The sequence below is a fragment of the Allobosea sp. Tri-44 genome (assembly GCF_004123845.1).
In the GTDB taxonomy this organism is placed as follows: Bacteria; Pseudomonadota; Alphaproteobacteria; order Rhizobiales; family Beijerinckiaceae; genus Allobosea.
Window position 1 is genome coordinate 56,097 of the sequence record NZ_NBDP01000015.1, and the last position, 54,979, is coordinate 111,075.

The window sequence follows — 54,979 nt, forward strand, 5'->3', positions numbered from 1 at the left end:
CCAGAAATGCAGCGCAAAAGCGTCGTCTTACCGGCACCGTTGGCGCCGACGACCGTGACGATCTCGCCCGAGCCAACCTCGAGGTCAACGCCGTGCAGGACCTCGATGCGGCCATAGCGCGAGCGTAGCCCTTCAACCGAGAGCATGGCCGGTCTCCGTGGCGTGCGTGCCGAGATAGGCCTCGATCACCCTTGGATCGCGCGACACCTTCGCTGGCGAGCCCTCGGCGATCTTCTCGCCGCGGTCGAGAACGACGATGTGGTTGGAAATGCGCATCACCAGCTTCATGTCGTGCTCGACGAGCAGGACGGCGACGCCGGACTTGGCGACCTCGGCGATGAGGTGGTCGATCTCTTCGGTCTCGACCGCGTTGCAGCCTGCGGCGGGCTCATCGAGCAGCAGGATCCGCGGCTCGAGCGCCAGCGCGCGGGCAATCTCGAGGCGCTTGAGGGCGCCGTAGGAAAGCGAGGAGGCTTCGTGCTCGGCCGCGCGCGCCAGGCCGACGCGCTCCAGCAACTCGCTCGCGCGCGCCTTCGTCACAGCACTGCGACGGCGTGAGGAAGGCAGGCAGAGAAGGTCGCTGAGGATCGCGCCGCGCTCCTTCAGATGGCAGCCCGTCATAGCGTTCTCCAGCACGCTCATGCGCTGGAAGATCTGCAGGTTCTGGAAGGTGCGCGACAGGCCGCGCTCGGCCAGCCGGTTCGGCGCCATCCCCGTCACGTCCCGGCCATCCAGCGTGATCTTGCCGCGCGCCGGCAGGTAGACGCCGGAGATCATGTTGAACAGCGTGGTCTTGCCGGCGCCGTTGGGGCCGATCACCGAGACGATCTCGCCCGGCGCGACCGCAAAGCCGACATCGTTGACGGCACGAAGGCCGCCGAAATCGATGCCGAGGCCCTCGACCGAAAGGAGCGTCATCAGCCCCTCCCCTTCAAGCGGCGCATGAGCGAGGGCAGGAGCCCGTCGCGCATAAAGATCATCACCAGCATCATGATCAGGCCGAGGATGAGGTTCTCGTATTGCTGCAGCACGGTGAGCGCCTGCGGCAGCAGCGTCAGCGTCGCCGCGCCGAGGATCGCGCCCGGCACAGAGCCGACGCCGCCGAACACGGTCATCGTCACCAGCTCGACCGAGTGCAGGAAGCCGGCAACATCAGGCGTGATGAAGCGGTTCATCAGCGCCAGCAGCGAGCCCGAGAGCGAGGCGTAGACGGCCGAGATCACGAAGGCCGAGAGCTTCAGCCTGGCGACGTCGACGCCGACCGTAAGAGCTGCGACCTCGGAATCGTGCAGGGCACGCAAGGCCCGGCCGGTCGGGCTGTCCTGGAGGTTGAGCGCGACCCAGGCGCCGAGCAGCATGGCGAGGCCGGTCGCGGCATACCAGAACTGCGCATTGCTGAGGCCGATGCCGATCGTGGTCAGCGCGCTGCGCAGGCCGAGCTCGGCGACCTCGCGCCCGTCCGGCCCGCCGGTGATCTTCGCCTCGTTGGCGAGCACCATCGAGACGAGGATGCCGAAGCCGAGGGTGGCGACGGCGAGGTAATAGCCCTTGAGCCGCAGGATGGGGCGGCCGATCAGCCAGGCGATGCCGCCTGAAAGCACGGCGCCGAGCAGCATGGCGAGGCCTGGATGCAGGCCGAGATAGCCGGGGGCCAGCGCGCAGGCATAGGCGCCGATCCCAGCGAAGCCGGCATGGCCAAGGCTGATCTGGCCGGCAAAGCCGATCAGCACGACGAGGCCGGTGACCGCGAGCCCGTTGACGAAGATCAGCGCGCCGATGCGATAATAGAAATTGGACGGGAAGAGCGTCGGCGCCAGCGCGATCAGCAGCGCCAGCACGATCAGGGTCAGATGCTTGCGAGACAGGCGCATGTCAGACCCGGTCCATCGCCTTGCGGCCGAACAGGCCTTGCGGCATGGCGAACAGGACCGCGAGGATGACCACGAAGGCGACGGCGTCCTTGTAGACGGAGCTGACATAGCCGGCCGTGAACGCCTCGATCAGCCCGAGCAGCAGGCCGCCGGCCAGCGCACCGGCCGGGATGCCCATGCCGCCGAGCATGGCCGCGGCGAAGCCCTTCAGTGCGATCGCCACGCCGAGATCATAGCTCGTCAGGGTGATCGGCGTGACGAGCACGCCGGCCAGCGCACCGATGGCAGCCGAGACCGCAAAGCTCAGCGTCATCATATGGTTCGGGTTGATGCCGACCAGGCTCGCGGCGATGCGATTGTTGGCGGTGGCGAGCACGGCCTTGCCGGTCAGCGTATGGGCGAAGAACAGCCACAGGGACAAGAAGATCGCGACCGCGCCGGCGATGACCCAGAGGCTCTGCGGCAGGATCGTCGCGCCGAGGATCCGGATCGGGTCGTCGCCGGAAAAACTCGGAAAGCGGTGGAGCTGCTTGTCGAAGACGAGCTGGGCGCCGCCGCGCAGGAAAATCGAGGCGCCGATCGTGATGATGATCAGGCTGGCGACGGGCGCGCCCCGAGCCGGCTCGATCGCCAGCTTGTTGAGGAGCACACCGACCGCCGCAGTGGCGATGATGGCCAGGATCGCCGCAAGCGGCAGCGGAATACCGGCCTGCCAGGCGAAGAAGCTGATCATGCCGCCCAGCATGACGAACTCACCCTGGGCGAAGTTCACCACGTCGGAGGCGTTGTAGATCAGGGTGAAGCCGAGCGCGACGAGCGCATAGACCGCGCCGACCGTTACGCCCGACAACAGGTACTGGAGAAGTTCCGCCACTTTCTGCTCCCCGTGGCTCACTTAGATGCTGAAGGCCAGTCCAGTTCGTCATGCTCGCCCCTGTGGCGAGCACCCACGTCTTGAACACCGCCTTCGGCTAGCGAAGCGAAGACGTGGATGGTCGGGACAAGCCCGACCATGACGGAAAGGGCTGCGCTCAATGGCCTCGGGTCGCGTGCCGATTTACTGCGCCAGCGCCCAGTTGCCGCCCTTGATCTCGAGCATGCGGAAGGCGGAGAGATCGAGGCCGAGATGGTCGGTTGCGGCCATGTTGAAGGTGCCGGTCACGCCGACGAAGCCCTTGGTGCCCTCGATCGCATCGCGGATCGCCTTCGGATCGGCCTTGCCGGCGCGCTTGATCGCATCGACCAGCAGCCGCAGGCCGTCATGCGCATAGCCGCCGAAAGTGGAGGCCGGCAGATTGAACTTCGCCTGATAGGCGCTCGTGTAGGCGGCGACGACCGCCTTCTGCGGGTCGTTCGCCGGCAAGAGATTGGCGACAAGGACGGCGGTGCCGGGCAGGCGCACGCCCTCCGAGGCCGGGCCGGCGAGGTCGATGAAGCTCTTCGAGGCGACGCCATGCGACTGATAGAGCGGCGTCTTAATGCCGAGCTGGCCGTAATTGCGTGTGACGATCGCCGGCCCCTGGCCAAAGCCCGGGTTGAGGATCGCCTGCACATCCGCCTTGGAACGGATATTGGTGAGCTGCGGCGTCATGTCGGCGTCGTTCGGGCCGTAGGTCTCTTCGGCGAGCACCGTGATGCCGAACTCGCCGATGACCTGCAGGCATTGCTTGCGCATCGAGGCACCGAAGCCATCCGAGCCGGAGATTAGCGCGATTTTGCTAAAGCCCTTCGCCTTCATGTCCTCGAAGACCTTGCGGCAGGCCATCCGGTCAGTGTGCGGCGTCTTGAAGACGAAGGGCTTGACCGGGTCGACGATCTCGACCGCGCCAGCCAGCGAGATGAACGGGATCCTCGCATTCTCGACGACCGAGATGATCGACATGGTGGTGCCGGTGGTCGAGCCGCCAACGATGGCGACGACCCCGTCATCCTCGACCAGGCGGGTGGCGAAGGTACGCGCCTTGTTCGGATCGCCGCCATCGTCATAGAGGAAGAGCTTGAGCTTCTGGCCGAGCACGCCGCCGCCGGCGTTGATCTCGTCGACCAGCATTTTGAGGGTCTTGGCCTCGGGGTCGCCGAGCGACGAAGCCGGCCCGGTCTCTGAAACCGAGGCGCCGATCTTGATCTCGGCGAAGGCCGGGCTCGCCAGGCCGAGCGCCAGCGCGAGCGCGCTGCCGAAAACGTTGAGCTTCATTGTTTCCTCCGAGTGCCACGTATTTTTGTGCAGTTCGTCGCCGCGCGGCTGAACACTCAGAGCGCGATCGTCGTCGTTCCCCGCATGGCGCGTGGTTGACCTCGGGATCAGGTTCGCAACCTTCACCTGAGACCAATTCGCGCCTTCGTTGGATTAATAATTGACCGACCGTTCGGACTATGCAAGGGATTTTTTGAAGCGATGGCCCAAGGCCGCAACTGCATGGGAGGAAGCGCATGTCCGATACGGTCAAGGTGGCGCTCGCCGACGGCCTGCTGCGGCTGACGCTCAATCGCCCGGACAAGCTGAATTCCTTCAACGAGGAGATGCATTTGGCGCTGCGCGCCGCGATGCAGCGCGCCCATGACGAGAGCGAGATCCGCGCAGTGCTGCTGACCGGCGCCGGTCGCGGCTTCTGCGCCGGCCAGGACCTCGGCGACCGCGACCCGCGCAAGGAAACCGCGCCGGACCTCGGCCGCACGATCGAGACCTTCTACAACCCGCTCATCCGGCTGATCCGCAGCCTCAACAAGCCGATCGTCTGCGCGGTCAATGGCGTCGCCGCCGGTGCCGGCGCCAATATCGCGATCGCCTGCGATATCGTTCTGGCTGCCCGCTCCGCGAAGTTCATCCAGGCCTTCTCCAAGATCGGGCTGGTTCCCGATTCGGGCGGCACATGGAGCCTCGCGCAGTTGCTCGGCGAGGCGCGCGCCAAAGCGCTCGCCCTGACGGCAGAACCGCTGACAGCCGAGACCGCCGCTTCCTGGGGCCTGATCTGGCGTGTCGTCGACGACACCGAGCTGATGGCCGAGGCCGAGGCACTCGGCAAGAAGCTGGCAGCCGGCCCGACCTTCGGGCTCGGCCTGATCAAGCAGGCGATCCAGGCCTCGGCCGGCAACACGCTCGACCAGCAGCTCGACCTCGAGCGCGACCTGCAGCGGCAGGCCGGGCGCAGCGCCGACTATGCCGAAGGCGTCCTGGCCTTTCTCGACAAGCGCCAGCCCGAGTTCACCGGACGATGAGCTTCGACGTTTCCGACCCGGATGCGCTCGCCCGCGCCGTCGCCCAGGCGATGTGGGACAAGGATCTGGCCTCCCGCAGCCTCGGCATGAGCCTCGATGCGGCCGGCCCGGGCGCCGCGACGCTGTCCCTGACCATCACGGCGGTCATGACCAACGGCCACAAGACCTGCCATGGCGGCTATATCTTCACATTGGCGGACTCTGCCTTCGCCTTCGCCTGCAACAGCTACAACCAGAACACCGTGGCGCAGCACTGTTCGGTGACGTTCCTGCGTCCCGCCTTCGAGGGCGACCGGCTGACTGCCAGCGCCCGCGAGGTCTCGCGGATCGGGCGCGGGGGCATCTACGACATCACGGTGACGAACCAGAACGGCGAGCATGTCGCGGAGTTCCGCGGCCACTCCCGCACCATCAAGGGCATGCCGATACCCGTGCCGGGCTGAACGCCCCAGCCGAACAAAAGACAAAGCGGAGGAAACCTATGGAAGACCTTTCGCCCCGTCCGGGCGATCTCGATCCCATCGAAACGGCCTCCCGCGACGAGATCTCGGCGCTCCAGCTCAAGCGGCTGAAGACGACGCTCGACCATGCTTATCGTAATTCGCCGCATTACCAGGCGCAGTTCGACAAGGCCGGCGTCCATCCGGATGACCTGAAGACGCTGTCGGACCTGTCCAAATTCCCGTTCACGGTGAAGCAGGACCTGCGCGACACCTATCCGTTCGGCATGTTCGCGGTGCCGCGCGAAAGGATCGCCCGCATCCACGCCTCCTCCGGCACGACCGGCAAGCCGACGGTCGTCGGCTATACCCAGAACGACATCGAGATGTGGGCAACCTGCGTCGCCCGCTCGATCCGGGCGGCGGGTGGGCGGGCCGGCGACATCTGCCACGTCGCCTATGGCTACGGCCTGTTCACCGGTGGGTTAGGAGCGCATTACGGCGCCGAGAAGCTCGGCTGCACGGTCATCCCGATCTCCGGCGGCATGACCGAGCGCCAGGTGACGCTGATCCAGGACTTCAAGCCGCGCATCATCATGGTGACGCCGTCCTACATGCTGTCGATCCTGGACGAGTTCCGCCGCCAGGGCCTCGATCCGCGCAACTCCTCACTCGCCGTCGGCATTTTCGGCGCCGAACCCTGGACCAACGCGATGCGCGAGGAGATTCAGCAGGATTTCGACATGCACGCGGTAGACATCTACGGCCTGTCCGAGGTGATCGGCCCGGGCGTCGCCAGCGAATGTGTCGAGACCAAGGACGGGCTGCACGTCTGGGAAGACCATTTCTATCCGGAGATCATCGACCCGGAGACCGGCGACGTCCTCCCCGACGGCGAGCTCGGCGAACTGGTCTTCACCTCGCTGACCAAGGAAGCGCTCCCGATCATCCGCTATCGCACCCGCGATCTGACGCGGCTTTTGCCCGGCACGGCGCGGGCGATGCGCCGGATCGAGAAGATCACCGGCCGCTGCGACGACATGATGATCCTGCGCGGCGTCAACATCTTCCCGACGCAGATCGAGGAGCAGCTGCTGAAATGCGCTGGGCTGGCCCCGCATTTCCAGATCGAGCTCGTGCGTGCCGGCCGCATGGACGACATGATCGTGCATGTCGAAGCCATGCCGCACGCTGCCGACGATACTGCCCGCGCTGCCTCGGCCAAGGAGCTTGCGCACCACATCAAAAGCGTGGTGGGAGTGAGCACGAAAGTGAGGGTTGGCGGCCCCGATTCGGTCGAGCGTTCGGCCGGCAAAGCCAGACGCGTCGTCGACAACCGGCCAAAAGGATAGCAGGCGATGGCCCGTACCAGGGCTGCGGATTTCGACGAGAAGCGCCGCGGCATCCTCGACAGCGCCGCGGCCGTCTTCGCCACGCTCGGCATGGAGCGCGCCTCGATGGCGCAGATCGCCCAGGAGAACAACGTCTCCAAGGCGTTGCTCTACCATTATTACCCGAGCAAGGACCTGCTGATCTTCGATATCGGCCGCACCCATCTCGTCGAGCTGGAAGAGGCGATCATCGCAGCCGACCGGCCCGACCTCGAGCCGCGGGCGCGGTTGCGCCACCTGATCGGCGGCGTGCTCGAGAACTACCGCACCGCCTCGAACTTCCACCAGGTTCTGCTCAATGGCACAGGCTCGCTCACCGACGCCCAGAGATCCGAACTCCGCCTGATGGAGCGCCGCATCATCAAGGCGTTCTCTGACGTGCTGGTCGACATCAACCCCGCGCTGGCGGAGAACCGCGCTGGCGTGACGCCCGTCACCATGTCGCTCTTCGGCATTCTGAACTGGGTCTACACTTGGTTCCGGCCGAGCGGTGCGCTGAGCCGCGAGGGCTATGCCGACATGGTCACGTCGCTGTTCCTCGACGGCGCGGGGGCGATGAAATAGCGGCAGTGCCGATCGCAAGAGTGCCGATCACGCGGCCTGCTTTGCAGCCGGCTCCGACGCTTCGCTCAGCAACCTGATCACCGTCGCCTTGACTTCCGTGACTGCCGCCTCCTTCACCGGGCCATAGCCGCGGATATCCATCGGCGCCTTGGCCAGCGCCAGCAGCGCATCCGGAGCCTGCGCGGGCAGCCGCGCCACGATCTCGTCGATCAGCCCTTCGTACCAGCCGATCAGCGCACGCTCCATTGTCCGCTCCGCCGTGTAGCCGAAGATGTCGAAGGCCGTGCCGCGCAGGCCCTTGAGCCTGGCCATCAGCCGCAGCGGCGCCTGGATCCACTGCCCGAATTGTCGCTTCAGCGGCCGCCCGCGCGCATCCTTGTCGCCTCCGAGGAAGGGCGGTGCAAAGTGGTAGTTGACCTTGAAGTCGCCATCGAAGACGCGCTTCAGCTCGTCGAGGAAGCCGGTCTGCATATGCAGCCGCGCCACCTCGTACTCGTCCTTGTAGGACATCAGCTTGAACAGCGAGCGGGCGACCGCGTCGGTGAGCGCCTCAGAGTTGAACGGTTTTTCCGCCGCCCGGACCTTGTCGACACCAGCGCGGTAGCGCCGCGCCCACGCCGCATCCTGATAATCCACCAGGAAGCGCTCGCGGCGGGCGATCACCTCGTCGAGGCTTTCCGCATCGAAGGACGCAGGGGCCGGCGCGAAGGCTGCGGGATCGGCAGCCGCAAGCCGCCCGGCAGCAAAAGCCTGCCGGTTGCGCTCGATCGCGACGCCGTTGAGTTTGACGGCGCGGTGCAGGGCCTCCAGCCCGACGGGAACCAGCCCCTGCTGCCAGGCATGGCCAAGCATGACGATGTTGGCGAAGACGGCGTCGCCGAACAGGCTCTCGGCCAGCGCATTGGCGTCGATGGCACGGACATTCTCGGCACCGGCCACGCGTTCGATTTCCTTCAGCCGGCGTCGCGTCGCAAGGTCGGCATCGCGCAGGCGAACGATGTCGCCCGTCGGCATCTCGGCCATGTTGACGACCGCCCGCATGCCGGACCGGTAGGTGGCTGAGGCCTTGGGCGAGGACGACACGACGATGTCGCAGCCGATCAGCGCATCGGTCGAGCCATTGTCGATCCGAACCTGATTGACCTCGTCGGGTGTTCCGGCGATCCGCAGGAAGGACAGCACCGGCCCGAATTTCTGGGCGAAGCCGGTGAAATCGAGCACCGAGCTGCCTTTGCCTTCGAGATGGGCGGCCATGGCGATCAGCGCTCCGATGGTCACGACGCCGGCGCCGCCGACCCCGGTGACGAGCAGATCATAGGGCTTGTCGAGCGTTGGCAACGCCGGCCTCGGCAGCGCCGCCGACCGCCCGACGAAATTGTCAGCACTCGCCTGCCGCTTGCGGCGGGTGGCGCCTTCCACCGTCACGAAGCTCGGGCAGAAGCCGTCGAGACAGGAAAAGTCCTTGTTGCAGTTGGAGAGGTTGATCTGCCGCTTGCGGCCGAACGGCGTCTCCTTCGGCTCGACGCTCAGGCAGTTCGAGGCCACAGAACAGTCGCCGCAGCCCTCGCAGACCAGATCGTTGATGTAGGCGAAGCGCTGCGGATCGACCATCGTGCCGCGCTTGCGCCGGCGGCGCTTCTCGGTGGCGCAGGCCTGCTCGTAGATCAGCACCGAGACGCCCTTGATCTCGCGCAGTTCGCGCTGGACCGCGTCCAGCTCACGGCGGTGGTGGATGGTCACGCCATCAGGCAGGCTGGCGGGCGCGAACTTTTCCGGCTGGTCCGAGACCAGTGCGATGCGTTCGACGCCCTCGGCGCGGACCTCCTGCGCGATGGCATGGACGCTGATCGGACCGTCGACGGGCTGCCCGCCGGTCATGGCGACAGCATCGTTGTACAGGATCTTGTAAGTGATGTTTGCCTTGGCCGCGATCGCCTGGCGGATCGCCATCGAGCCTGAATGGTAATAGGTGCCTTCGCCGAGGTTCTGGAAAATGTGGCCCCTGCCGGTGAACAGGGAGGACGCCGCCCAATTCACGCCCTCGCCACCCATCTGGATCAGCGAGGTGGTCTCGCGATCCATCCAGCTCGCCATGAAATGGCAGCCGATGCCGGCCAGCGCCTTCGAGCCTTCGGGCACCTTGGTCGAGCTGTTGTGCGGGCAGCCCGAGCAGAAATAGGGCGTGCGGGTTGCGCCCGGCACCTGGATGATGCGTCCGGTCTCGGGTGCGAGAGCCGCTGCGCGCTCGGAGAGGCGCAGATCCGGGAACAGCGCGTCCAGCCGCTTCGCGACGATCGGCGCCAGCAGGCGCGGCGACAATTCGCCGATCCATGAGATCAGGCGATTGCCGTCCTCGTCGCGTTTGCCGACCATGGAATGCGGCTTATGGCCGGGATAGTCGTAGAAATATTCTTTGAGCTGGCTCTCGATGATGCCGCGCTTTTCCTCGACGACGAGAATCTCCGTCTTGCCGCGCACGAACTCGAGCGCGGAGCGGCGGGCCAACGGCCAGACCATGCCGACCTTGTAGATGTCGATGCCGTGGCTGCGGCAGGCCGCTTCGTCGAGGCCGAGCAGGCGCAGCGCTTCCATCAGGTCGAGATGTGCCTTGCCGGTGGTGACGATGCCGAAGGAGGCATCGGGAATGTCGTAGATGCGCCGGTCGATCGGGTTCGCCTCGGCGAAGGCGAAGACGGCCATCTTCTTGGCCTCCATGCGCTCCTCGATCTGGGGGCCCGGTAGGTCGGGCCAGCGATAGTGCAGCCCGGTCGCGGGCGGCGTGTAGTCCGACTCCTCGAACAGGCGCGGCTCCCGCAATTCGACCGATTGGCCACTCTCCACCGTTTCCGAGATCGCCTTGAAACCAACCCACATGCCGGAATAGCGCGACAGCGCGTAGCCATACTCGCCGAAGGCGAGATACTCGCCGACTGAGGCCGGGTTCAGCGTCGGCATGAACCAGGCCATGAAGGCGACGTCGGACTGATGCGGCATCGATGACGAGACGCAGCCATGGTCGTCTCCGGCGACCACCAGCACCCCGCCATGCGGCGACGAGCCATAGGCGTTGCCGTGCTTCAGCGCGTCCCCGGCCCGGTCGACGCCGGGGCCCTTGCCGTACCAGAGGCCGAAGACGCCCTGCACCGTCCTGTCCGGATTGGCCTCGACCTGCTGCGAGCCGAGCACGGCGGTCGCGGCGAGGTCCTCGTTGACGGCCGGCAGGAACTCGATCCCGTGCTGCCCTACCAGTTCCTTGGCGCGCCAGAGTTCGAGGTCGACGCCGCCGAGCGGCGAGCCGCGGTAGCCGGAGATAAAGCCGGCGGTGCCGAGGCCTGCAGCCCTGTCGCGCCGGGCCTGGTCGAGCGCGATTCTGACCAGCGCCTGAGTGCCGGTCAGGAACACGCGCCCGGAGGTCCGGGTGTAGCGGTCATTCAGCGCATAGTCGGCAAGCGGGCTGGTCGACGCGATATCGGCCATGGCATGGGCCTCCCGACAGGTTTCATTCGGGAAATTCTAAACTCGGCCGCCTGGAAAGATTTGCCTGGTTTGCCGCTTCTCGTTGCCACTTCGGTGAAACTGACCGAGTATCACCATATGCCAGGATAATCCTTTCAGAGCGAGGCGATGGAGCTTACCGAACAGGACCGCAAGCTGATCACCCTGCTGCAGGCGGATGCTCGTATCTCCAATCAGGAACTGGCCGATGGCGCGGGCATGTCGGCCTCCGCCTGCTGGCGGCGGGTGCGGGCGCTGGAGGAAGCCGGCGTGATCTCGAGCTATCGCGCAGTCGTCGATCCGGCCAAGGCTGGGCTTGCCTTCAGCGCGATGGTGCATGTCGCGCTGGTGCGCCATGAGGCAGACCACGTGACGACCTTTATCTCACGCGTGGCCGGGCGCCCCGAGGTGCTGGAATGCTTCGCGACCACCGGCGAGGCCGATTACCATCTGCATGTCGTCTGTCGCGACAAGGATGCCTACAACGATTTCCTGGAGCACTTCCTGTTCAGGCTGCCGGGCATCGCCAATGTCCGCACCAACCTCGTCTTGAGGGAGATCAAGGTGCACGGGCCGGTGCCGGTGTGACCGGCACCGCTTTTCTTGGCGTCGAGGCTACTGCGGCCAGTTCTTCGCCACCATCGTCAGCACGTCGTATTGCGCGACGAGCTGAGCGTCCTGGTTGCTGACCGTGCAGTCCCAGCGCACCTCGCCATACTCCTCGGTCTCGCGCGGATTGATCTGCTTGCAGGTCAGCGTCACCCGGAGTGCGTCGCCAGGGTTGACCGGCGTGAGGAAGCGCAGCGCATCGACGCCGTAATTGGCGAGCACCGGGCCGGGCGCCGGATCGACGAACAGGCCGGCCGCGAACGACACGATCAGATAGCCATGGGCGACGCGGCCATCGAAGAACGGGTTCGCCTTGGCCGCCTCCTCGTCCATATGGGCGTAGAAGGTGTCGCCGGTGAAATGGGCGAAATGCTCGATGTCCTCCAGTGTCACCGTGCGTGAAGCCGTGACGAGCTGATCACCGATCTCAAGCTCGGCGAGCGACTTGCGGAAGGGGTGGACACCGTCGCGGCGCGATTTCGCGCCCTGCATCCAGCGTCCGGTGACCTCCGACAGCAGCCAGGGCGCGCCCTGGACGGCCGTGCGCTGCATGTAATGCTTGACGGCGCGCATGCCGCCGAGCTCTTCGCCGCCGCCGGCGCGGCCGGGACCGCCATGGACCAGCACCGGCAGCGGCGAGCCGTGGCCAGTCGAGGATTTGGCGCTGACGCGGTTGCCGAGCATGACGCGGCCATGCCAGGGGCCGAGCGCCTCGACGGCCTCGCGCGCAAAGGCAGGGTCGTTGGTGAAGACCGAGGCGACGAGGCTGCCCTTGCCGCGCCGCGCGAGTTCCGCGGCCTCCTCGGCGGTCTCATAGGGAATGATCGTGCTGACGGGGCCGAAGGCCTCGACATCGTGCACGGCCCTGGCAGCGCCGGGCTTGTCGCAATAGAGCAGCACGGGGCTGAGGAAGGCGCCGGCCTCGGCATCGCCCGACGTCAGATTGGCTTGGCTGGGATCGCCGGCGACGATCTCGGCATCGCCGCGCAATTCCGCGATGCGGGCACGCACCTCGTCACGCTGGGCGAAGCTGGCGAGCGGGCCCATCCGCGTCGCTTCCTCGCCAGGGTTGCCGAGCGCGGTCTTGGCCAGGCGCTCGCCAAGCGCCTTGATCAAGGGCTCGACCGTGGCCCGCGGCGCGATCACGCGGCGGATCGCCGTGCATTTCTGCCCGGCCTTCACGGTCATCTCGCGGGCGACCTCCTTGACGAAGAGATCGAACTCCTCGGTCCCCGCGACGGCGTCAGGCCCGAGGATGGCGGCGTTGAGCGAATCCGCCTCCATGGTGAAGCGCACCGAATGCTCAACGATTGCCTTGTGGGTCTTGAGCTTGCGGCCGGTCGCGGCCGAGCCAGTGAAGGTCACCACATCCTGGCAGTCGACATGGTCGAGCAGATCGCCGACCGAGCCGCTAATCAGTTGCAGGGCCCCCTTCGGCAGGATGCCGGTTGCGATGATCCTGCGCACCATCAGCTCGGTCAGATAGGCTGTCTGGCTCGCGGGCTTGACGATCGCCGGCATGCCGGCGAGCAGCGTCGGCGCCAGCTTCTCCAGCATGCCCCAGCACGGGAAGTTGAAGGCGTTGATGTGGATCGCGACGCCTTCCAGCGGCGTCAGGATGTGCTGGCCGGAGAAGCTGTTGTCGCGCGACAGGAGCTCGACATCGCCGTCGACGAGGGTGCGCGTGTTCGGCAATTCGCGCCGGCCCTTCGAAGCGAAGGACAGCAAGGTGCCGATGCCGCCCTCGATGTCGATCCAGCTGTCGGTGCGCGTCGCGCCGGTGGCGGTGGAGAGGGCGTAGAACTCCTCCTTCGCCTCCATCAGCGCCTGGCCGAGCGCCTTCAGCATCAGGGCCCGCTCGTGGAAGCTCAGCTTGCGGAGCGCCGGGCCGCCGGCCTCGCGGCCATGATGCAGCGCGCGCGTCATGTCGATGCCGCCGGCATCGATCAGCGCGACCTCCGCCCCGGTTGCGGCATCGAGCAACGGCACAGCCTTGCCCGCGCCGCGGACCCATTCTCCCGCAATGTAGGATTCGAGCTGGCGGACGGTCTTCACTGGCGCGTTCATGCCTTGGGATCCCCTGTCGATCGCGATGCGTGGTTTGTCGCTGTCGTCGATTACATGTGCAGGTCAGGCCGTACCGGCGGCGCGCAGCACATCATCCACCTGCCGCTCCCAGGCGGCGGCGAGCTCGGCATTGCCGGTCTGGCGCAGGCCGAACTTCTTCTGCGTCTCGAAATGCGCCGAGCTGCCGCTGCCGAAGCTCGCCGCGACGCGCGGGCGCCAATAGGCGAGGGCGGTTGCGACCAGCGGCCGGTTGGCGGCATCCTCCAACAGTTTGCGCAAGCCTTCCTCGCCGAGTTCCCGATGCCGGCGCTCGCGCGGCAGGATGGCGCGGAAGATCTCACCGAGCGGCTGGTAGGAGAGACGGGCGAACTCATCGATCTGGATCGTGACGGCGTGACCCATCAGCACGTTCATCACGACCGCATCGAGCCAGCCCTGCAGCGGGTAGTGCAGCACGGCGAGCCGCATGTCGGTGCCGTGACGGGCCGCACCGAGATCGCTGTCGCGCGCCACACGCTCGGCCCAGGGATGGTGGTTCGCGTAACGCGAGATATCGGCGCCGAACTCGCCCATCACGGCGAGCACGCGCTCGGCATGGTCGAGCTTCTCCAGCACGATCCGGGAGGCGGCGATGCGCTCCTTGATGCCCGGCCCCTGGTTGATGATGTCGGCGAAACCGGCAGCGCCCGCCAGCTCGCTGTCGACGAAGGTCGCCATCAGCCTGAGCAGTTCGCCGCGATAGCGCGGCGGCGCATTCTCGGGCGTCGTCAGCTTGCCACCCTGAGCCAGATAGTCCTCGAGCGGCATGGTGTCCGCCGAATCTGAGGCTGTGTCGGTGGCGTCACTGGTCATAGGTCACCACCACGCGGTCGGAGAGCGGGTAGCACTGGCAGGTCAGCACATAGCCTTGCCGGACCTCGTAATCCTCGAGGGCGTGATTGGTTTCCATCTCGACCTCGCCTTCGACGACCATGGCGCGGCAGGTCGAGCAGACGCCCGCCTTGCAGGCAAAGGGCGCATCGAGGCTGGCTCCGAGCGCGGCCTCCAGGATGGTCTGCCCGGTCTTGGCCATCTCGATCACCCGCGTCATGCCGTCGAGCGTGATCGTCGCGGTGCAGGTCGCGGCCTTGCCGTTGTCGGCAGCGGCCTTGACGACGTGCTTGGCGCGGCGCGGCGCGGAGGCGAACAGCTCGAACTTGATCTGGTCGTCGCGCAGGCCGTGCTCGCGCAGCGCCGCAGCGATCGCCAGCATCATCGGCTCGGGCCCGCAGATGAAGGCCATGTCGATGGCCGCGATGTTGATCCAGCCCTTGAACAGCCGCGCGCATTTCTCGGCATCGATCCGGCCTGAGAACAGCTCGACCTCCTGCGCCTCGCTCTCCAGCACGTGGACCACGTTGAAGCGGCCGAGATGGACGTTCTTGATGTCCTCCAGCTCCTCGCGGAACATGATCGAATGGATCGAACGGTTGCCGTAGACCAGCGTGAAGCGGGATTTGGGCTCGCGCGCCAGCGTCGTCTTGATCAGCGAGAGCACGGGCGTGATGCCACTGCCGCCGGCGAAGCCGAGATAGTGCCGTCCCTCCTCCGGCTTCAGCGGCACATGGAAGGCGCCCATCGGGGGCATGGCCTCGAGCAGGTCGCCGGCCTTCAGCTCCTCGTTCGCCCAGGTCGAGAAGGCGCCCCCGTCGACGCGCTTGATCCCGACCTTGAGCACGCCTTCGTCCCTGCCTGCACAGATCGAATAGGACCGGCGCAGCTCTTCGCCCTCGAAGCTCCGGCGGAAGGTCAGGTATTGCCCTTGCGTGAAGTCGAAGGCGGCGCAGTCCTCGCTGCGCGGCGCGAGCGTGACGACCACCGCATCGCGGGTCTCGCGACGGACTTCGGCGACCTCCAAAGGAAAGAAGCGGGCCATCGGTCCCTCAGATGCTCTTGAAGTAGTCGAAGGGTTCGAGACAGTCGGTGCAGCGGAAATGCGCCTTGCAGGGCGTGGAGCCGAACTGGCTGACGCGCTCGGTCCTGGCCGACCCGCAGCGTGGGCAGGACACAAGAAGCGGCACCAGCGCACCGGCGCAGGCGGCCGTGCCCTCGACCGGTGGTGCGATACCGTAGTCGCGCAGCTTGGCGCGGCCCTCGGCGCTGATCCAGGCGGTCGTCCAGGCCGGCGATAATTGCCGCTTGAGCTTGAGCTTCTCGATGCCGTGCTCGCGCAGGCCGCGCTCGATCTCGAAATTGATGACGCCGGTCGCCGGGCAGCCGGAATAGGTCGGCGTCACCGTCACCTCCAGCAGGTCGCCAGCCCAGGCAACGTCGCGGATGATGCCGAGATCGACCAGCGAGATCACCGGGATCTCGGGATCGGGAATCTCGCCGAGCCAGGACCAGATCTCGTCGATCGCAGGGCGCGACAGGGTGGCGGCATCCATCATCGCCTCCTCACCAGCGTGCGCCGGGATAGGCGCGCTGCAGGAACTGCATCTGCGCCAGGATGAAGCCGAGATGCTCGGAATGCACGCCGCGCCGGCCGCCCTTCTGCGCGAAGCTCTTCTCCGGCGCCTTCAAAGTGGCCTCGGCGAAGGTGCGGCTGACATGCTCCTGCCAGGCAGCTTTGAGCGAGCCCGGCTCCGGCGCGAGACCTGAAGCCGCCAGCTCCTCGTCGAGCGCATCGGCGAGGAACATCTCGCCGGTATAGGGCCAGAGAAAGTCCACAGCCGCCTGCATGCGAGCGCGGCTCTCCGCGGTACCGTCGCCGAGGCGAACCACCAGATCGGCGCTGCGTTCCAGATGGTAGGCGACCTCCTTGGAAGCCTTCTCGGCGATCGCGGCGATGCGCGCATCGGCCGAGCCCATCAGCGCCTTCAGCAGCGGCAGATGCCAGGCGTCGAACAGGTATTGCCGCATCAGCGTACGGCCGAAATCGCCATTGGGCTGCTCGACCAGGAGGAGATTGCGGTAGCCGGACACGTCGCGCAGGAAGGCGAGCTCGTCGGAGGTTCGGCCCTTGCCCTCGGCCTCGCAGGCGAGCTCCAGCCAGAGCTGGGTCTGGCCGATCAGATCGAGCGCGGTGTTGGCGAGCGCGATGTCCTCTTCCAGCGCCGGGGCATGGCCGCACCATTCCGAATTGCGATGGCCGAGAATGAGGCAGCTGTCGCCCATGCGCAGCGCGAACTCGGCAACGGCGGGCGATGGGGCCAGGGCGATCATCACATATGCCCCACTTCGTCCGGCACGTCGAAGAAGGTCGGGTGCCGGTAGACCTTGGCGTTGGCGGGGTCGAAGAGCGGACCCTTCTCGGAGGGCGCGCTGGCAACGATGTCGGAGGAGCGCACCACCCAGATGCTCACGCCCTCATTGCGGCGCGTGTAGACGTCGCGCGCATTGTGGATCGCCATCTCGGCATCGGGCGCATGCAGGCTGCCGACATGCCGGTGGTTGAGGCCGTGCTGGCCGCGGATGAAGACCTCCCAGAGGGGCCATTCGCTGGACATGGTTCGCTCCCTTCCGTCGGCGCGCTATTCGGCAGCGATGCGCGAGGCCTGGCGCAGCGCCGCCCGCTTGTTCGCATGGGCGGTCAGCCCGTCGCGGAACCAGGCGCCGTCATCCCAGGCCTTGCGCCGCGCCTCGAGCCGCTCGCGGTTACATGGCCCCTCGCCGGCGATCACCGCGAAGAACTCGGTCCAGTCCGGCTCGCCAAAATCATGGCCGCCCTTCGCCTCGTTCCAGGCCAGGGCCGGATCGGGAACGGTGAGGCCGAGATACTTGGCCTGCGGCACGGTCTGGTCGACGAACTTCTGGCGCAGTTCGTCATTGGAATCCTGCTTGATGTTCCAGGCCATCGACTGCGCCGAATGCACCGAGGCGTCGTCGGAAGGGCCGAACATCATCAGCGACGGCCACCACCAGCGGTCGAGCGCGTCCTGCGCCATCGCCTTCTGCTCCGGCGTGCCCTTGCAGAGCACGCTCATGATGTCGAAGCCCTGGCGCTGGTGGAAACTCTCTTCCTTGCAGATGCGCACCATGGCGCGGGCATAGGGCCCATAGGAGCAGCGCTGCAGCGGCACCTGGTTCATGATCGCGGCGCCGTCGACCAGCCAGCCGATCGCGCCGATATCGGCCCAGCTCAGCGTCGGGTAGTTGAAGATCGAGGAGTACTTGGCCTTGCCGGAATGGAGCTGCTCGTACATCTGGTCGCGGCTGATGCCGAGCGTCTCCGCCGCGCAGTAGAGATAGAGCCCGTGGCCGGCCTCGTCCTGCACCTTGGCGAGCAGGATCGCCTTGCGCTCCAGCGTCGGGGCGCGGGTGATCCAGTTGCCCTCCGGCAGCTGGCCGACGATCTCGGAATGGGCGTGCTGGCTGATCTGCCGGATCAGCGTCTTGCGATAATCCTCCGGCATCCACTCCTTCGGCTCGATCTTCTGGCCAGCGTCGATGCGCTCCTGGAAGGCGCGCTCCTGCGGCTCCATCTCGTCGAGGCTGCGGACCCGCTTCGCCTCGGTCTTGACCATCTGGGCATACATCGGCTCGCCTCCTGTTCCGGTTCGCGCGTCAAACGCGCTCGAGGATCACTGCAATCCCTTGCCCCACCCCGACGCACATCGTGCACAGGGCAAAACGCCCGCCGGTGCGCTGGAGTTGCCACATCGCCGTCGTCGCCAGACGAGCGCCGCTCGCGCCCAGGGGATGGCCAAGCGCGATCGCGCCGCCATTCGAGTTCACCTGCGGGGCGTCGTCCGGCAACCCAAGCTCGCGCAGCACCGCGAGCCCCTGCGCCGCGAAGGCTTCGTTGAGCTCGATCACGTCCATCTGCCCGAGCTCCAACCCGGCGCGCTGCAGCACCTTGCGCACCGCCGGCACCGGGCCGATGCCCATGATGCGCGGTGCGACGCCGGCTGCGGCCATGGCGACGACGCGAGCACGCGGCGTCAGACCGTTCGCCTTTGCGGCAGCCTCGCTCGCCACGATCAGCGCCGCCGAGCCGTCATTGACACCTGAAGCATTGCCGGCGGTCACGCTGAGATCGGGACCGTTCACGCCCTTGAGCTTGGCTAGTTGCTCCAGCGTTGCATCGGGGCGCGGATGCTCATCGCGGTCGACGATAACAGGATCGCCCTTCTTCTGCGGCACGGAGACCGGCGCCATCTCGTCGGCGAAGCGGCCGGCCGCCTGGGCGGCGGCCCAGCGCTGCTGGCTGCGCAGCGCGAAGGCGTCCTGATCGGCCCGCGAGACGCCGAAATCGGCCGCGACATTGTCAGCCGTCTCCGGCATGGAATCGATACCGAAGGCCTTCTTCAGCTTCGGATTGACGAAGCGCCAGCCGATGGTGGTGTCGTAGACCGCATTGGCGCGCGAAAAGGCGGCATCAGCTTTCGGCATCACGAAGGGCGCACGCGACATGCTCTCGACGCCGCCGGCGATCATCAACTCGCAGTCGCCGGCCCGGATCGAGCGGGCGGCCAGGCCGAGCGCATCGAGCCCGGAGCCGCAGAGCCGGTTGATCGTGCTGCCGGGAATCTCGACCGGCAGTCCGGACAAGAGCACGGCCATGCGCGCGACATTGCGATTGTCTTCGCCGGCCTGATTGGCACAGCCAAAAATGACGTCGTCGACACCAGCCCAATCGACTGACGGATTGCGCTGCATCAGCGCCGTGAGCGGGATCGCGGCGAGATCATCGGCACGGACGCTCGACAGCGCCCCGCCATAGCGGCCGACGGGCGTGCGAACCGCATCGCAAATGAAAGCGTCCGCCAAGATGCGTCTCCCCGAAATCCATCGTCTCGTTTTTATCAACCGACCGGTCGGTCATTTAATTGCACGAATTCGAGGGGAGATCAACTGGGCCCGAAGCGCTGTAGCGATCGGGTTGGCCCTGGTTGCGGTGATGGTCGCGCCGAGCAATCGATAAGGCTGGCCTCAGTCCGGTATGCCGGCTAGCGCCTGCGCTGAACTAGAAGCGGGCCCTGAAGGGCCCGCTTTCAATCAGGTATCAATGCCGCGGGGGTGCCGGCCGATAGATGTTGAGAGCCTCCAGCACCGGAAAGGTTCTTGGCCGCCCTGGTGATTCAGGCGCTATCGATCTTTGCCAAGAAACGGGATGGACAGACTGAACTGGACCAGATCAGGGATCCAGCGCGGCAGACCGTGCCGTTCAAGCAGCCACGCTCCGGCTCAGGCGAAGATGAGATGGTCGCCGAGCAGAGCCGTGCTGAAGTTGCTGATGATGATGCCACCCGAGCCGCCGAGGGTGTCGGTGCTGATCACGAGGCTACTTCCGACGTCGGTGTAGGTGAGACGCGCGGGGTCAACGCCCTCGAAACGCAGGTAATCGTAATTGCCGGCCGACACGCCGAAGTCATTGATGACGTCGAAGACACCTGCCTCGAGATCCGCGGCCAGCGTCCAGAACTGATCGTTGCCGGCACCACCGGAGAGGTAGTCGGCTCCCGAGCCACCGATGATCTGATCCGAACCATTGCCGCCGTAAAGCTGGTCCGCTCCGCCCTGGCCATAGAGCCAGTCGTCGCCATCCTGGCCGAAGAGAACATTGCCGACGCTGTCGCCGATGAGGAAATCCTGGAGGGCGGAACCCAACACGCCCTCGATATTGATCAAGGTGTCGCCCTGCGCCTCGCCGCCAACACCCATGCCGACATCGAGGCGCACGACCACGCCGGAGACCCAGTTCGTATAGACGGCGTAGTCGAAGCCGGCCCCACCATCGAGCCAATCGGCGCCCTCGCCAGCGCGGAGAACATCGTTGCCGTCGCCGCCATAGAGAAAATCATTGCCCTCTCTGGAATAAAAGGTGTCGTTTCCCGTGCCGCCGAGCATGGTGTCGCTGCCGTCGCCACCATCGAACTCGTCGTCACCCGCGCCCCCGTCGAGGTAATTGGTGCCGCTCAGGGCATATAAGCGGTCGTTGCCATCCTCACCAAAGAGGCTGTTGTCTCCGGTTCCTGCAGAAAGCGTGTCATTGCCCGTACCACCCACCAGAATATCGTTTCCCCCGTAGCTCAACAGAACATCATCTCCGTCGCCACCTGAGAGATAGTCGTCTCCAGCTATCGAGCTATCGGCCTTTAACCAGTCATTTCCGGCGCCGCCGTACATCTCCCCATATGCGCCCCAGCCGGATTGGAAATCCATTATATCGTTGCCGCCCTTCCCCAGGAGGACGTACATTCCAGCGTAAGGCCCGGGGGTGACCACGTCTGCGCCGTCCGTTCCGTAGATATACTGAGGCATCGAAGCTCATCCTGCTCGAAGTATCGGGCGCCGTTGAGAAGGCATTGCAACCAATCCGTGCGGCCGCGAATAGTCAACTCCCCACTTTCGTCGACCGCGCAACCGCATTGGCCCAGCGCCCTCTCGGAGCCAATTTTTCAGTGCGGACGTCTTTCGTTACGCCGCCTGTTCGATCACCTGGATGATCCGGCGGCTCTTCGGCTCGACGATCGATCGTGCGGTCACTGACGACAGTGCAGCGATAGCCCTTTGCTCCAAAATCCCGCAGGAATTGCCCGATAGATCAGGCCGCGTTCGGGCAACGGCACCGACCCGCCCGCTCGCCTTGGCCGCAAGACGACATCTCATGCTCGCTGACATAGGTCTTGAAGCGGGAGCGCACCGACAATCGCCCCGGCCGCGGCAGCTAGCGCGGCTCCAGCCGGACCGCCAACGCTAGCGCCGCCAAGCGCAAATTGTTGGGCGATCTAGGTCGAAATCGTCACGGGAGGGACGAAATCGCTGTAAAATCAATTTCTTAGAAAGATAGCGGTGGCGGACAGGGAGGGATTTGAACCCCCGATACCCTTGCGGGTATGCCGCATTTCGAGTGCGGTGCATTCAACCTCTCTGCCACCTGTCCGCGGTCGCTCTGGTCGAAGCGGGCTGGTTACTACACAACGTGCCCCCTCCGCACAAGCCTTTCCGATGCGATGCGACCACAAGCCTGTCACGGCCCTGAAATCATTCGCATCCATGCTGCTTTTCCTTGACGGCTTGCCCGTGCGCGACTAGGAAGCCGCGTCCGGCGTGGGGAAACCCGCGCCTGATCTCTTTTGGCTACCGCCGACCTCGACGCTCCGATGCGCCGACGCAGCAAGCCCTCAAGAGCAACCCGACCACGCAACCGACTGCCAAAAAGCCGTCCCGCGTGCGCCCTTTTTGAGGGCTCATGACAGGGCGGGGCTCAACATGGAGAACACTAAGATGTTCGCAGTCATCAAGACCGGCGGCAAGCAGTTCCGCGTCGCCGCCAATGACCGCATCACGATCGCCAAGCTCGAGGGCAACCCGGGCGACACCGTCGCTTTCGGCTCCGTGCTGATGCTGACCGACGGCGAGAAATCGACGGTCGGCGCGCCCTTCCTCGGTGACATCACCGTCGCCGGCGAAATCGTCGAGCAGACCCGCGGCGAGAAGGTCATCGCCTTCAAGAAGCGCCGCCGCCAGAATTCCAAGCGCAAGCGCGGCTTCCGCGCCGAGCTGACCGTTGTGCGCATCACCGACATCCTCACCGGCGGCAAGAAGCCGGAGATGAAGAAGGGCGAAGTCGCCCCGGTCGCGCTCAAGGCCGGCAGCGAAACCGTCAAGGGCAAAGCTTCGGCCAAGACCGCCGCAGCCAAGCCTGCCAAGGCCAAGGCGGAAGCCAAGGCCGAGGGCCTCGATGCTTCCAATCTCTCGCTGATCTCGGGCGTCGGCCCGACCATCGAGAAGAAGCTGCGCGCCGCCGGCATCACCTCCTGGAACGACATCGCCGCCTGGAGCGAGGCCGACGTCGCCAAGTGGGACGAAGAGCTCAAGCTTCGTGGCCGCGCCACCCGCGAGGAGTGGGTCGAGCAGGCCAAGGAGCTGCTCGCCGGCAAGCCGCCGCGTGCCAAGGCCGACCAGGCCGAGCAGGCGTCCGGCGAGGACTACTGACCGGCGCTGACAGGCTCCGCGCAGCTTCGCGTCCGATCGGGGTGGCTTTTGCCCCCGATTCGGGTTACATCGACTGAAGAGTTTTTGAGGTAGGGCGTTATGGCTCACAAAAAGGCAGGCGGCTCGTCGCGCAATGGTCGCGACTCCGAAAGCAAGCGTCTCGGCGTAAAGCGTTTCGGCGACCAGGTGGTCGTGCCCGGCAACATCATTATTCGTCAACGCGGCACCAAATGGCACGCCGGCGTGAACGTCGGCATGGGCAAAGACCATACGCTCTTTGCCACGTCGAACGGTCGCGTCCGATTCACGACGAAGCTCGGCCGAGCTTTCGTGAACGTAGTCCCGGCCCAAGAGGCCGCAGAGTAAACGGCGGATAGGGAATGTTCTCGATCCGCCGGTTCCATCGAACCGGACGGATCAAGGGAATAAGAACCCCGAGCGGGTTTCCCGAAGGTCAAGCGAGGGGGAGATGGGACCAAAGCCCATCTCCCCCTTTCGTTTGCGCCGACGGAGAAACCTGATGTTCCCCGAATTGACGAGAGACGACGTCTTCCGGCTCGAGACCAGGCGGCTGTGGCTGCGCTGGCCGCGGATCGCCGACGCCAGCGCCATCTTGCGCCTCGCCGGCGAGAAGGCCGTCGCCGAGATGACCGCCTCGATCCCGCATCCCTATCCGACGCAGGCGGCCGACCCCTTCGTCTTTGCAACGCGCAAGGGCAATGCGCTCGGCGAGCACCTCGTGCTGGCGATCACCCCGCGCGAGAAGCCCAACGAGCTGATCGGCATGATCGGCGCGCACAAGCAGGCGACCGGGCGGCCGTTCATCGGCTACTGGCTCGGCACGCCCTACTGGAACAAGGGCTACGCCACCGAGGCGGTGCAGGCGCTGATCGACACCATGTTCTCGCTGGTCGAGATCGACGCGATCGAAGCCGACACCCGCGTCATCAACCCGGCCTCGCGCCGGGTGCTGGAGAAGAGCGGCTTCAGGCAGGAAGGCTCCTTCCTCAAGTCGCTGCCGGCGCGCGGCGGCCTCTTCCCCTGCGAGCAGTTCCGGCTCGACCGTTCGACCTGGGCGGCGCTGAAGAGCTGGAGCGCTTCTGGCTGGGCTCCGCTGCCGGCGGCCGAACAGCAGCAGCAGGCTGACAACTTCAGCGAGGAGCCCTGCCTCGCTTGAAGCACACGGTCCCGCCCTCCGGGCGGGACCGGCAATTTGGTTACCGCATCAGCCCGGCCGAACGCAGCGCATCCTCGATGATCTTGCGCACGCCGGCGGCTGCAGGCGGCGCAGCCCACCGGTCGGTGTCGCGCGGCGGCTCCGGCCGCGCCGGACCGGCAGCCATCGCAGGTGTTTGTACTGGGAGGGAAGCGGTCGGCGTTCTCACATCCGGCTTGGCCTTCTCGGCCTGACCGGCCGCCAGCCCCCAGAAACCGGCGATCTGCCGTGTCGAGGAAATGCCTGTGGCCAGCATGTACGGCCCCGGTCGGCCGATACCGTCGCCGGCGATCGGCGTGCCGTGACCCATTCCGGCAATGCTGTACTCCTCGATCAGGTCGCGGCCATCAGCGTCACGCCAGACCCGGCGCCTCTGGCCGTCCACCGATTCGCTCACTGAGGGCTCGGCGGGAAGGCCGTGGACGCCGCGCCATTGCGTAATGAGTGCTGCGGCATTAGCCGGGCTCACCGTGCGGTCGGCGCTGCCCTGCCAGATCGAGATCGTCGGCCAGGGTCCGTCATGCCGGGAGGCGGAGCGCAGCAGATCCTGCAGCCGTCGCTCGCCGGGCAGCCCATGGGCGCGCATGCGGTCGAAGGCTTCGGGAATGGTCGCCGCGACGCCATAGGGCAGACCCGCGATGATCGCGCCGCCGGCGAAGAGCTCCGGATAGGTCGCGAGCATGACGCCGGCCATGGCTCCGCCCGCCGATAGTCCGGTGATGAAGACGCGGCGCCGGTCGAGGCCATGGCGCGCGATCATGGCTTCGATCATCTGGTTGATCGAAAGCGCCTCGCCCTTGCCGCGCTGCGTATCGCCCGGCTCGAACCAGTTGAAGCAGAGATTGGCGTTGTTGGCGCGCTGCTGCTCGGGAAACAGCAGCGCAAAGCCGTCGCGATCGGCCAGGGTCGACCAGCCGGAGCCGAGATCATAGCCGGAAGCGGTCTGGGTGCAGCCGTGGAGCACCACGACGAGGGGCGCGCCGGCGGGAATGCCGTGCGGGAGATATGTCCGGGCGAGCAGCGCGCCGGGATTGCTGCCGAACTCCGGCAAGGTGCCAAGGCGGCCGGCCGCATCGATACCCGCCCCCGCCCCCAACTGGGTGCGATAGGCCGATAGGCGGGCGATCGTGTCGGAGAGCTTTCGCATCGTGATGGCCCTTGTATCGTCAGCTGCCGGAGTGGCGCTGGCGGGTGACAACGTCCGAGATGGGCATTCGTTGCTGCACTGCAACATAATTTCGGAAAAGAGCGACGCCGCCCGCCCGGAGAAGCGTCGCGACGCATTGCTCTCCTGCGCTCATGCGACTACCTACTCCTCCATGAAATTCCTCGACCAAGCCAAGATCTATGTGAAGGCCGGTGACGGCGGCGCCGGCTGCGTCTCGTTCCGACGCGAAAAATTCATCGAGTTCGGCGGACCCAATGGCGGCGATGGCGGACGCGGCGGCGACGTCGTGGTCGAATGCGTGCAAGGGCTCAACACCCTCATCGACTTCCGCTTCCAGCAGCACTTCAAGGCCCGGATCGGCGAGCACGGCATGGGCAAGGACCGGCACGGCGCCAATGGCACCGCGATCGTGCTCAAGGTGCCGCCGGGAACCGAAGTGCTCGACGAGGATGGCGAGACGCTGATCGCCGACCTGACCGAGCCCGGTCAGCGCTTCGTCCTGTGCAAGGGCGGCAATGGCGGCTTCGGCAACGCCTATTTCAAGACCGCGACCAACCAGGCGCCGCGCCACGCCAATCCCGGCCTGCCAGGCGAGGAGCGCTGGGTCTGGCTGCGGCTCAAGCTGATCGCCGATGCCGGCCTCGTCGGCCTGCCCAATGCCGGCAAGTCGACCTTCCTCGCCACCGTCACCGCGGCGAAGCCGAAAATCGCCGACTATCCCTTCACCACGCTGCATCCCGGTCTCGGCGTCGTTCGCGTCGATGCGCGCGAGATGGTGCTCGCCGATATTCCCGGCCTGATCGAGGGCGCGCATGAGGGCCATGGCCTCGGCGACCGTTTCCTGGGCCATATCGAGCGGTGCCGCGTGCTGCTGCATTTGGTCGAGGGCACCACCGAGCATGCCGGCAAGGCCTACAAGACCGTGCGCAAGGAGCTCGCCGCCTATGGTGCCGATCTCGACGAGAAGCCGGAGATCGTCGCGCTCTCCAAGGTCGATGCGCTGACGCCGGAGGTGCGCAAGGAACAGCTCGCTCGCTTGAAGCGCGCCGCTGGACGCACCCCGATCGCGCTCTCGGCCGCATCGGGCGAAGGCGTCGAGGCGGCGCTGCGTGCCGTCTTTGCCATCGTGGAGGAAGCGCGCGCCCAGGAGGCCAAGGATGAGGCGCCAGCTGAGGACATCGGCTGGCATCCTTGATGCCCGTTCACAACTCCGGCTTGCGCAAGGATCGATCCTGGTCTTGAACTCGATTTATCGCCGCGACCGGACACGCACTGCCATGAGCCGACCGACCATCCTCGCCCTTTCCATGTCCGTCCTGGCGGCTGGCGCTACGTTGGCCCAGGCCCCGGCGCAGCGCCCTGCCCCGCAGCGGCCGGCCCAGGCACAGACGGCGCCCGCCCCCGGCGCAGTCTCCCAGCCCGACAACACCACCGCGACCTATGGCGACTGGGTGATGCGCTGCCAGGCGAGCGTCGCGGCCCGTATCTGCGAGATCGTCCAGACGCTCGAGCAGCAGGGCCAGCGCGGACCGATCGCGCTCGTCGCCATCGGGCGGCCGGTCAAGGACGAGCCGATCAAGCTCGTCATCCAGGTCCCGCCCAACCTTTCGCTCGGCGACAAGGCCAGCGTGCGCGTCACCGTCGCTGACAAGGACGAGGCGCTCGCCGTATTCCAGCGCTGTCTGCCCGGCGGCTGCTTCGCCGAAGCCAGTCTGAGCGACGAGGTCTTCAAGCGCTGGCGTGGTTTCGGCGAGGCCGGCCAGATGCGCTATCTCGACGCCGCCAAGCGTGAGGTCGCGCTGCCGCTCTCCTTCCGCGGTTTCCCGGCCGCCGCCGAGGCGCTGCAGCGCGAACCCTGACCCCGCGTCAATGCGCCCCTGAAGGCCGGGCGTCGCGCAGGGTCGTCAGCGCCACGGCGATACAGAACACCATGCCGGCGATCGCGATCAGTGCGACCGCATGGAAGCCGGTCATGAAAGCCTCGCGCGCCGCCTGAAGCAGATGCGCCGACTGGTCGGGCGCGAGCCGCTCGGCGGCCGCGAGTGCACCACCCAGCGTCGAGCGCGCCGGCGCCAACGTCGCACCATCGACGCCCGCGACCGAGAGGTCGGCCATGCGGTGGCGATAGAGCGCCGTGCCAAGACTGCCGAAGATGGCAATGCCGAGCGCACCGCCGAGCTCGGCGCTGGTCTCCGACATGGCCGAGGCGGCGCCGGCCCGCTCCTGCGGCGCCGAGCCGACGACAATCCCGGTCGTCAGCGCGATCACCGGCGTGAAGCCGATCGAGAACACGATCGACGCCGCGACGATCTGAATGAGGTTCGGCGCAAAGGCGAGCCAGACGAAGCCGAGGCCCGAGAGCACCATGCCGCCCGCCATCAGCACCGCCGGCTTGAAGCGCATGGTCAGCGGCGTCACAGCAAAGGAAGCGAGGGTGAACGCGATCGCCGACGGCAGCGACCAGATGCCGGCCTCGAGCGGCGTCAGCCCGGCCACCAGCTGAAAATACTGCGCCAGGAAGATGAAGCTGCCGAACATCACCATGATGCCGGCGAGGTTGATCGCCAGCGCAGCGCGGAAGGCGGGAATCCCGAACAGGGCAAGGTCGACCATCGGATCGGCGAGGCGCTTCTGCCGGCGCACGAACACGATGCTGAGCAGAAGTCCGGCAAGGATGAAGGCTGCGGCATAGGCCGAGAGCCCGAACTCGGCCCAGTGCTTCACCCCGTAGATCACCGGCAGGATCACGGCGAGGGAGAGCAATGCGCTGGCGATGTCGAGCCGGCCGGCCTGCGGCGCCTTGTATTCCGGCAGCAGGATCGGGCCGATCACGAGCAGCACCAGCATCGGCGGCACCGCGATCAGGAAGACCGAGCCCCACCAGAAATACTCGATCAACGCCCCGCCGATCAGCGGGCCGATCACCGCACCGGCTGAGAAGCTGGCGATCCACATCGAGATCGCGAAAGTCCGTTCCTTCTCGTCCTCGAACATCACCGCGATCAGCGACAGCGTCGACGGTGCCAGCGTCGCCCCGGCAATACCGAGCAGCGCCCGCGTCACGATCAGCATCTCGGCGCTGTTCGAGAAGGCCGCGACCGTCGACGCGACGCCGAAGGCGGCCGCCCCGATCAGCAGCAGCTTACGCCGGCCGATCCGGTCACCGAGCGTGCCCATCGTCATCAGGAAGCCGGCGACCATGAAGCCGTAGATGTCGATGATCCAGAGCAGCTGACCGGCCGATGGCTTGAGCTCACGCGTCAACGTCGGCACGGCGAGATTCAGGACCGTCAGGTCCATCGAATAGATCATGCAGGGCACGGCGATGGCGATCAGGCCGAGCCATTCGCGGCGTGTCGCCTTGCGCACAGGCGCCTCTGCGGTCGAAGGAACAGTCACAATCAATCCCGTCAGTTTTTTGAGCGGCGACACTGGCAGCCGAATGTGGCAGGTCCTGTCAGCAGGAGCCCGCTCCCGCCGCATGCCCGGTATGCTTGCGCTTGCGCAGCAGCATGACCTCAGCGTTGTGTCGGCCGCTCGCGCCGAAGCAAGAGCGTATCATGCCCCAGGAAGCCGACGATGCGCTCATCGCGGAACCCGGCGCCCCGTGCAAGCCGGAGCGAGGGCTCGTTCCCCGGTGCGATCAGGCAGACGCAGCTTTGATGCGCGGTCTGTCCATCGAGCCAGCCGAGCGCGGCCGTCAGCGCTTCCTTGGCAAAACCGCGGCCATGCGCCCAGGTCGCAAGGACCCAGCCGGCCTCGGGTATGCCGCGGATCGGCGGTTCGACCGCCCGGTGGAAATCGGCAAAGCCGAGATCGCCGACGAAGCGACCACTCGCCTTCTCGGTCAGCGCCCAATAGCCATAGCCGAGCAGCGGCCAGAGCCCGCGATAGCGCAGCAGCCGCATCCACGCCTCCTGGACCGTCGACGGCTGGCCGATATGGCGGACCACCGCCGCGTCGCCCCACATCTGGCAAAGCGGCTCGAAATGCTCGACGCCGTGCAAATCAAGGATCAGGCGCTCGGTTTCGAGGCGGATAGTTCAGCCCTCCGCGAACTGCAAACGATACAGCCGCGCATAGGCGCCGTCGCGCGCGATCAACCCGTCATGATCGCCGGTCTCGATCACCCTGCCCTCGTCGAGCACCACGATCTGGTCGGCCTCGCGCACGGTCGAAAGCCGGTGCGCGATGACGAGCGTGGTCCGGCCCTTCATCAGCTCGGCCAGCGCCTGCTGCACCAGCCGCTCCGACTGGGTGTCGAGCGCGCTCGTCGCCTCGTCGAGCAGCAGGATCGGCGCGTCCTTGAGGATGGCGCGGGCGATGGCGAGGCGCTGGCGCTCGCCGCCGGAGAGCCGTGAGCCGCGCTCGCCGACACGCGTCTCATAGCCATCAGGCATCGCCATGATGAAGTCATGCGCCGCCGCTCCCTTGGCCGCGGCGACGATCTCCGCCTCGCTCGCACCGGGGCGGCCGAAGCCGATATTGGCGCGCACCGTGTCGTCGAACAGCACCACGTCCTGGCTGACTACGCCGATCTGGCTGCGCAGGCTGAGCAGGGTCACGTCGCGGGTATCCTGTCCGTCGATCTCGACCTTGCCCTCGGTCGGATCGTAGAGCCGCGGTACCAGCGCCAGCATGGTCGACTTGCCCGAGCCCGAGCGGCCGACCAGCGCCGTGGTCTTGCCCGCCTCCGCCACGAGGTCGATGCCTTCGAGGCCGCGCTGGTCGTCGCGATAACGGAACCGCAGGTCGCGGAAGGCGACCTCGCCACCGGTCACCGCCAGAGGCTTGGCATCGGGGCGGTCGGTAATCAGCGACTTCTCGTCGATCAGCGCGTAGTAGCGCTTCAGCGAGGCGCCGGCCTCCTGGACGATGGCGTTGAGATTGCCGAGCGAGCGCATCGGCTGCGCCGCGAGCAGCAGCGCCGAGACATAGCCGGTGAAATCGCCGACGGTGGAGCTGCCCGAGGTGATGCGCACGCCGATCGCAGCGAGCACGCCGGCGACCGCGATGCCGCCAGCGACCTCAAGCAGCGGGTCGAGCCGGCCGCGCGCATTCGCCGCCTTCATCTTCAGAGCCCGGATCGTCTCGAAGGCGGTGGCAGCGCGCCCCTTCAGATAGGGCTCGAGCGAATCGGTCTTGGCGACGCGCGCGCCCTGCAGGCTCTCGGTCACCAGGCTCGCCATGATGCCGGTCTGCTCCTGCTGCGAGGCCGCCATCCGGCGCAATTTCTTGCCTATCCGGCCGATCGGCCGCGCGACGATCGGCGCGATCAGGAGCACGACGGCCGTCATCTTCCAGTCGATCCAGAGCATGGCGCCGACCAGCGCGATCGCGGTCATCACGTCGCGGATCGCGATATTGACCAGCCGCGTCAGCGCCTCCTTGACGAAGGTGAAGTCGGTGGTGAAGCGCTGGGTGAGAGAGGCGGGGTTCTCCCGCTGCAGCTGCGCCAGGTCGGCATCGATCAGATGGTCGTAGAGCGCGCTCTGCATGTCTGCCTCGATCCGGCTGACGACGCTGTTGGTCATCACCGTCTGGGTCAGCAGCGAAAAGCCCTTGATCGCGGTGACGATCACCACGACCACGGCGACGGCATTGACCACGCCGATCTCGACATTGATCGATTTCGACACCAGCCGCTCCATCCGGCGCACGAAGCCGGTCGCCTCGGCCCCGATCGGGTCGGCGAAGGCGTCGAAAGCCGCCTTGATCAAGAGCGGATAGAAGCTCGTCGTCGCCGCGATGACCACGACGAGGGCGAGGATGGTGAGCATTTGCGGCAGGTATTGCCGTCCGCGCTCGCGCCAGACTCGGGCAAAGAGCGCAAGGGTGTCGTCGGTGACGCGGCCGATCTTCATGGGGCGCGGCCTAACATGGCCGCCATGCGAGCGCCACTACCGGTCTTGCTCCGGACAAGAACCTGACGTCCCATGGCCATGAGATTGATTCCCCAGATATGAGCGCCCATGCCCCTTACCCCGCCGGCTCGGCCCGGACAGTCCTTCGCCGAGATCGACACCCCCGCTTTGATCATCGATCTCGACGCCTTCGAGCGGAATCTCGTCACCATGGCGGCCTTCGCCGAGGCGAGCGGCGTGCGCCTGCGCCCGCATGCCAAGACGCATAAGAGCCCCGAGATCGCCATGCGCCAGATCGCCCATGGCGCGGTCGGGCAGTGCTGTCAGAAAGTTGGGGAAGCGGAAATCCTGGTCGCCGGCGGCGTCACCGACGTGCTCGTCACCAACGAGATCGCCGGCGCCGCCAAGCTCGACCGGCTGGCCAAGCTCGCCCGCGACGCCCGCATCGGTCTCTGCGTCGACCATCTCGACGGAGTCCATGAGGCGGCCGAAGCGGCAGCGCGCAACGATGTCGTGCTCGACGTGCTGGTCGAGCTCGACATTGGCGGGCGCCGCTGCGGTGTCGCGCCGGGCGAGGCAGCCGTCCGGCTCGCCGAGGCGGTGGCGCGCAGCAACACGCTGCGCTTCCGCGGCGTGCAGGCCTATCACGGCTCGGCCCAGCACATGCGTTCCATCGACGAGCGCAGCGAGGCGATCGAGCGCGCCGGCCTGCTCACCCGCAATGCGATCGAGCGCCTCGCCCAGGCCGGCCTCGCCTGCGAGACCGTCGGCGGCGCCGGCACCGGCACCTTCGAGCTGGAAAGCCGTTCCGGCATCTGGAACGAGCTGCAATGCGGCTCCTACATCTTCATGGACGCCGATTACGCCCGCAATCGCATGGCCGACGGCACGCCCTTCCACACCTTCCAGCACGCGCTGTTTGTGCTCGCCGGGGTGATGAGCAAGCCGGTGCCGGACCGCGCCATCGTCGATGCCGGCCACAAGGCGGCCGCAGTCGATTCCGGCATGCCGGTGCCGTGGCAGCGCGACGGCGTGATCTACACCAAGCCCTCCGACGAGCACGGCATCCTGACCGGCGACCCGGTCGCCGTGCCGCATCGCGGCGACCGCGTTCTGCTCGTGCCCGGCCATTGCGACCCGACCGTCAACCTGCACGACTGGTATGTCTGCGTGCGCGGGCTTTCCGGCCCCGACGCCCATGTCGAGGCGGTCTGGCCGGTGGCCGGGCGCGGGGCGCTCAACTGATTGGGGGCATGATGTCGCCTGAAAACCGGGTTCCACTTTTCGGCATCATGCCCTGATGCTCGCCGAGCTGGCACTGCGTGCCCTGACTCCAGCGGCACCGATGGCGCGCAAGCTCGGACTGCTGCGGGAGGGCATCGCCCTCTGGTCGCGCGGGCGCCGCCAGCGCAAGGCCTGGGAGCCGCATCAGGCCCGCTGCCGTGCCATCATCGCCGAGGTCGCGGCCGCGCTCCCGCGCCGGCGCAAGGCGGTGGCGCTCGGCTCCGGCCCTGTTCGCGACATCCCTTTGGAGGCGCTCTGCGCGAGTTTTGAGCAGGTCGTGCTGGTCGACATCGTCCATCTGCCGTTGCTGCGCCTGAAGCTCTGGCGGCAGGCGAAGGTCAGCCTCCTCAGCCGCGACCTTACCGGCACGATGGCCTGGCTCGCCGGCGAGGCGGACGGACGGCAGGACCCGCTCGCCGATCTCGCCAACGACGACAGCGTCGACCTTGTCGTCTCGGCCAATCTGCTCTCGCAACTCGCCTGGCCGGTGGCCGACTGGCTCGAGGACAATCCCGCCCGCGCCGCCGCCCTGCCCGACAATCTGCCGGCCCGCTGCATTGCCTGGCATCTCGCCGACCTCGCCCGTTTCAAAGGCTATGTCTGCCTGATCAGCGATGTCGAGATGGTCGAACGCGACCGCGCAGGCACCATCCATGACCGGCTCGACCTGATGTACGGCGTCGAGCTACCGAAGGAGGATGAGAGCTGGCTCTGGCCGGTCGCGCCCTTCGGCGAAGCCGAGCGCGACCGGGAATATGTGCACAAGGTCTGTGCATGGCGGAGATTTGGCAGAAGCTGATGGCTGTCAGAGATGGGAAGCGGCGATCGGCATTCGAGAAGCCTTTCACCAGTCTCAGCGATCCCAGTATGGCGGGTCCCCGAAGCTCCTCCGCAGGCTTTCGGCCAAGGCGCGAATTTTCGCCGACGCACCGTGATCGCGGGCATAGGTCAAGAACAGCTCCGCCCCCTCGCTTTCCGCGCCGACATCGAGCGGGACCAACGCGCCGTCCCTGATGCTTTGGTACACGAAGAATGTCGGAAGCAGCGTGATCCCCAGCCCGGCAGCCGCCGCATCCCTCATGACGAGGCCATTGTTGACCCGCAACGCGGCTTTCGGCCTGATGACCGACCAACCATTCTCCGTCGAAAAACGCCAATCGCCGTCGCGGTTCGCGTAGAGGATGCCGCGATGCTGGGCGAGTTCGGCCAGTGATCGAGGCCTGCCATGCTCTTCAAGATAGCCCGGCGAGGCGACCAGCAGCCGGCGGCTGACAGCCAGCCGCTTGGCGATCTGCCGGATATCGCCGACCGCACCGTGCCTGAGTACGGCGTCGAACCCCTCGGCCGCGGCATCGACGAAACGATCGTCCAGCTCGAGCGAGACGTCGATGTCTCGGTGCTCCCTGAGGAACTTGGTCAGCGCCGGGGCGAGGTGGAGGATGCCGAAGCCGACTGGTGCCGATAGCCGCAAAGGGCCTGCCAGTTTTCCGCTGCGCGCCGCGAGTTCCGCGGACGCCTCCTCGGCTTCGCGCAGGATGCGCTGCGCGCGCGGCAGGAACATGTGCCCGCTCTCCGTCAGCGAGAGCTTGCGGGTCGTCCGTTGGATGAGCCGCGCGCCGAGGATATGCTCGAGTTCGGCCAAGCGTTCGCTGACGACGGACTTGGCCAGGCCGAGACGCCGGGACGCCGCGCTGATCGATCCGGCTTCGGCCGTGGCGACAAAGACGACAACTCCGTCGAGCTTCATCATCGTTCGGAAATTCCGGCGACCAGTTTCGGCGTTAGCCGGCTAGTTCGAACAATACCCCAGGTGCATCTATCGATCCAGAAGGCGCGCCAGGTGGCAGCGCCAAATGTCTGGAGATGCGACAATGAGTGATTTCACCGGAAAGAACGTACTCGTCCTCGGCGGGAGCAGGGGCATCGGCGCGGCCATCGTGCGGCGGTTCGCCAAGGGCGGCGGCAAGGTCGCCTTCACCTATGCCGGATCGAAGGATGCGGCAGCGGCCCTGGCTGCGGAAACCGGCGGCGAGGCGATCCGGGCCGACAGCGCCGATCGAGATGAACTGGTCCGCACGGTCGCCGATCGCGGCAAGCTTGACGTGATCATCATCAATGCCGGCGCACTCGTGCTGGGCGATCCCCTGACCCTCGATGCCGATGCAATCGACCGGATGATCGACATCAATGTCCGCGCGCCCTACCACGCCTCGATCGAGGCGGCGCGGCGGATGAACGACAATGGCCGGATCATCGTCATCGGATCGGTCAATGCCGACCGGATGCCGTTCGCCGGCGGCGCCGCCTACGCCCTGACCAAATCGGCGATCCAGGGGATGGTGCGTGGCCTCGCCCGCGATTTCGGTGAGCGGGGCATCACGGTGAACAGCATCCAGCCCGGCCCGACCGACAGCGACATGAATCCCGCCGATGGACCGATGGCGGCGACGATGCACAGCTTCATGGCGATCAAGCGCCATGCCCGGGCAGATGAAATCGCCGAGCTCGCGGCCTACATCGCCGGCCCTCACGGCGCGATGATCACCGGCTCGATGCAGACCATCGATGGCGGCTTCGGGGCTTGACCCGACTGGCTAGAAGATCAGCTTGAACGAGCCCGGTGGCGTAGCAGCCACCGCCTCGACCTGCCCCATCAGGCAAGCCTCACCCCACCACCAGCCGCCGCCTCACGATCTCGGCGTGGAAGCGCGCACCATGGATCAGCCCCTTGTCGTCGAAATCATAACGCGGATTGTGCAGCGGCGCGCTGTCGCCATTGCCGACGAAGGAAAAGCAGCCCGGCACATGGGCGAGAAAGCGCGCGAAGTCCTCCGAGCCGGTGAAGGGCTCGGAGACGACCGAGACATTCTCAGGCCCGAGCACTGCCCGCGCCGCTTCCAGCCCCGCCTCCGTCTGGGCCGGCTGATTGAGCAGCGGCACGAATTCGCGCGTGTAGCTGACCGATTGCTCGACATTGTAGGCGCGCGCGATGCCGTCGCTGATGATGCGCATCTGCGCCTCGATATCGGCGCTGACCTCGGGGTGGAAACTGCGGGCATCGCCGAGGATGCGCGCCTGTCCCGGCAGGGCGTTGCGGGTGCCGTCGGTGATCAGCTCCGTCACCGAGACGACGGCGATCTGAGCCGGGCTCAGCCGGCGTGAGACGATGGTCTGCAGGCTCGTGACCAAAGCGCAGGCGGCGACCAGGGTCTCGTTGCCGACATGCGGGCGGGCGGCATGGCCGCCGACGCCGGTGAGGACGATCTCGAAATTATCCTCCGCCGACATGATCGGCCCGGTCCGGGTCTGGAATTGGCCGACCGGCAGCCTCGGCGCATTATGCAGCCCGTAGATCTCCTCGAACGGGAAGCGCTCCAACAATCCGTCATCGAGCATGGCGAGCGCACCGCGCCCCCATTCCTCGGCCGGCTGGAAAACGAAACGCACGGTGCCGTCGAAGCCGCCATCCGCTGCCAGGAGCTTAGCCGCCCCGAGCAGCATGGCGGTGTGGCCGTCATGGCCGCAAGCGTGCATGACGCCGGGGGTCTGCGACCGGTGCGGGAGCTCGCCCTGCTCGGGGATGCGCAAGGCGTCCATGTCGGCCCGCAGCGCGATCACCCGGTTGCCTCTGCCGCGCGTCAGCGTGCCGACGACGCCGGTGCCGCCGACGCCCTCGGCGACATCGTCGAGCCCGAATTCACGCAGCTTTTCGGCAACGAAGGCACTGGTGCGCTTTTCCTCGAAGCCGAATTCCGGATGGGCGTGCAGGTCGCGCCGCCAAGCAGTCATCTCCTGCACGAGTGTGTCGAGATCGATCGTCACGGGGCCGTCCCTGCCTGCTGCAACGGCTGGAAGACTATGCCGGCGCCGGCGCAAGAGGCGCTGCAATTGCCGGCCCGATTTGCAAGCTTGTTTCGCGGGCCTTGCGGCTTCAGCGGTTCAGCCGCACCGCCCCGCTGATCGAGAGGTCGTAGCCACCGAATTCGCTCGCCCGCGCCGCCATGTCGGGGCCGCGCATCCAGGCCAGCAGTTTCTGTGTCGCCGGCTCGAAATAGCACCGCCGGCGCATCACCAAGTCGACATGCTCCCAGACGAGCGGCAGGAAGGCGAGGCCGAAGGCCATGGCGATGGCGCGCGCGGCGACGCCGCAATCGGCCCGCCCGGAGCGGATCGCCAGCGCCAGATCCTGGCCGGTGGCGCAGGTCCCATCGGCGACGACCATCCGCCCCGACGGAACCCCGGCACGTTCCAGCAGGCTCAGCAGCAGCAATTGCGCCCCGGCCCCGCGCTGACGCTGGGCGAAACGCGCGCCCTTGCCGATCGCCGCACCGAGCCCATCGAGTCCGAGTGGGTTGTCCGGGGCGACCAAGAGCCCCTGCTCGCGCCTGGCAAAGTTGAGCACCACCGCATCGTGTAGCGAGGCTTCGGCCCGGATCGCGGCAAGATTGGCAGCATCGTCATCGGGCGTCGCATGCAGATGCAGCGCCGCGATCGCGACCTCGTTGCGCACCAGCCGATCGAGCCCGGCCTGCGAGCCCTCGGCCAGCAGCGCCAGCCCGCAGCCGGATTCGCGAATGGCGAGTTCGAGCAGCGAATCCTGGCTGCCGCCGACGATCGGCGGCGGCGGGACCGCGTCAAACCCAGCCGGACGCGACAGTCCGGCCTCGAGCCAGCGGTCGAGCCCGGCGCGCGGAAACAGCCATTTACCGGAAACCTTGGTACAGGGCACCGCGCTTTGCCCGACCAGCTCGTAGAGCTTGCGCTCCTTGAGGCGCAGATATGAAGCCGCTTCCTCTGTCGTAAGCCAGATCTGATCCTGCATTGACCTGCACATACCTGCGCTGGTTACAGCGTTGGCATTTGGTCGCATTGAACTCTACCAATTGCAAATGCTTGCAATCTCAAGGCAGGCACGCGGGAGCAGGCTTTGGACGTCGGCGCGATCTTTCAGGCGGCTTTTGCCTTGGTGGTCGGGCTCGATCCCGGCTTCCTCGGCATCGTCTTCCTGTCGCTACGCGTCACCCTGACCGCTGTTCTCATCGCGGCATTGATCGGCCTACCGCTCGGGGCGGCACTGGCACTGGCGCGCTTTCCCGGTCGCGCGGCCATCATTGTCTGCCTGAATGCGCTGATGGGTTTGCCGCCCGTCGTCGCCGGCCTTGCCGTCTTCCTCTTGCTCTCGCGCTCCGGCCCGCTCGGGCCGCTCGGCCTGCTGTTCACGCCGACCGCGATGATCATCGCGCAGGTGATTCTCGTCCTGCCGATCGTGATCGCGCTGACCCGGCAGGTGATCGAGGACCTCTGGAGCGAGTACCGCGACCATCTCCGCTCGGTCGGCCTCGAAGGCCTGCGCGCCATCCCGACCCTGCTCTTCGACGGACGCTTTGCGCTGGCGACGGCGCTGCTCGCCGGCTTCGGCCGCGCCAGCGCCGAGGTCGGCGCCGTCCTGATCGTCGGCGGCAACATCGCCGGCTACACCCGCACCATGACGACGGCGATTACGCTGGAGACCTCGAAGGGCGACCTGCCGCTCGCGCTCGGCCTCGGCCTCGTCCTGCTCTCGCTGACGCTCGCCATCAACGCCATCGCCTTCGGCGCCAGCCGGATCGGCGCGCGCTATGCCGGTTGAGCCGCCATGCTGAGCATAACCTCGATCCTGCCGCTCACCGTCGAGGCCGCCGCCTTCTCCGGCGACGGCAAGCTCCTGGTCGAGCCCAACAGCTTCACCATCCCGGCCGGGGGTCTCACCGTCCTGCTGGGACCAAACGGCGCCGGCAAGTCGCTGACCTTGCGTCTCTGTCACGGCCTGCTGACGCCGAGCCGCGGCGCGGTGCGCTGGGCCGCCGGAGCCGAAGGCCGCGCTAAGCGCCATGCCATGGTTTTCCAGAAGCCGATCATGCTGCGTCGCTCGGTCGAAGCGAACATCACCCATGCGCTCGCTGCTGCCGGTGCGAATGGCGCCGAGCGCAGGGCACGTGCGGCGCAGGCGCTGCAGCGCTTCGGCCTCGCCGAACGCGCCAGCCAGCCCGCTCGCCTGCTCTCTGGTGGTGAGCAGCAGCGCCTCGCCATCGCCCGCGCCTGGGCGCTCCGTCCCGAGCTGCTCTTCCTGGACGAGCCGACCTCGCAGCTCGATCCCGCCGCGACGCGCCAGATCGAGGAGCTACTCTCGGGCCTCGTCGCCGAGGGCATCACCGTGATGATGTCGACCCATGATCTCGGCCAGGCCCGCCGCCTCGCCGACCGCGTGCTCTTCCTGCATCGCGGCCGCCTGGTCGAGGACGCACCCTCCAAGGATTTCTTCGCCGGCCCGCATTCGGCCGAGGCACGCGCCTTCCTGGCAGGAGAGCTGCTCTGGTGAAACACAACGACAACGACAGGAGAAACGCCCGATGACCGCCTTGCCCCGCCGCTCCCTCATAGCCGCCGGCCTGTTCCTTGGCCTGACCGGCATCGCGCTCGCCCAGGCCCCAGCGGCCCCGAGCGGCGAGCGCTTCATCACCGTCGCGTCGACGACATCGACCCAGGATTCCGGTCTGTTCAACCACATCCTGCCGCTGTTCAAGGCCAAGACCGGCATAGAGGTCCGCGTCATCTCGCAGGGCACCGGTCAGGCCCTCGACACCGCCCGTCGCGGCGATGCCGACGTCGTCTTCGTCCATGCCAGGGCGCAGGAGCTGAAATTCGTCGAGGAGGGCTTTTCGACCGAGCGCCGGCCGGTGATGTACAACGACTTCGTCCTGATCGGCCCCAAAAGCGATCCGGCCGGCGTCGCAGGCACCAAGGACATCGTCGCAGCGCTGAAGAAGGTCCAGGAGAAGGCCTCGCCCTTCGTCTCGCGCGGCGACAAGTCCGGCACCCATGCCGCCGAGCTCAACCTCTGGAAGGTCGCGGGCATCGACATCGCCGCGCAAAAGGGCCCCTGGTACCGCGAGATCGGCCAGGGCATGGGCGCGGCGCTCAACACCTCCGGCGCCATGGGCGCCTATGTCCTCTCCGACCGTGCCACCTGGATCTCGTTCAAGAATCGCGGCGACCTCGTCATCTCCGTCGAGGGCGATCAGCGCCTGTTCAACCAGTACGGCGTGATGTCGGTGAACCCCGCCAAGCACCCGCATGTGAAGGTCGCCGACGGCAAGCTCTTCGCCGACTGGCTGACCAGCCCGGAAGGCCAGAAGGCGATCGCCGACTACAAGATCGACGGCCAGCAGCTGTTCTTCCCGAACGCCGGCCAGGCTGGAGCGTGAGATGATGCGGAGGCTCGCTCTCGCCGCCCTCGTCAGCCTGTGGCCGGCGCTCGCGCCGGCTCAGCAGGCGCAGAAGCCGGTGCTGCTCCACGCCGCCGGCAGCCTGAAGAACGCGCTGACCGAGGTCTCCAAGGCTTTCGCGGCCTCCGCGGGCATTCCGGTCACGACCAGCTTCCGCCCGTCCGGCCTGCTGCGTGAGGCTCTTGCGAAGGGCGAGCCGGCGGAGGTCTTCGCCTCTGCCAACATGGATCACCCGCTCGCGTTGGCGAAGGACGGCAAGGCCGCCCCGGTCGTGCTCTTCGTCCGCAACGAGACCTGCGCCTTCGCACGTCCGGGGCTCGACGTGACCAGCAACACGCTGCTCGCGCGCATGCTCGATCCCAAGGTCAAGCTCGGCACCTCGACTCCGAAGGCCGACCCGTCCGGCGACTATGCCTGGCAGGTCTTCGCCAAGGCCGAGAAGCTTAAAACTGGCGCCAGGGCGGCGCTGGAGGCCAAGGCCCTGCAGCTCGTCGGCGGCCCGAACAGCGCCCCGACGCCGCCTGACCGCAACGGCACCGGCCATCTGCTCGCGACCGGCGCGGCCGATCTCTTCCTCGGCTACTGCACCAATGCCGACCCTATCGCCCGCGAGCAGCCGGGCATACGCATGGTCAGATTGCCGGCAAACCTGCTGGTCGGCGCCGATTACGGGCTGACGGTGATGAACGGCGCCTCGCCGAACGCCTACCGGCTGGCCATGTTCATCCTCTCGCCCGACGGGCAGCGCATCCTGGCGCGGCATGGCTTCGTCGCACCTGCCCTGCCGCGCGAGGGGAACTGAGATATTGGCTGGGGCATCCCAGCAAAGCCGACCTGTCGCCGGGACTGCACCAGCCCCGGTGATTCTGCACGCCGCCGGCAGCTTGCGCGCAGCCCTGCTCGACATCGCCGAGGCGTTCCAGCACGAGACCGGAGTTCCCGTCTCGCCGCATTTCGGTGCCTCAGGCCTGCTGAAGGACCGGATCGCACGAGGCGAGGCCGGCGAGGTCTTCGCTTCGGCCAATCTGGAACATCCGCGGATGCTGGCGCGTGCCGGCCTCGCCGGACCGACCGTGCTCTTCGCCCGCAACGAGCTCTGCGCCTTCCTGCGGCCGGGGCTGGCGGCGACGAGCGCCAATCTGCTCGAGCTGATGCTCGATCCCAAGGTCAGGCTCGGCACCTCGACGCCCAAGGCCGATCCATCGGGCGACTATGCCTTCGCCGTCTTCGCCAGGGCGGAGGCCGTGAGACCGGGTGCAAAGGCCGCACTCGAAGCCAAGGCGCTGAAGCTCACCGGTGGGCCGGAATGCCTGCCGGCACCGGAGGGCGTCAACGTCTATGGTCACAAGCTGGCGAGCGGCGAGGCCGATATCTTCCTGGCCTATTGCACCAATGCGCAGCCACTTGCGAAGGAGCAGCCGGGGATCGCGATGCTGCGCCTGCCGGATCAGCTTACTGTGGGCGCCGAATACGGCCTGACGGTGCTGAACAAGGCCTCGCTGAGCGGCTACAGGCTCGCCATGTATATCCTCTCGCCGCAGGGTCAGGCGATTCTGGCAAGGCATGGCTTCGCCGCGCCGGGCCTGCCGCGCGAAGGACTATGATCTTGTCGTCCCGGGCGACCGAAGGGAGACCCGGGACCCATTCCGGAGCCTTTCCGATAGAGGTTCAGGAATGGATCCCGGATCGGCGCCGCTTCGCGGCTTGTACGGGATGACTGCGGAGAATGGAGAACTCGATGACGCGCACGACGATGGACTGGCAAGCGACCCGGCCGGGGGAAACCGAAGCGCCACTGCCCGAGCGGGCCGATGCCCGGCTCGTCTTCATCGGCCGCATCCGCACGCCCTTCGCGACCCGCGACGACTGCCCGCGCCAAGGCAGCCAGGACGGGCCGCTCTGCCGTGTCGAGATCGACGAACCCTGGCGGCCCGCCTTGAAGGGCATCGAAACCTTCGGCGAGCTCGATCTTCTCTACTGGATGCACGAAGCCAGGCGCGATCTGCTGACGCAGACGCCGCGTGGCGGCGGCACACTCGGCACCTTTGCACTGCGCTCACCGGTCCGCCCGAACCCGATCGCATTGTCGCGGGTGAAGCTCGAAGGCGTCGAAGGAGGCACCCTGCTCGTGCGCGGGCTCGACTGCCTTGACGGCACGCCGCTGCTCGACATCAAGCCGTTTCGCTGCAGCCATTCGCACGCCTCGGAGCCCCGGCATGCCGCATCCTGACCGCCGCAGTGTCCTCGCGGGCCTCAGTGCGACGCTTGCCCTCCCGCGCCTCGCCCGTGCCGCGACCATCCGCGATGGCGCCGGCCGCGAGGTCCCGGTCCCCGGCAAGGTCGAGCGCATTTTTCCAGCCGGCCCCCCGGCGGCGATCCTGATCTACACGCTCGCGCCCGACCTCCTGATCGGCTGGCCGCGCGCCAACCGGCCTGAAGAACGCGAATTCCTGCTGCCTGGCATCGGCCACCGACCCGAGATCGGCCGCATCACCGGCCGCGGCAACAGCGCCAATCTCGAAGCCGTGCTGCAGGCCAAGCCCGATCTCATCATTGATTCCGGCTCGACCGGCCGCACCTATGTCGAGCTCGCCGAGCGCGTGCAGCAGCAGACCGGCATTTCTTACGCCCTGCTCGATGGCCGCTTCGAGCAGACCCCGGCGAGCTACCGCATCCTCGGCCAGCTCACAGGCCGGAGCGAGCGCGCCGAGACATTGGCGCGCTGGTGCGAGGACAGCTTTGCCACGATCCGTGGCCGCATCGCTGCGATCCCGGCCGAGAAGCGTCCGAGCGTCTACTATGCCCGCGGCCCGCGCGGACTGGAGACCGGACTCGGCGGCTCGATCAATGTCGAGACGCTCAGCTTCCTCGGCGCGCGCAATGCCGCCGCCGAACAGCAGGGCAGCGGCCTGGCCCAGGTATCGCTCGAACAGGTGCTGGCGTGGAATCCCGATGTCATCGTCACCATCGACCTCGCCTTCGCCGAAAGCGTGCGCAGCGATCCGAACTGGGCCGGCGTCAAGGCGGTGCGCGAGGGCCGCGTCCATCTCTCGCCGAAGCTGCCCTTCGGCTGGGTCGACTTCCCGCCTTCGGTTAACCGGGCGATCGGCCTGTGGTGGTTGGCAAAGCTGCTCTATCCCGCGCAGTTTCCGGAAGACATCCGCAAGCTCGCCCGCGACTTCCACACCCTGTTCTATCAGTTGACGCCGAACGAGGCACAACTCGACCGCGTGCTGGCGGGGCGGGGATGATGTCTCAAATCGTCGTGTCATCCCGGGCGCAGCGCAGCGGAGACCCGGGATCCATTCCGGAACGGGTCAGGAATGGATCCCGGATCGGCGCCGCTTCGCGGCTTGTCCGGGATGACCATGTCGTGGTTCGGTGTCCCGACGAGTACCCCCAATCGTCATGACCTCCTCCCTGCGCGGCAACCTGATCGCCCTCCTCCTCCTGGCGCTCGCCGTGCTCGCCGCCTTTGCGCTCGGCCGCTACCCGGTCACACCCGGCGATCTCGGCCGCCTCGTCTGGTCGCTCGTCACGAGCGAGCCCTCCGGCTTGCCGGCACAGATCGAGACCGTGGTCTGGAACATCCGCGGCCCGCGCATTGTCGCGGCGATCCTGTGCGGGGCGGCGCTTGCCATCGCCGGCTGCGCCTTCCAGGGCTTGTTCCGCAACCCTTTGGTCTCCCCCGACATCCTCGGCGCCTCATCGGGCGCGGCGCTTGGCGCCGTCATCGGCATCTATCTCTCGCTCGGCCTCTTCGGCATCCAGCTCGCCGCCTTCGTCGGCGGCCTCGTCGCAGTCGGCGCCGTCTATGCTGTCGGCCGGGCGGTCAGGCGTGGCGACCCCGTGCTCGTATTGGTCCTGACCGGCGTCGTCGTCGGCTCGCTGCTCGGGGCGGGCATCGGCCTGGTGAAGTACTGGGCCGACCCTTACAACCAGCTGCCGGCCATGACCTTCTGGCTGCTCGGCAGCCTCGCCGGCACGGCCAAACCCGATCTCATCCCTCTGCTCGGCCCGGTCCTGATCGGCGCTGCGATCCTCTTGGCGCTGCGCTGGCGCATGAACGTGATGTCATTGCCGGAGGAGGAGGCACGCGCGCTCGGCCTCGCCACCGGCCCGTTGCGTATAGCCATCATCGCCGCGGCGACTCTGGTGACCGCGGCGAGCGTCGCGGCTGCCGGCATCATCGGCTGGGTCGGCCTCGTCGTGCCGCATCTCGCCCGCTTCCTCGTCGGCCCCGATTTCGGCCGCCTTATGCCGACGGCGGCGCTGCTCGGCGGCGGCTACCTCCTCGCCATCGACACGCTGGCGCGCACCGCCGCCCCGGTCGAGACCCCGCTCGGCATCCTCACCGCCGTGATCGGCACGCCCTTCTTCATCTGGCTGCTGGCGTCGGCGCGCGGAGGCTGGTCGTGAGCCTCTCCGCCTCTGCCTTGGCTTACGGCTATCGCGAGCGCGAGATCGGCCGCGACATCGCGCTCGATCTCGCCGGCGGGCAGGTGCTGGCCCTGCTCGGCCCGAACGGCCATGGCAAGACCACGCTGCTCAAGACCCTGCTCGGCCTGCTGCCTGCCAAGAGCGGAGCGCTCACGCTCGACGGCAGACCGCTGGCAGCGCTCTCGGTCGGCGAGCGTGCCCACGCCCTCGCCTATGTGCCGCAGGTCCATGTCGGAACCTTCGCCTTCTCGGTGAGCGAGGTCGTGCTGATGGGGCGCACCGCGCGCTCGAGCCTGTTCGCGGCGCCTTCCGCACATGACCGCGACATGGTGAGCGCGATGCTGCAACGGCTCGGCATCGCGCATTTGGCAGAGCGTCCCTACACCGAGATTTCCGGCGGCGAGCGCCAGCTCGTCATGATCGCCCGGGCACTCGCCCAGGAGCCGCGTTACGTCATCCTCGACGAGCCGACTGCGAGCCTCGACTTCGGCAATCAGGGCAAGGTGATGAGCCAGATCCGGCGGCTCGCCGGCGAGGGTCTCGGCGTGCTCTTCACCACCCATGATCCCAACCAGGCGCTGCGCTATGCCGACCGGGCGCTGCTCCTGCGCGATGGCCGGGCGCTGGCGAGCGGAGCTGCGGCCGAACTGCTGACGCCGGAACAACTCGCGGCGCTTTACGGCAGCGTCATCGAGACCATCAGAGGCGAGGATGGAAAGCTCGCCTTCCTGCCCGGCTGAGCGGTCGAATCCCCGATCCCGTCACAATCTCCTGATCCTGTTTACCTAGGGTCAGAAAATGGCGTGGGATCGTCGCGCCGCCGGCGGATGGACCTGCTTTCGGCAGCGCTATCTGTCGGCCTCTTCGACGCCTTGGGGAGATAGTCAATGCAGCGCATCATTGCAGCGGCGCTCCTGCTCGGCCTCTCCGCCATCTCCGACGTGGTAAACGCCAACGCACAGCAGCCCACGCAAGGCTCGATCGAAGCGCTGCTGCCGGAGTTCGAGAAGCAGGTCGCCGAGGGCATGAAGGCCTTCTCGGTGCCGGGCGTCGCCATCGGCATCATCCATGACGACAAGCTGATCTACGCCAAGGGCTTCGGCGTCCGCGCGCTCGGCAAGCCCGATCCGGTCACGCCCGAGACGATCTTCCAGGTCGGCTCGACCACCAAGGCTTTCCTCGCCACCACGCTGGCGCAGGCGGTCGATGCCGGCCGGCTCGGCTGGACCGATCCGGTCATCGACCATGTCCCCGAGTTTCAGCTCGCCGATCCCTGGGTTACCCGCGAATTCCGCGTGCTCGACCTTGCCGCCCAGCGCTCGGGCCTGACGGCTTATGTCAACGACGCGCTCACCATGCTCGGCTACGACAAGCAGACACTGATCCGCTCGCTACGGGTCGCGCCGCAGCTCGGGATGTTCCGCTCCGATTTCCGCTATCTCAACATCCCGCATGTCGTCGGCGGCGAGGTCGTCGCCAAGGCCAATGGCGCGCCGTCCTGGTTCGACTCGCTGAAGGCGAGCCTGCTGGCCCCGCTCGGCATGGCCGCGACGACGGCAACGGCCGAGGCGATCACTGCAGCGCCCAACCATGCGCAAGGCCATCGCCTCGCCGACAAGCCGGTCGCCGTGCCCTTCCACCCATCCTTCCCCTATGCGCTCGGCCCGGCCGGGGCGCTCAACTCGAACATCCCCGACATGGCCAGATGGCTGCGCCTGCAGCTTGGCCGCGGCCAGTTCGAGGGCAAGGTCCTGGTCTCCGAGGCTAATCTCGACGTCACCTGGACGCCCCGCGTCGCCATGAACGAGCGCACCAGCTACGCCATCGGCTGGGTTGCGACCGCGACGCCGCGCGGCCGGATCATCTGGCATAATGGCGGCACTGCCGGCTTCGGCGCCCATGCCGGCTTCCTGCCGGACGGCAAGACCGGCATCGTCATCCTGACCAATCTCGACAATGGCGGCATGCCGGACGCGCTGGCGATGTGGTTCTACGACCGGGTCCTCGGCAACCCCGCCGTCGACAACATCGCGCTCGCCGCCGCCAGTGCAAAAGGCCGTCGCGAGGCGGCGCAGGCCGAGGCCGCCGGCTTCGTGCCCGGCCCATTGTCGCCGCTCGCCGCCGCCTTCGCCGGCAATTACGCCTCGCCGATCCTCGGCGACGCCACCGTCGCGCTCATCGAGGGCAAGCTTAACCTCATGCTGGAGAAGACGGAGGCGCAGGTCCTGCTCGAGCCGAACAGGGACGACCCCTATCTGTTCCAGGCGCGGCTGGCGCCGATCGGCGCCTTCGTCGCGCCCGCCGAGATGTCCGGCGGCGAGCCTTTCGTCCGGCTGCGCTTCGAGACCGACGCCGCGGGCAAGATCACGCAGATGCGCTGGCTCAGTCCCGAGCTGCCGCATGCCTTCGCGCGCTCGGCGCAGTGATGGGAGGGAGCATCACCATGATGATCCGAACCGCCGTCCTTTCGTTCGCCCTCGCCCTTGCCGCCGGCCCCAACGTCTCGGCCGCGCCGGCCTTCATGCCGCTGCCGGAAGCAGCACCCGCCCTGCCGATCGAGCCCGCCCGCTCGGCGTTGCGCAAGTTCTTCGATGCGCTGGGGGACGATGATGTCCATGACGACCACTACGACTGGAACGACTATCGCGACACGACCTCGCGCAAGGACCGCATCCGCGACTACCAGCGTATGCAGCTCGACGCGCAGAAGGATTACTGGCGCCAGCAGAAGGACATGCAGAAGCGGGCGATCAAGGCCCAGCGCGGCTGGTAGGCCAACGGCACTGCCGCCACGTCAGGCTTTGGCAGGAAACAGCAAACACCCCCTTACCTTCCCCGGTCAGGCTGTTGCATAGTCAGCCAGACGTGGCGTCATGGCGCCACAAGACTGGGGAACGCACATGAAGACCTTTATTCTCGCCGCGGCGCTCCTCGCCGCCGGCACCCTCGCCGCTTCCGCGCAGCAGCTCGCGCCCAGCCCGACGCTCGACGCCATCAAGGCGCGCGGCCATCTCGAATGCGGCGTGCATCTCGGCCTGCCCGGCTTCTCCTTCGCCAACGACAAGGGCGAGTGGACCGGGCTCGACGTCGACTACTGCAAGGCGCTCGCCGCCGCCGTGCTCGGCGACGCCACCAAGGTCAAGTTCACGCCGACCTCGGTGCAGCAGCGCTGGCCGATCCTGCAATCGGGCCAGGTCGACCTGCTCTCGCGCAACTCGACCATCACCTTCTCGCGCAACGCCACGCTCGGCCTGAACTTCCAAGGCATCAACTTCTACGAAGGCCAGACCTTCATCGTCCGTAAGAAGGCCAATGTGAAGTCGGCCGAGGAGCTCGACGGCGCCTCGGTCTGCGTCGCCGCCGGCTCGACCGAGGAGAAGAACGCCGCCGACTGGTTCCGCGAGCGCAACCTCAAGGTCACCATCACCAACTTCCAGAAGAACGACGACGCCATCACCGCCTATGACAGCGGCCGCTGCGACGCCTACACCGCCGGCGTCGGCGCGCTCGCCGGCCAGCGTGCCAAGCTCAAGGTTCCGGACGACCACACCATCCTGACCAAGCCGATCTCGAACGACCCGCAGGGCCCGGTGACGCGCTATGGCGACGAGCGCTGGCAGCTGATCGTGCGCTGGGTGCTGAACGGCACCATCGCTGCCGAAATGCTCGGCGTCACCTCCAAGAACGTCGACGAGATGAAGGCGAACTCGAAGAACACCGAGGTCCGCCGCCTGCTCGGCGCCGAGGGTGGCTTCGGCGCGATGATGGGTCTGGCGGACGACTGGATGTACAAGGCGATCAAGCAGGTCGGGAACTATGGCGAGAGCTATGAGCGCACCGTTGGTCTGGCTTCGCCGCTGAAGCTCGAGCGCGGCCAGAACCAGCTCTGGACCAAGGGCGGCCTGATCTTCACCCCGCCGTTCCAGTGAGAGCTGGTCGTCATGGTCGGGCTTGACCCGACCATCTCGGAAACCAGCCTTCGTGTCAGGAGGTTCTCGGGTCGCAGCTGCGCTGCGCCCGAGAATGACGCCCCAAGCCGGACGGCCGCCCCTTGAGCAAAGCCTTCGCCTTCATCAACGACAAGCGCGTCCGCGACGTCTTCTACCAGGCGGCGCTGCTGATCGGGCTTGCGGCGCTGCTCGTCTATTTCATCCGCAACGCCTCGCAGAACATGGTCCAGGCCGGCATCGCCTCGGGCTTCGATTTCCTCTGGCGCACCTCCGGCATCGAGGTGCCCTTCGTCCTGACCAACTACACCCAGTCCGACAACATCCTGTCGCTGTTCTGGGCCGGCGTCGCCAACACGCTGCTGGTGACGGTGATTGCGCTCGTGCTCTCGACGGCGCTCGGCTTCCTGATCGGCATCGCAAGGCTCTCCTCGATCTGGCTGGTCCAGGCGATCGCCGGCGCCTATGTCGAGTTCGTCCGCAACATCCCGCTCTTGTTCTTCGTACTGTTCTGGTATTTCGGCGTCATCGCCGCCCTGCCGGCCCCCCGCGAGAGCCTCTCGGTCTTCGGCGTCGCCTTCCTCAACAATCGCGGCCTGACCATCCCGCTGCCCGATGCTGGCGCGAACTTAAAATACGCCTTCATCGCGATCGCGATCTCCTGCCTGCTGCACTGGCTGTTCCTGCGCTGGGCGAGGCGGCGCAAGGAGGCGACCGGCCGGGATGCACCGATCCTGCGCGTCGGCCTCGTCCTGCTGCTGCTCATCCCTGTGCTGGCGCTGACCTGGGCAAGCCTGGCGACGCGCTGGGACATTCCCGTGCTGCGCGGCTTCAACTATCGCGGCGGCTTCGTCGTCATCCCGGAATTCGTCGCGCTGCTGGCGGCGCTCGTCACCTACACCGCCGGCTTCATCGCCGAGATCGTGCGTGGCGGCATCCAGTCGGTCCCGCATGGCCAGGTCGAGGCCTCGAGCGCACTCGGCCTGCGCCCCGGCCAGACGCTGCGGCTCGTCACCATCCCGCAGGCGCTGCGGGTGATGACGCCGCCGATGACCAACCAGTATCTCAACGTGCTGAAGAACTCGTCCTTCGGCGCTGCCATCGCCTATCCCGACGTGGTCAGCCTGTTCATGGGCTCGGCGCTCACCAACACCGGCCAGGCGATCGAGATCATCGCCATGACGCTCGCCCTCTATCTCGTCATCGGCCTCGCCGTCTCGGCCTTCATGAACTGGTACAATGCCCGCATCGCGCTGGTGACCCGATGAGCGCCGCCGCAACCCTTCCGGCCAGCTGGCGCGAGCGCCTGTTCGGCACCCCGGCGACGACGGTGGTGACGCTGCTGCTGGCCGCCGCGATCGCCTGGATAGCCGTCCCGATCATCCGCTGGGCCCTGATCGACGCGACCTGGAGCGGCCAGACCCGCAATGACTGCACCGGAACCGGTGCCTGCTGGGTCTTCGTCAAGGCGCGCTTCGGCCAGTTCATGTACGGCTTCTATCCGGTCGACGAGCGCTGGCGTCCGAACCTCGCCGGGATCGTCTTCGCGCTGAGCGGGGCCGCGATCGTTTTTGCGCCGAAGCAGCTGAAGCTGCGCCTCGGCCTCGCCGCGCTCGTCATCCTGCCGTTCCTCGGCGTCTGGCTGCTCGCCGGCGGCTTCGGCCTGCGCGCGATCGAGACGCGCGAATGGGGCGGGCTGATGCTGACCGTCTTCATCTCGATCTATGCCAGCCTGATCGCGATCCCGCTCGGCATCCTGCTCGCGCTCGGCCGGCAATCCGAGCTGAAGGTGGTCAAGCTGATCTCGGTGCTGTTCATCGAGTTCTGGCGCGGCGTGCCGATCATCGCCGTGATCTTCCTGGCTTCGCTGCTGCTGCCGCTGATCATGCCGTCCGGCATCGGCGTCGACCGTCTGGCGCGCGCCGTGATCGGCCTCGGCTTCTGCATCGCCGCCTATATGGCCGAGGCCGTGCGCGGCGGCCTGCAGGCCCTGCCGAAGGGTCAGCGCGAGGCTGCGACCGCATTGGGCCTGAGTTACTGGAAGGCGACCTGGTTCATCATCCTGCCGCAGGCGCTGCGCATCTCGCTGCCGGCAATCACCAACGAGTTCATCGCGCTGGTCAAGAACACCACGCTCGTTCTCGTGGTCTCGATCCTCGACCTGCTCGGTATCGCCCAGGCCTCGCTCGCCGACCCGAACTGGGTCGGCATGAACATGGAGGCCTATGCCTTCTCCGGCGGAATCTACTGGCTGATCTGCTTTGCGCTCTCGCGTTGGAGCCGGAGTATGGAGACGCAGCGAGGGCGGTAGCGCCTCGCCGTCATGCTCGGGCTTGACCCGAGCATCTCGAAAACCAGTGCCTATTGGTCCCGAGTTTCTCGGGTCTGCGCTTCGCTCCGCCTGAGACTGACGGCATGCGGGTTTCACCCCTTCATGTAATCGTGGATCTTGCGGCCAAACGGCAGGGTCAGGTCGGCGATGAAGTGATGCGCGCCGAGCACCTTGCGCACCGGCAGGTCGGCGACCGGCGCATTGACGTGCGGGACGAGGTGCAGCCGGCCGGGCCCGATCCAGGAGCCCTTCACCGTGATGTCGGTGAGGTTGAGCGCGACGAGCTGGCAGATCTCCGGCTCGCCGTCGACGCCCGGGATGATCTTCAGGTTGACCTGGGTCTTGGTCAGCATCGCGGTGGTCTTGACGCCGTTGCCGGCGAGGCTCTCGTGCTTGTAGCCCATCGTCCCCATGGCGACCTGCTGACCGGCATATTCGAGCGTGCCGGTCAGCGTGTCCTTGACCACTTCGAGCTTGGGGTGGGCGTATTTCTTCGGGAAGCCCCAGATCTCGCGGCCGGCCGAGATCGGCGGCTCGATGTCGAGATACATCTGCGAGACGAAGCTGACCTCCTCGTCGCCGAACATGCAGGGGATGACGATCCCGGTCTCGGTATAGGTGCCGAAGCCGGAGGAATCCGGCATCTTGATCCATTCATAGTGCACCACCGGCTGCGCGATCGGCATCAACGGCTCGGGCAGATGATGGCGGATCAGCTCCGGATCGGTCTCGTAGCTGATGATCATGTATTCGCGGTCGATGAAGCGGTACGGCCCGGCCGGATAGCTCGGCCCGGCAAGCGGCATCGAAGGCAGGTCGAGGATCTGCTGGCGGTTCATGGGCTTGTCCTCGCTGGGCCGGAAGAAGCGATGGCTCGCAGCACGCCGTCATTGCGAGGAGGCGTAGCCGACGAAGCAATCCAGGGGGACGTGGAGTGCTGCCGCCCCTGGATTGCTTCGCTGCGCTCGCAATGACGACAGTGCGATGCCTAAGCAGACGACTACTGCGCGGTCCAGCCGCCGTCGACCGGCAGGATGACACCGGTGATCGACTTTGCCGCATCTGAGGCGAGGAAGACAGCGAGCGCCGCCACCTCCTCGCTGGTGACGAACTGCTTGGTCGGCTGGGCATGCAGGAGCACGTCGTTGATGACCTGCTCCTTGGTCAGGCCGCGCGCCGCCATGGTCTCCGGAATCTGCTTCTCGACCAGCGGGGTCCAGACATAGCCGGGGCAGATCGCATTGGCGGTGATGCCGAAGGTCGCCGCCTCGAGCGCGACCGTCTTGGTCAGCCCGGCGATGCCGTGCTTGGCGGCGACATAGGCGCTCTTGAACGGCGAGGCGACCAGCGCATGGGCCGAGGCCGTATTGATGATCCGGCCCCATTTGCGCTGCTTCATCCCCGGCAGCGCCGCGCGGATGGCGTGGAAGGCCGCCGAGAGGTTGATCGCGATGATCGCGTCCCATTTCTCGACCGGGAATTCCTCGACCGGCGAGACGAACTGGATGCCGGCATTGTTGACGAGGATATCGACGCCGCCGAACTCTGCCTCGGCCTCGGCGATCATCGCAGCGATCGCGCCACCATGGGCCATGTCGGCCGGCGAATAGCGCGCCTTCACCGCGAAATCGACTTCGATTCCGGCGCGCTCTTTTTCGATCGCATCCGGCTCGCCGAAGCCGTTGATGACGATGTTGGCGCCCTCGGCTGCATAGGCGCGGGCGATGGAAAGCCCGATGCCCGAGGTCGAGCCGGTGACGACGGCAGTCTTGCCCTTGAGCATGCTTTTGATCTCCAGCCGCGCGAACACGACGCGATGCTGCGTCGCAAGGTCCATGCCGCTGAGGTGGAAGAGCAAGCTGACGGGGCGATGAAGCTTGTCTGACGGGGACGTGACACCGATATCCAATCCTGCCCGCGTCACATGCCTGTCACCGCCTGCCCATCAGACATGGGCGAAATCCAGCTCTCCCCAAAAACCGAGCGAACGGAAACCGCGCCATGAACGCCCCTTTTGCGCCTTCGCCGTCCTCCGCTGAACGTCATCTCGGCTGGCGCCCCGAGCGTTGCGACCGTGTCGCGCTGGTGCTCCAGGGTGGCGGCGCGCTCGGCGCTTATCAGGCTGGCGTCTACCAGGCCCTGCACGAAGCCGATATCGCCCCGGACTGGGTCTCGGGCGTCTCGATCGGTGCGATCAACGCGGCGCTGATCGCCGGCAACCCGCGCGAGCGCCGGCTCGAGCGGCTGGAAACCTTCTGGAACCGCATCACCGATCGCAAGGTCTGGTGGTTCACGCCCGAAGGCGACATCTTCCGCCAGGCCCGCAACGCGACCTCGTCATTCATGACCACGGTGCTCGGCCAGCCCGGCTTCTTCGAACCACGCCGCACCAGCGCCTGGCTCGCACCAGCCGGCGCCACTGACGCGACCAGCTTCTACGACACCTCACCCCTGCGCGAGACTTTGCTCGAGCTGGTCGATTTCGACCTGATCAACGAAAAGCGCACGCATTTCTCGGTCGGCGCCGTCAACGCGCTCTCCGGCAACTTCGTCTATTTCGACAACACGCTGGAAGAGATCACGCCCGAGCATGTGATGGCCTCCGGCGCGCTGCCGCCGGCCTTCCCGACCGTGCAGATCGGCACCGAGCACTACTGGGACGGCGGCATCGTCTCCAACACGCCGCTAGCGCACCTGCTCGCCCAGGACGACACGCTGAATTCGCTGATCTTCCAGGTCGATCTGTTCTCGTCGCGTGGCCCGATGCCGCGCACGATGCAGGACGTGATGGGCCGCCACAAGGACATCATGTACTCCTCGCGCACCCGCATGGTCACCGATCTGTTCCAGACCCTGCAGGGCTGGAAGAAGAAGACCCATGAGGCCCTCACCCACATCCCCGAGGATGCCCTGAGCGAGGAGGACCGCAAGCTCCGCGACGAGCTCGCCTTGATCCCCGAGCACACCATCCTGCAATTGATCTACCAGCAGAAAAGCTATGAGAGTCACGCCAAGGACCACGAGTTCTCGCGCACCTCGATGAAGGATCACTGGCACTCCGGCTATGAGGACACCAAGCAGACGCTGACCCGCAAGGACTGGCTGACGATCCCGCCGGACGGCGCGGGGATCGTCACCCACGACGTCCATCGCGACTTCGAGCGGCGCTGAGTTTCAGCGCTGGGCCGGCGGCACGTTGCGTAGCAGTTCGGTTCGCTCGCGCCGCTGCTCCTGCGTCCATTGCGAATGATGGCGCTCGGTCGAGGCCGGCCGGTTGGCGAGCCCGAGGCCGAGCCCGCCCCAGTCGCTGACAGGCCGGATCGGCCGCTGCACGAAGCCGCCGCCGCAACTCGGGCAGACGTTTTCCAGCGTCTTCTCGGCGCATTCCGCGCAATAAGTGCACTCATAGCTGCAGATGCGTGCCTCCAGCGAGGCTGGCGGCAGGTCGCAGTCGCAGAGTTCGCAGTTCGGCCGAAGTTGCAGCATGGCGTCGTTCCTCTCGTGGCCAAGGCTGGATGTCATGATCAGGCGATGTCATAAATGACAAGATGACCTCGTTTCCTGCCATAGCAGCTCCAGCGCCGATCCGCGTCGTGATCGTGCTGTTCCCGCGCACCAAGCTGCTCGACGTCACCGGGCCACTGCAGGTTTTCAACGACGCGAAGCGCGCCGATGGCAGCGCTGTCTACGAGATCACCCTCGCCTCGGAGCATGGCGGCCGGGTCGAGACCGATGCCGGCGTGCCGCTGCCGAGCGTCACGTTGGCCGAGGCCGCGGCGCAGCCGGTCGACACATTGCTGGTCTCGGGCGGGCGCTCGGCCCTGGAAGCGGCCGACTCGGAAGCGCTGCTCGACTTCCTGCGCGAGCAGAGCGGCAAGGTCCGCCGCCTCGGCTCGATCTGCCTCGGCGCGTTCATCCTCGCCGCCGCCGGCCTGCTCGACGGCTGCGAGGCGACGACACATTGGGAATATGCCGACCGGCTCGGCGCGGCCCATCCGGCGACCACCGTCACGCCCGACGCGATCTTCGTCAGCAATGGCAGGATCTGGACCTCGGCCGGCGTCTCGACCGGGATCGACATGGCGCTCGCCATGGTCGAGGAGGATCTCGGCCGCAAGGCGGCGCTCGATCTGGCGCGCGACCTCGTGCTCTACCTCAAGCGCCCCGGCGGCCAGTCGCAGTTCAGCGGCGAATTGCAGCGCCAGTCGCGCGATGCCGCCGGCCGCTTCGAGCGCCTGCACGCCCATATGCGCGAGCACGCCGCCAGCGATCTCTCCGTGCCGGAGCTCGCCCACATCATGGCGATGAGCCCGCGCCATTTCGCCCGGATTTATGCACAGGAGACCGGCATGAGTCCGGCCAAGGCCGTCGAGGCGGTCCGGCTCGATCTCGTCCGCGACCTCCTGGAAGAAAGCGAGCTCGGCATCCAGCAGATCGCAGCCCGCGCCGGCTTCGGCGATGACGAGCGCCTGCGCCGCGCCTTCCTGCGCCGCTATGGCGTCGCGCCGGGCGAATACCGGACGCGGTTCGGAAACGGATGAGCCGGCTAGCCCCGGCCCAGCTCGACCGGCACCGAATAGGAGCGCTTCACCCGTCCGAGCGCGAAGCTCGATTCGATCGAGGCGACGTTGTCGAGCCTCGTCAGCTTGTCCTTGAGGAAGCGCTCATAGGCGGCAAGATCGCTGACGATGATGCGCAGCAGGTAATCGCGCTGGCCGGTCATCAGATAGCAGTCGGCGACTTCGGGCCAGCGCGAGACCGCCGCCGCAAAGCGGTCGAGTTCCTCCTCGCGCTGCCGCTCCAGCTTGATCGAGGCGAAGACCGAGACCGGCAGGCCGAGTTTCTCCTGGTTCACGATGGCGACATAGCCTTCGATGATCCCGGCCTC

General features: G+C 66.7%; 55 protein-coding genes and 1 tRNA gene (2 of these 56 only partly in view). 29 read left to right on the top strand and 27 right to left on the bottom strand.

Features of this window, described 5'->3' with window-relative positions:
* The 5 genes from B6S44_RS09715 to B6S44_RS09735 all read right to left on the bottom strand — a co-directional run.
* Positions 1 to 146, bottom strand: partial view of an ABC transporter ATP-binding protein gene (locus B6S44_RS09715; protein ID WP_129156706.1) — the 5' end (the start) only. 556 nt of this gene lie to the left of the window's left edge; the window shows 146 of its 702 coding nt (coding positions 1–146); it begins with the start codon at positions 144 to 146; its stop codon lies off the left edge, out of view.
* Complete coding sequence (locus B6S44_RS09720) at positions 133 to 918, bottom strand: ABC transporter ATP-binding protein (RefSeq protein ID WP_129156707.1); 786 nt, start codon at positions 916 to 918, stop codon at positions 133 to 135. Before B6S44_RS09720 ends, B6S44_RS09715 begins: the two co-directional genes overlap by 14 nt.
* Entirely contained in the window at positions 918 to 1,871 is a 954-nt protein-coding gene (locus tag B6S44_RS09725) for a branched-chain amino acid ABC transporter permease (protein WP_129156708.1), read from the bottom strand. The genes B6S44_RS09720 and B6S44_RS09725 overlap by 1 nt, the downstream gene beginning before the upstream one ends.
* Before the next feature lies 1 nt (position 1,872).
* Positions 1,873 to 2,745, bottom strand: a complete 873-nt coding sequence (locus B6S44_RS09730) for a branched-chain amino acid ABC transporter permease (protein ID WP_129156709.1) — start codon at positions 2,743 to 2,745, stop codon at positions 1,873 to 1,875.
* A 183-nt stretch (positions 2,746 to 2,928) separates the two neighbouring features.
* Complete coding sequence (locus B6S44_RS09735; protein WP_129156710.1) at positions 2,929 to 4,065, bottom strand: ABC transporter substrate-binding protein; 1,137 nt, start codon at positions 4,063 to 4,065, stop codon at positions 2,929 to 2,931.
* A gap of 236 nt (positions 4,066 to 4,301) precedes the next feature.
* Here B6S44_RS09735 and paaG point away from each other — a divergent pair, with 236 nt between their 5' ends.
* Genes paaG through B6S44_RS09755 form a run of 4 tightly spaced genes read left to right on the top strand, consistent with a single transcriptional unit; the run spans position 4,302 to position 7,482 of the window.
* Positions 4,302 to 5,087: a 2-(1,2-epoxy-1,2-dihydrophenyl)acetyl-CoA isomerase PaaG gene (paaG, locus tag B6S44_RS09740; RefSeq protein ID WP_129156711.1), complete on the top strand. Its 786-nt coding sequence runs from the start codon at positions 4,302 to 4,304 to the stop codon at positions 5,085 to 5,087.
* A complete protein-coding gene (gene paaI / locus B6S44_RS09745; RefSeq protein ID WP_129156712.1) occupies positions 5,084 to 5,530 on the top strand; it encodes a hydroxyphenylacetyl-CoA thioesterase PaaI in 447 nt (148 codons plus the stop codon). The genes paaG and paaI overlap by 4 nt, the downstream gene beginning before the upstream one ends.
* A 38-nt stretch (positions 5,531 to 5,568) precedes the next feature.
* Positions 5,569 to 6,879, top strand: a complete 1,311-nt coding sequence (paaK, locus tag B6S44_RS09750) for a phenylacetate--CoA ligase PaaK (protein ID WP_129156713.1) — start codon at positions 5,569 to 5,571, stop codon at positions 6,877 to 6,879.
* Positions 6,880 to 6,885: 6 nt separating this feature from the next.
* Complete coding sequence (locus B6S44_RS09755) at positions 6,886 to 7,482, top strand: TetR/AcrR family transcriptional regulator (protein ID WP_129156714.1); 597 nt, start codon at positions 6,886 to 6,888, stop codon at positions 7,480 to 7,482.
* Positions 7,483 to 7,509: 27 nt separating this feature from the next.
* On the opposite strand, the gene B6S44_RS09760 is transcribed toward B6S44_RS09755, so the two are convergent.
* Positions 7,510 to 10,959, bottom strand: a complete 3,450-nt coding sequence (locus B6S44_RS09760) for an indolepyruvate ferredoxin oxidoreductase family protein (RefSeq protein WP_129156715.1) — start codon at positions 10,957 to 10,959, stop codon at positions 7,510 to 7,512.
* A 147-nt stretch (positions 10,960 to 11,106) separates the two neighbouring features.
* Here B6S44_RS09760 and B6S44_RS09765 point away from each other — a divergent pair, with 147 nt between their 5' ends.
* A complete protein-coding gene (locus tag B6S44_RS09765; protein ID WP_129156716.1) occupies positions 11,107 to 11,565 on the top strand; it encodes an Lrp/AsnC family transcriptional regulator in 459 nt (152 codons plus the stop codon).
* A gap of 27 nt (positions 11,566 to 11,592) precedes the next feature.
* On the opposite strand, the gene paaZ is transcribed toward B6S44_RS09765, so the two are convergent.
* The 10 genes from paaZ to B6S44_RS09815 all read right to left on the bottom strand — a co-directional run bounded on the left by paaZ (position 11,593) and on the right by B6S44_RS09815 (position 21,520).
* On the bottom strand, positions 11,593 to 13,653 hold the full coding sequence (gene paaZ / locus B6S44_RS09770) for a phenylacetic acid degradation bifunctional protein PaaZ (RefSeq protein WP_129156717.1): 2,061 nt from the start codon (positions 13,651 to 13,653) through the stop codon (positions 11,593 to 11,595).
* A 63-nt stretch (positions 13,654 to 13,716) separates the two neighbouring features.
* Positions 13,717 to 14,460: a Phenylacetic acid catabolic protein gene (locus B6S44_RS09775; RefSeq protein ID WP_129156718.1), complete on the bottom strand. Its 744-nt coding sequence runs from the start codon at positions 14,458 to 14,460 to the stop codon at positions 13,717 to 13,719.
* Positions 14,461 to 14,494: 34 nt separating this feature from the next.
* The gene (paaE, locus tag B6S44_RS09780) at positions 14,495 to 15,568 is read right to left on the bottom strand and encodes a 1,2-phenylacetyl-CoA epoxidase subunit PaaE (RefSeq protein WP_129156719.1); all 1,074 of its coding nucleotides are present in this window, start codon (positions 15,566 to 15,568) and stop codon (positions 14,495 to 14,497) included.
* A 7-nt stretch (positions 15,569 to 15,575) separates the two neighbouring features.
* Entirely contained in the window at positions 15,576 to 16,079 is a 504-nt protein-coding gene (gene paaD / locus B6S44_RS09785; protein WP_129156720.1) for a 1,2-phenylacetyl-CoA epoxidase subunit PaaD, read from the bottom strand.
* 10 nt (positions 16,080 to 16,089) lie between these two features.
* Entirely contained in the window at positions 16,090 to 16,857 is a 768-nt protein-coding gene (gene paaC / locus B6S44_RS09790; protein ID WP_129156721.1) for a 1,2-phenylacetyl-CoA epoxidase subunit PaaC, read from the bottom strand.
* Entirely contained in the window at positions 16,857 to 17,141 is a 285-nt protein-coding gene (gene paaB / locus B6S44_RS09795) for a 1,2-phenylacetyl-CoA epoxidase subunit PaaB (protein ID WP_129156722.1), read from the bottom strand. The genes paaC and paaB overlap by 1 nt, the downstream gene beginning before the upstream one ends.
* 24 nt (positions 17,142 to 17,165) lie before the next feature.
* Positions 17,166 to 18,170, bottom strand: coding sequence for a 1,2-phenylacetyl-CoA epoxidase subunit PaaA (gene paaA, locus B6S44_RS09800; protein WP_129156723.1), 1,005 nt, complete (start codon positions 18,168 to 18,170; stop codon positions 17,166 to 17,168).
* A 28-nt stretch (positions 18,171 to 18,198) separates the two neighbouring features.
* On the bottom strand, positions 18,199 to 19,404 hold the full coding sequence (gene pcaF / locus B6S44_RS09805) for a 3-oxoadipyl-CoA thiolase (protein ID WP_129156724.1): 1,206 nt from the start codon (positions 19,402 to 19,404) through the stop codon (positions 18,199 to 18,201).
* A gap of 417 nt (positions 19,405 to 19,821) precedes the next feature.
* The gene (locus B6S44_RS09810; protein WP_129156725.1) at positions 19,822 to 20,898 is read right to left on the bottom strand and encodes a calcium-binding protein; all 1,077 of its coding nucleotides are present in this window, start codon (positions 20,896 to 20,898) and stop codon (positions 19,822 to 19,824) included.
* A 532-nt stretch (positions 20,899 to 21,430) separates the two neighbouring features.
* Positions 21,431 to 21,520 (bottom strand) — tRNA-Ser (locus B6S44_RS09815).
* A 344-nt stretch (positions 21,521 to 21,864) separates the two neighbouring features.
* Between B6S44_RS09815 and B6S44_RS09820 the strand changes: the two genes are divergently transcribed.
* The 3 genes from B6S44_RS09820 to B6S44_RS09830 all read left to right on the top strand — a co-directional run bounded on the left by B6S44_RS09820 (position 21,865) and on the right by B6S44_RS09830 (position 23,752).
* On the top strand, positions 21,865 to 22,575 hold the full coding sequence (locus tag B6S44_RS09820) for a 50S ribosomal protein L21 (protein ID WP_129156726.1): 711 nt from the start codon (positions 21,865 to 21,867) through the stop codon (positions 22,573 to 22,575).
* 99 nt (positions 22,576 to 22,674) lie between these two features.
* Positions 22,675 to 22,941, top strand: coding sequence for a 50S ribosomal protein L27 (gene rpmA, locus B6S44_RS09825; RefSeq protein WP_129156727.1), 267 nt, complete (start codon positions 22,675 to 22,677; stop codon positions 22,939 to 22,941).
* Positions 22,942 to 23,095: 154 nt separating this feature from the next.
* A complete protein-coding gene (locus tag B6S44_RS09830) occupies positions 23,096 to 23,752 on the top strand; it encodes a GNAT family N-acetyltransferase (protein WP_129156728.1) in 657 nt (218 codons plus the stop codon).
* A 40-nt stretch (positions 23,753 to 23,792) separates the two neighbouring features.
* Here B6S44_RS09830 and B6S44_RS09835 read toward each other — a convergent pair whose 3' ends face one another.
* The gene (locus tag B6S44_RS09835) at positions 23,793 to 24,938 is read right to left on the bottom strand and encodes an extracellular catalytic domain type 1 short-chain-length polyhydroxyalkanoate depolymerase (RefSeq protein WP_129156729.1); all 1,146 of its coding nucleotides are present in this window, start codon (positions 24,936 to 24,938) and stop codon (positions 23,793 to 23,795) included.
* A 172-nt stretch (positions 24,939 to 25,110) separates the two neighbouring features.
* On the opposite strand from B6S44_RS09835, the gene obgE reads away from it, so the two are divergent.
* Together obgE and B6S44_RS09845 are read left to right on the top strand one after the other, a co-directional pair.
* The gene (obgE, locus tag B6S44_RS09840) at positions 25,111 to 26,154 is read left to right on the top strand and encodes a GTPase ObgE (RefSeq protein ID WP_129156730.1); all 1,044 of its coding nucleotides are present in this window, start codon (positions 25,111 to 25,113) and stop codon (positions 26,152 to 26,154) included.
* 82 nt (positions 26,155 to 26,236) lie between these two features.
* Positions 26,237 to 26,818, top strand: a complete 582-nt coding sequence (locus B6S44_RS09845; RefSeq protein ID WP_129156731.1) for an invasion associated locus B family protein — start codon at positions 26,237 to 26,239, stop codon at positions 26,816 to 26,818.
* Between the two features lie 7 nt (positions 26,819 to 26,825).
* On the opposite strand, the gene B6S44_RS09850 is transcribed toward B6S44_RS09845, so the two are convergent.
* The 3 genes from B6S44_RS09850 to B6S44_RS09860 all read right to left on the bottom strand — a co-directional run bounded on the left by B6S44_RS09850 (position 26,826) and on the right by B6S44_RS09860 (position 30,823).
* The gene (locus B6S44_RS09850; RefSeq protein WP_465246099.1) at positions 26,826 to 28,364 is read right to left on the bottom strand and encodes an MFS transporter; all 1,539 of its coding nucleotides are present in this window, start codon (positions 28,362 to 28,364) and stop codon (positions 26,826 to 26,828) included.
* A 113-nt stretch (positions 28,365 to 28,477) separates the two neighbouring features.
* Positions 28,478 to 28,999 (bottom strand): GNAT family N-acetyltransferase, encoded by a 522-nt coding sequence (locus B6S44_RS09855; RefSeq protein WP_129156733.1) that lies wholly within the window; start codon positions 28,997 to 28,999, stop codon positions 28,478 to 28,480.
* A gap of 3 nt (positions 29,000 to 29,002) precedes the next feature.
* On the bottom strand, positions 29,003 to 30,823 hold the full coding sequence (locus B6S44_RS09860) for an ABC transporter ATP-binding protein (RefSeq protein WP_129156734.1): 1,821 nt from the start codon (positions 30,821 to 30,823) through the stop codon (positions 29,003 to 29,005).
* Between the two features lie 108 nt (positions 30,824 to 30,931).
* Here B6S44_RS09860 and B6S44_RS09865 point away from each other — a divergent pair, with 108 nt between their 5' ends.
* Both B6S44_RS09865 and B6S44_RS09870 read left to right on the top strand, forming a co-directional pair.
* On the top strand, positions 30,932 to 32,068 hold the full coding sequence (locus B6S44_RS09865) for a DSD1 family PLP-dependent enzyme (protein WP_129156735.1): 1,137 nt from the start codon (positions 30,932 to 30,934) through the stop codon (positions 32,066 to 32,068).
* Between the two features lie 55 nt (positions 32,069 to 32,123).
* Complete coding sequence (locus B6S44_RS09870; RefSeq protein ID WP_129156736.1) at positions 32,124 to 32,906, top strand: hypothetical protein; 783 nt, start codon at positions 32,124 to 32,126, stop codon at positions 32,904 to 32,906.
* Between the two features lie 54 nt (positions 32,907 to 32,960).
* Here the strand turns inward: B6S44_RS09870 and B6S44_RS09875 are convergent, their stop codons facing one another.
* Positions 32,961 to 33,857: a LysR family transcriptional regulator gene (locus B6S44_RS09875; RefSeq protein ID WP_129156737.1), complete on the bottom strand. Its 897-nt coding sequence runs from the start codon at positions 33,855 to 33,857 to the stop codon at positions 32,961 to 32,963.
* A 121-nt stretch (positions 33,858 to 33,978) separates the two neighbouring features.
* On the opposite strand from B6S44_RS09875, the gene bdcA reads away from it, so the two are divergent.
* A complete protein-coding gene (gene bdcA, locus B6S44_RS09880; RefSeq protein ID WP_129156738.1) occupies positions 33,979 to 34,692 on the top strand; it encodes an SDR family oxidoreductase in 714 nt (237 codons plus the stop codon).
* A gap of 79 nt (positions 34,693 to 34,771) precedes the next feature.
* Here bdcA and B6S44_RS09885 read toward each other — a convergent pair whose 3' ends face one another.
* Together B6S44_RS09885 and B6S44_RS09890 are read right to left on the bottom strand one after the other, a co-directional pair.
* Entirely contained in the window at positions 34,772 to 35,929 is a 1,158-nt protein-coding gene (locus tag B6S44_RS09885; RefSeq protein WP_164985776.1) for an amidohydrolase, read from the bottom strand.
* Between the two features lie 109 nt (positions 35,930 to 36,038).
* Entirely contained in the window at positions 36,039 to 36,929 is an 891-nt protein-coding gene (locus B6S44_RS09890) for a helix-turn-helix transcriptional regulator (protein WP_129156739.1), read from the bottom strand.
* A gap of 105 nt (positions 36,930 to 37,034) precedes the next feature.
* Here B6S44_RS09890 and B6S44_RS09895 point away from each other — a divergent pair, with 105 nt between their 5' ends.
* From B6S44_RS09895 to B6S44_RS09960, 14 genes are all read left to right on the top strand, one after another.
* On the top strand, positions 37,035 to 37,736 hold the full coding sequence (locus B6S44_RS09895; RefSeq protein WP_465246100.1) for an ABC transporter permease: 702 nt from the start codon (positions 37,035 to 37,037) through the stop codon (positions 37,734 to 37,736).
* A 6-nt stretch (positions 37,737 to 37,742) separates the two neighbouring features.
* The gene (locus B6S44_RS09900) at positions 37,743 to 38,465 is read left to right on the top strand and encodes an ATP-binding cassette domain-containing protein (RefSeq protein ID WP_129156740.1); all 723 of its coding nucleotides are present in this window, start codon (positions 37,743 to 37,745) and stop codon (positions 38,463 to 38,465) included.
* Positions 38,466 to 38,496: 31 nt separating this feature from the next.
* The gene (locus tag B6S44_RS09905; protein ID WP_129156741.1) at positions 38,497 to 39,351 is read left to right on the top strand and encodes an ABC transporter substrate-binding protein; all 855 of its coding nucleotides are present in this window, start codon (positions 38,497 to 38,499) and stop codon (positions 39,349 to 39,351) included.
* 1 nt (position 39,352) lies between these two features.
* Positions 39,353 to 40,174: a molybdate ABC transporter substrate-binding protein gene (locus B6S44_RS09910; RefSeq protein WP_129156742.1), complete on the top strand. Its 822-nt coding sequence runs from the start codon at positions 39,353 to 39,355 to the stop codon at positions 40,172 to 40,174.
* 58 nt (positions 40,175 to 40,232) lie between these two features.
* Positions 40,233 to 40,976: a molybdate ABC transporter substrate-binding protein gene (locus B6S44_RS09915; protein ID WP_164985777.1), complete on the top strand. Its 744-nt coding sequence runs from the start codon at positions 40,233 to 40,235 to the stop codon at positions 40,974 to 40,976.
* 134 nt (positions 40,977 to 41,110) lie between these two features.
* Complete coding sequence (tsaA, locus tag B6S44_RS09920; protein WP_465246101.1) at positions 41,111 to 41,602, top strand: tRNA (N6-threonylcarbamoyladenosine(37)-N6)-methyltransferase TrmO; 492 nt, start codon at positions 41,111 to 41,113, stop codon at positions 41,600 to 41,602.
* On the top strand, positions 41,589 to 42,623 hold the full coding sequence (locus tag B6S44_RS09925) for an iron ABC transporter substrate-binding protein (protein ID WP_129156744.1): 1,035 nt from the start codon (positions 41,589 to 41,591) through the stop codon (positions 42,621 to 42,623). Before tsaA ends, B6S44_RS09925 begins: the two co-directional genes overlap by 14 nt.
* Positions 42,624 to 42,780: 157 nt before the next feature.
* Positions 42,781 to 43,791 carry a FecCD family ABC transporter permease gene (locus B6S44_RS09930; protein WP_129156745.1) on the top strand — a complete coding sequence of 337 codons (1,011 nt, stop codon included), beginning with the start codon at positions 42,781 to 42,783 and terminating at the stop codon, positions 43,789 to 43,791.
* Positions 43,788 to 44,552, top strand: a complete 765-nt coding sequence (locus tag B6S44_RS09935; RefSeq protein WP_248309529.1) for an ABC transporter ATP-binding protein — start codon at positions 43,788 to 43,790, stop codon at positions 44,550 to 44,552. Before B6S44_RS09930 ends, B6S44_RS09935 begins: the two co-directional genes overlap by 4 nt.
* Before the next feature lie 147 nt (positions 44,553 to 44,699).
* On the top strand, positions 44,700 to 46,238 hold the full coding sequence (locus B6S44_RS09940; RefSeq protein WP_129156746.1) for a serine hydrolase: 1,539 nt from the start codon (positions 44,700 to 44,702) through the stop codon (positions 46,236 to 46,238).
* Positions 46,239 to 46,255: 17 nt separating this feature from the next.
* Positions 46,256 to 46,585, top strand: coding sequence for a hypothetical protein (locus B6S44_RS09945; protein WP_129156747.1), 330 nt, complete (start codon positions 46,256 to 46,258; stop codon positions 46,583 to 46,585).
* A gap of 127 nt (positions 46,586 to 46,712) precedes the next feature.
* Entirely contained in the window at positions 46,713 to 47,741 is a 1,029-nt protein-coding gene (locus B6S44_RS09950) for an amino acid ABC transporter substrate-binding protein (protein ID WP_129156748.1), read from the top strand.
* Between the two features lie 122 nt (positions 47,742 to 47,863).
* Positions 47,864 to 49,027, top strand: a complete 1,164-nt coding sequence (locus tag B6S44_RS09955; protein ID WP_129156749.1) for an amino acid ABC transporter permease — start codon at positions 47,864 to 47,866, stop codon at positions 49,025 to 49,027.
* Positions 49,024 to 50,070 (top strand): amino acid ABC transporter permease, encoded by a 1,047-nt coding sequence (locus B6S44_RS09960; RefSeq protein WP_129156750.1) that lies wholly within the window; start codon positions 49,024 to 49,026, stop codon positions 50,068 to 50,070. Before B6S44_RS09955 ends, B6S44_RS09960 begins: the two co-directional genes overlap by 4 nt.
* A gap of 113 nt (positions 50,071 to 50,183) precedes the next feature.
* Here B6S44_RS09960 and B6S44_RS09965 read toward each other — a convergent pair whose 3' ends face one another.
* On the bottom strand, positions 50,184 to 50,930 hold the full coding sequence (locus B6S44_RS09965; RefSeq protein ID WP_129156751.1) for an acetoacetate decarboxylase: 747 nt from the start codon (positions 50,928 to 50,930) through the stop codon (positions 50,184 to 50,186).
* Between the two features lie 161 nt (positions 50,931 to 51,091).
* Positions 51,092 to 51,874: a 3-hydroxybutyrate dehydrogenase gene (locus B6S44_RS09970; protein ID WP_129156752.1), complete on the bottom strand. Its 783-nt coding sequence runs from the start codon at positions 51,872 to 51,874 to the stop codon at positions 51,092 to 51,094.
* Positions 51,875 to 52,092: 218 nt separating this feature from the next.
* Between B6S44_RS09970 and B6S44_RS09975 the strand changes: the two genes are divergently transcribed.
* Positions 52,093 to 53,262, top strand: a complete 1,170-nt coding sequence (locus B6S44_RS09975; protein WP_129156753.1) for a patatin-like phospholipase family protein — start codon at positions 52,093 to 52,095, stop codon at positions 53,260 to 53,262.
* 3 nt (positions 53,263 to 53,265) lie between these two features.
* Here the strand turns inward: B6S44_RS09975 and B6S44_RS09980 are convergent, their stop codons facing one another.
* A complete protein-coding gene (locus B6S44_RS09980; protein WP_129156754.1) occupies positions 53,266 to 53,577 on the bottom strand; it encodes a DUF1272 domain-containing protein in 312 nt (103 codons plus the stop codon).
* Between the two features lie 62 nt (positions 53,578 to 53,639).
* Here B6S44_RS09980 and B6S44_RS09985 point away from each other — a divergent pair, with 62 nt between their 5' ends.
* A complete protein-coding gene (locus tag B6S44_RS09985) occupies positions 53,640 to 54,632 on the top strand; it encodes a GlxA family transcriptional regulator (protein ID WP_129156755.1) in 993 nt (330 codons plus the stop codon).
* A gap of 5 nt (positions 54,633 to 54,637) precedes the next feature.
* Here B6S44_RS09985 and B6S44_RS09990 read toward each other — a convergent pair whose 3' ends face one another.
* On the bottom strand, positions 54,638 to 54,979 hold the 3' portion of the coding sequence (locus tag B6S44_RS09990) for an Lrp/AsnC family transcriptional regulator (protein WP_057191519.1). 141 nt of this gene lie beyond the right edge of the window; the window shows 342 of its 483 coding nt (coding positions 142–483); its start codon lies off the right edge, out of view; the stop codon is at positions 54,638 to 54,640.

Excerpts from the sequence above, each read along its gene's own strand:
- paaK (WP_129156713.1), top strand. The coding sequence starts at position 5,569 with ATGGAAGACCTTTCGCCCCGTCCGGGCGATCTCGATCCCATCGAAACG.
- B6S44_RS09890 (WP_129156739.1), bottom strand. The coding sequence starts at position 36,929 with ATGCAGGATCAGATCTGGCTTACGACAGAGGAAGCGGCTTCATATCTG.
- B6S44_RS09905 (WP_129156741.1), top strand. The coding sequence starts at position 38,497 with ATGACCGCCTTGCCCCGCCGCTCCCTCATAGCCGCCGGCCTGTTCCTT.
- B6S44_RS09975 (WP_129156753.1), top strand. The coding sequence starts at position 52,093 with ATGAACGCCCCTTTTGCGCCTTCGCCGTCCTCCGCTGAACGTCATCTC.
- paaE (WP_129156719.1), bottom strand. The coding sequence starts at position 15,568 with ATGGCCCGCTTCTTTCCTTTGGAGGTCGCCGAAGTCCGTCGCGAGACC.
- B6S44_RS09860 (WP_129156734.1), bottom strand. The coding sequence starts at position 30,823 with ATGAAGATCGGCCGCGTCACCGACGACACCCTTGCGCTCTTTGCCCGA.
- B6S44_RS09950 (WP_129156748.1), top strand. The coding sequence starts at position 46,713 with ATGAAGACCTTTATTCTCGCCGCGGCGCTCCTCGCCGCCGGCACCCTC.
- B6S44_RS09965 (WP_129156751.1), bottom strand. The coding sequence starts at position 50,930 with ATGAACCGCCAGCAGATCCTCGACCTGCCTTCGATGCCGCTTGCCGGG.
- rpmA (WP_129156727.1), top strand. The coding sequence starts at position 22,675 with ATGGCTCACAAAAAGGCAGGCGGCTCGTCGCGCAATGGTCGCGACTCC.
- paaG (WP_129156711.1), top strand. The coding sequence starts at position 4,302 with ATGTCCGATACGGTCAAGGTGGCGCTCGCCGACGGCCTGCTGCGGCTG.
- B6S44_RS09725 (WP_129156708.1), bottom strand. The coding sequence starts at position 1,871 with ATGCGCCTGTCTCGCAAGCATCTGACCCTGATCGTGCTGGCGCTGCTG.
- B6S44_RS09960 (WP_129156750.1), top strand. The coding sequence starts at position 49,024 with ATGAGCGCCGCCGCAACCCTTCCGGCCAGCTGGCGCGAGCGCCTGTTC.
- B6S44_RS09835 (WP_129156729.1), bottom strand. The coding sequence starts at position 24,938 with ATGCGAAAGCTCTCCGACACGATCGCCCGCCTATCGGCCTATCGCACC.
- B6S44_RS09910 (WP_129156742.1), top strand. The coding sequence starts at position 39,353 with ATGATGCGGAGGCTCGCTCTCGCCGCCCTCGTCAGCCTGTGGCCGGCG.
- B6S44_RS09755 (WP_129156714.1), top strand. The coding sequence starts at position 6,886 with ATGGCCCGTACCAGGGCTGCGGATTTCGACGAGAAGCGCCGCGGCATC.
- B6S44_RS09810 (WP_129156725.1), bottom strand. The coding sequence starts at position 20,898 with ATGCCTCAGTATATCTACGGAACGGACGGCGCAGACGTGGTCACCCCC.
- B6S44_RS09875 (WP_129156737.1), bottom strand. The coding sequence starts at position 33,857 with ATGATGAAGCTCGACGGAGTTGTCGTCTTTGTCGCCACGGCCGAAGCC.
- B6S44_RS09830 (WP_129156728.1), top strand. The coding sequence starts at position 23,096 with ATGTTCCCCGAATTGACGAGAGACGACGTCTTCCGGCTCGAGACCAGG.
- obgE (WP_129156730.1), top strand. The coding sequence starts at position 25,111 with ATGAAATTCCTCGACCAAGCCAAGATCTATGTGAAGGCCGGTGACGGC.
- B6S44_RS09900 (WP_129156740.1), top strand. The coding sequence starts at position 37,743 with ATGCTGAGCATAACCTCGATCCTGCCGCTCACCGTCGAGGCCGCCGCC.
- bdcA (WP_129156738.1), top strand. The coding sequence starts at position 33,979 with ATGAGTGATTTCACCGGAAAGAACGTACTCGTCCTCGGCGGGAGCAGG.
- B6S44_RS09980 (WP_129156754.1), bottom strand. The coding sequence starts at position 53,577 with ATGCTGCAACTTCGGCCGAACTGCGAACTCTGCGACTGCGACCTGCCG.
- paaI (WP_129156712.1), top strand. The coding sequence starts at position 5,084 with ATGAGCTTCGACGTTTCCGACCCGGATGCGCTCGCCCGCGCCGTCGCC.
- B6S44_RS09925 (WP_129156744.1), top strand. The coding sequence starts at position 41,589 with ATGCCGCATCCTGACCGCCGCAGTGTCCTCGCGGGCCTCAGTGCGACG.
- B6S44_RS09930 (WP_129156745.1), top strand. The coding sequence starts at position 42,781 with ATGACCTCCTCCCTGCGCGGCAACCTGATCGCCCTCCTCCTCCTGGCG.
- paaC (WP_129156721.1), bottom strand. The coding sequence starts at position 16,857 with ATGATCGCCCTGGCCCCATCGCCCGCCGTTGCCGAGTTCGCGCTGCGC.
- B6S44_RS09845 (WP_129156731.1), top strand. The coding sequence starts at position 26,237 with ATGAGCCGACCGACCATCCTCGCCCTTTCCATGTCCGTCCTGGCGGCT.
- B6S44_RS09765 (WP_129156716.1), top strand. The coding sequence starts at position 11,107 with ATGGAGCTTACCGAACAGGACCGCAAGCTGATCACCCTGCTGCAGGCG.
- paaA (WP_129156723.1), bottom strand. The coding sequence starts at position 18,170 with ATGTATGCCCAGATGGTCAAGACCGAGGCGAAGCGGGTCCGCAGCCTC.
- B6S44_RS09870 (WP_129156736.1), top strand. The coding sequence starts at position 32,124 with ATGCTCGCCGAGCTGGCACTGCGTGCCCTGACTCCAGCGGCACCGATG.
- B6S44_RS09970 (WP_129156752.1), bottom strand. The coding sequence starts at position 51,874 with ATGCTCAAGGGCAAGACTGCCGTCGTCACCGGCTCGACCTCGGGCATC.
- B6S44_RS09865 (WP_129156735.1), top strand. The coding sequence starts at position 30,932 with ATGCCCCTTACCCCGCCGGCTCGGCCCGGACAGTCCTTCGCCGAGATC.
- paaD (WP_129156720.1), bottom strand. The coding sequence starts at position 16,079 with ATGGATGCCGCCACCCTGTCGCGCCCTGCGATCGACGAGATCTGGTCC.
- B6S44_RS09760 (WP_129156715.1), bottom strand. The coding sequence starts at position 10,959 with ATGGCCGATATCGCGTCGACCAGCCCGCTTGCCGACTATGCGCTGAAT.
- B6S44_RS09985 (WP_129156755.1), top strand. The coding sequence starts at position 53,640 with ATGACCTCGTTTCCTGCCATAGCAGCTCCAGCGCCGATCCGCGTCGTG.
- B6S44_RS09735 (WP_129156710.1), bottom strand. The coding sequence starts at position 4,065 with ATGAAGCTCAACGTTTTCGGCAGCGCGCTCGCGCTGGCGCTCGGCCTG.
- B6S44_RS09940 (WP_129156746.1), top strand. The coding sequence starts at position 44,700 with ATGCAGCGCATCATTGCAGCGGCGCTCCTGCTCGGCCTCTCCGCCATC.
- B6S44_RS09775 (WP_129156718.1), bottom strand. The coding sequence starts at position 14,460 with ATGCCGCTCGAGGACTATCTGGCTCAGGGTGGCAAGCTGACGACGCCC.
- B6S44_RS09945 (WP_129156747.1), top strand. The coding sequence starts at position 46,256 with ATGATGATCCGAACCGCCGTCCTTTCGTTCGCCCTCGCCCTTGCCGCC.
- paaZ (WP_129156717.1), bottom strand. The coding sequence starts at position 13,653 with ATGAACGCGCCAGTGAAGACCGTCCGCCAGCTCGAATCCTACATTGCG.
- B6S44_RS09720 (WP_129156707.1), bottom strand. The coding sequence starts at position 918 with ATGACGCTCCTTTCGGTCGAGGGCCTCGGCATCGATTTCGGCGGCCTT.
- B6S44_RS09820 (WP_129156726.1), top strand. The coding sequence starts at position 21,865 with ATGTTCGCAGTCATCAAGACCGGCGGCAAGCAGTTCCGCGTCGCCGCC.
- paaB (WP_129156722.1), bottom strand. The coding sequence starts at position 17,141 with ATGTCCAGCGAATGGCCCCTCTGGGAGGTCTTCATCCGCGGCCAGCAC.
- tsaA (WP_465246101.1), top strand. The coding sequence starts at position 41,111 with ATGACGCGCACGACGATGGACTGGCAAGCGACCCGGCCGGGGGAAACC.